General features: G+C 62.0%; 60 protein-coding genes. 24 read left to right on the top strand and 36 right to left on the bottom strand.

All coding sequences use genetic code 11. The features are described 5' to 3' along the window. Nucleotides 1-62 precede the first annotated feature (62 nt). A protein-coding gene (locus tag E8E75_RS04410) for an IS3 family transposase (RefSeq protein WP_280358127.1) occupies nucleotides 63-1213 on the top strand; the annotation gives its coding sequence in 2 pieces (ribosomal slippage) (nucleotides 63-297 and nucleotides 297-1213; 1152 coding nt in all). Between the two features lie 468 nt (nucleotides 1214-1681). Here the strand turns inward: E8E75_RS04410 and E8E75_RS04415 are convergent. Next, complete coding sequence (locus E8E75_RS04415) at nucleotides 1682-1828, bottom strand: lmo0937 family membrane protein (protein ID WP_120651136.1); 147 nt, start codon at nucleotides 1826-1828, stop codon at nucleotides 1682-1684. 200 nt (nucleotides 1829-2028) lie between these two features. Between E8E75_RS04415 and E8E75_RS04420 the strand changes: the two genes are divergently transcribed. After that, a complete protein-coding gene (locus tag E8E75_RS04420) occupies nucleotides 2029-2370 on the top strand; it encodes a hypothetical protein (RefSeq protein ID WP_120651137.1) in 342 nt (113 codons plus the stop codon). Nucleotides 2371-2509: 139 nt separating this feature from the next. On the opposite strand, the gene E8E75_RS04425 is transcribed toward E8E75_RS04420, so the two are convergent. The 4 genes from E8E75_RS04425 to E8E75_RS04440 form a co-directional block, all read right to left on the bottom strand. Next, on the bottom strand, nucleotides 2510-2830 hold the full coding sequence (locus tag E8E75_RS04425; protein ID WP_280358130.1) for a BON domain-containing protein: 321 nt from the start codon (nucleotides 2828-2830) through the stop codon (nucleotides 2510-2512). Nucleotides 2831-3054: 224 nt separating this feature from the next. After that, on the bottom strand, nucleotides 3055-3174 hold the full coding sequence (locus E8E75_RS04430) for a BON domain-containing protein (protein WP_256660956.1): 120 nt from the start codon (nucleotides 3172-3174) through the stop codon (nucleotides 3055-3057). Between the two features lie 434 nt (nucleotides 3175-3608). Continuing rightward, nucleotides 3609-4283 carry a nitroreductase gene (locus E8E75_RS04435; protein ID WP_280358134.1) on the bottom strand — a complete coding sequence of 225 codons (675 nt, stop codon included), beginning with the start codon at nucleotides 4281-4283 and terminating at the stop codon, nucleotides 3609-3611. Between the two features lie 50 nt (nucleotides 4284-4333). Beyond that, nucleotides 4334-5032 carry a winged helix-turn-helix domain-containing protein gene (locus E8E75_RS04440; protein ID WP_280358136.1) on the bottom strand — a complete coding sequence of 233 codons (699 nt, stop codon included), beginning with the start codon at nucleotides 5030-5032 and terminating at the stop codon, nucleotides 4334-4336. A gap of 74 nt (nucleotides 5033-5106) precedes the next feature. On the opposite strand from E8E75_RS04440, the gene E8E75_RS04445 reads away from it, so the two are divergent. From E8E75_RS04445 to E8E75_RS04465, 5 genes are all read left to right on the top strand, one after another. Then, entirely contained in the window at nucleotides 5107-6357 is a 1251-nt protein-coding gene (locus E8E75_RS04445) for an MFS transporter (RefSeq protein ID WP_280358138.1), read from the top strand. 759 nt (nucleotides 6358-7116) lie between these two features. Continuing rightward, on the top strand, nucleotides 7117-8373 hold the full coding sequence (locus E8E75_RS04450) for an OprD family porin (RefSeq protein ID WP_280358140.1): 1257 nt from the start codon (nucleotides 7117-7119) through the stop codon (nucleotides 8371-8373). A gap of 225 nt (nucleotides 8374-8598) precedes the next feature. After that, entirely contained in the window at nucleotides 8599-9162 is a 564-nt protein-coding gene (locus tag E8E75_RS04455; RefSeq protein ID WP_153919808.1) for a GNAT family N-acetyltransferase, read from the top strand. Between the two features lie 175 nt (nucleotides 9163-9337). Beyond that, nucleotides 9338-10687, top strand: coding sequence for a Na+/H+ antiporter NhaA (gene nhaA / locus E8E75_RS04460; RefSeq protein WP_174235575.1), 1350 nt, complete (start codon nucleotides 9338-9340; stop codon nucleotides 10685-10687). 213 nt (nucleotides 10688-10900) lie between these two features. After that, nucleotides 10901-11746 (top strand): alpha/beta hydrolase, encoded by an 846-nt coding sequence (locus E8E75_RS04465; protein WP_280358144.1) that lies wholly within the window; start codon nucleotides 10901-10903, stop codon nucleotides 11744-11746. 19 nt (nucleotides 11747-11765) lie between these two features. On the opposite strand, the gene E8E75_RS04470 is transcribed toward E8E75_RS04465, so the two are convergent. Then, entirely contained in the window at nucleotides 11766-12242 is a 477-nt protein-coding gene (locus tag E8E75_RS04470) for an Lrp/AsnC family transcriptional regulator (protein ID WP_280358145.1), read from the bottom strand. A 142-nt stretch (nucleotides 12243-12384) separates the two neighbouring features. Here E8E75_RS04470 and E8E75_RS04475 point away from each other — a divergent pair, with 142 nt between their 5' ends. Continuing rightward, nucleotides 12385-13632 (top strand): Zn-dependent hydrolase, encoded by a 1248-nt coding sequence (locus E8E75_RS04475; protein WP_280358146.1) that lies wholly within the window; start codon nucleotides 12385-12387, stop codon nucleotides 13630-13632. A 34-nt stretch (nucleotides 13633-13666) separates the two neighbouring features. Next, entirely contained in the window at nucleotides 13667-14887 is a 1221-nt protein-coding gene (locus E8E75_RS04480; RefSeq protein WP_280358148.1) for a diaminopropionate ammonia-lyase, read from the top strand. Between the two features lie 9 nt (nucleotides 14888-14896). On the opposite strand, the gene E8E75_RS04485 is transcribed toward E8E75_RS04480, so the two are convergent. Then, nucleotides 14897-15508, bottom strand: a complete 612-nt coding sequence (locus tag E8E75_RS04485; RefSeq protein ID WP_153919800.1) for a TetR/AcrR family transcriptional regulator — start codon at nucleotides 15506-15508, stop codon at nucleotides 14897-14899. A gap of 108 nt (nucleotides 15509-15616) precedes the next feature. Between E8E75_RS04485 and E8E75_RS04490 the strand changes: the two genes are divergently transcribed. Beyond that, nucleotides 15617-16231 carry an NAD(P)H-dependent oxidoreductase gene (locus E8E75_RS04490; RefSeq protein WP_120651150.1) on the top strand — a complete coding sequence of 205 codons (615 nt, stop codon included), beginning with the start codon at nucleotides 15617-15619 and terminating at the stop codon, nucleotides 16229-16231. Nucleotides 16232-16244: 13 nt separating this feature from the next. On the opposite strand, the gene E8E75_RS04495 is transcribed toward E8E75_RS04490, so the two are convergent. Then, nucleotides 16245-17024 (bottom strand): CHAD domain-containing protein, encoded by a 780-nt coding sequence (locus E8E75_RS04495; RefSeq protein ID WP_280358153.1) that lies wholly within the window; start codon nucleotides 17022-17024, stop codon nucleotides 16245-16247. 152 nt (nucleotides 17025-17176) lie between these two features. Here E8E75_RS04495 and E8E75_RS04500 point away from each other — a divergent pair, with 152 nt between their 5' ends. Both E8E75_RS04500 and E8E75_RS04505 read left to right on the top strand, forming a co-directional pair. Next, nucleotides 17177-17593: a PaaI family thioesterase gene (locus E8E75_RS04500; RefSeq protein WP_120651152.1), complete on the top strand. Its 417-nt coding sequence runs from the start codon at nucleotides 17177-17179 to the stop codon at nucleotides 17591-17593. 172 nt (nucleotides 17594-17765) lie between these two features. After that, a complete protein-coding gene (locus E8E75_RS04505; RefSeq protein ID WP_120655202.1) occupies nucleotides 17766-19769 on the top strand; it encodes a U32 family peptidase in 2004 nt (667 codons plus the stop codon). A 165-nt stretch (nucleotides 19770-19934) separates the two neighbouring features. Here E8E75_RS04505 and E8E75_RS04510 read toward each other — a convergent pair whose 3' ends face one another. The 7 genes from E8E75_RS04510 to E8E75_RS04540 form a co-directional block, all read right to left on the bottom strand. Then, complete coding sequence (locus E8E75_RS04510; RefSeq protein WP_280358154.1) at nucleotides 19935-20603, bottom strand: TIGR04211 family SH3 domain-containing protein; 669 nt, start codon at nucleotides 20601-20603, stop codon at nucleotides 19935-19937. Between the two features lie 9 nt (nucleotides 20604-20612). Continuing rightward, nucleotides 20613-20741 (bottom strand): hypothetical protein, encoded by a 129-nt coding sequence (locus E8E75_RS04515; protein ID WP_256673031.1) that lies wholly within the window; start codon nucleotides 20739-20741, stop codon nucleotides 20613-20615. A 177-nt stretch (nucleotides 20742-20918) separates the two neighbouring features. Continuing rightward, nucleotides 20919-21572 (bottom strand): oxygen-insensitive NAD(P)H nitroreductase, encoded by a 654-nt coding sequence (gene nfsB, locus E8E75_RS04520; RefSeq protein WP_153919790.1) that lies wholly within the window; start codon nucleotides 21570-21572, stop codon nucleotides 20919-20921. Nucleotides 21573-21737: 165 nt separating this feature from the next. Next, nucleotides 21738-22490, bottom strand: coding sequence for a hypothetical protein (locus tag E8E75_RS04525; RefSeq protein WP_153919788.1), 753 nt, complete (start codon nucleotides 22488-22490; stop codon nucleotides 21738-21740). A gap of 138 nt (nucleotides 22491-22628) precedes the next feature. Next, complete coding sequence (locus E8E75_RS04530) at nucleotides 22629-24110, bottom strand: DUF5666 domain-containing protein (RefSeq protein WP_153919787.1); 1482 nt, start codon at nucleotides 24108-24110, stop codon at nucleotides 22629-22631. Further along, on the bottom strand, nucleotides 24107-24961 hold the full coding sequence (locus E8E75_RS04535) for a DUF6502 family protein (protein ID WP_153919785.1): 855 nt from the start codon (nucleotides 24959-24961) through the stop codon (nucleotides 24107-24109). Before E8E75_RS04535 ends, E8E75_RS04530 begins: the two co-directional genes overlap by 4 nt. 200 nt (nucleotides 24962-25161) lie before the next feature. Then, nucleotides 25162-25797 carry a hypothetical protein gene (locus E8E75_RS04540; protein ID WP_280358158.1) on the bottom strand — a complete coding sequence of 212 codons (636 nt, stop codon included), beginning with the start codon at nucleotides 25795-25797 and terminating at the stop codon, nucleotides 25162-25164. 422 nt (nucleotides 25798-26219) lie between these two features. Here E8E75_RS04540 and E8E75_RS04545 point away from each other — a divergent pair, with 422 nt between their 5' ends. Together E8E75_RS04545 and E8E75_RS04550 are read left to right on the top strand one after the other, a co-directional pair. Beyond that, the gene (locus E8E75_RS04545) at nucleotides 26220-26348 is read left to right on the top strand and encodes a hypothetical protein (protein WP_256660960.1); all 129 of its coding nucleotides are present in this window, start codon (nucleotides 26220-26222) and stop codon (nucleotides 26346-26348) included. Nucleotides 26349-26423: 75 nt separating this feature from the next. Then, nucleotides 26424-26927 (top strand): hypothetical protein, encoded by a 504-nt coding sequence (locus E8E75_RS04550; protein ID WP_153919781.1) that lies wholly within the window; start codon nucleotides 26424-26426, stop codon nucleotides 26925-26927. Between the two features lie 99 nt (nucleotides 26928-27026). Here E8E75_RS04550 and katG read toward each other — a convergent pair whose 3' ends face one another. Both katG and E8E75_RS04560 read right to left on the bottom strand, forming a co-directional pair. Beyond that, entirely contained in the window at nucleotides 27027-29228 is a 2202-nt protein-coding gene (gene katG, locus E8E75_RS04555) for a catalase/peroxidase HPI (RefSeq protein ID WP_280358160.1), read from the bottom strand. Nucleotides 29229-29566: 338 nt separating this feature from the next. Further along, nucleotides 29567-30901: an acetamidase/formamidase family protein gene (locus tag E8E75_RS04560; protein ID WP_120651160.1), complete on the bottom strand. Its 1335-nt coding sequence runs from the start codon at nucleotides 30899-30901 to the stop codon at nucleotides 29567-29569. 318 nt (nucleotides 30902-31219) lie between these two features. Between E8E75_RS04560 and E8E75_RS04565 the strand changes: the two genes are divergently transcribed. After that, a complete protein-coding gene (locus E8E75_RS04565; protein WP_120651161.1) occupies nucleotides 31220-31636 on the top strand; it encodes an organic hydroperoxide resistance protein in 417 nt (138 codons plus the stop codon). 39 nt (nucleotides 31637-31675) lie between these two features. Here E8E75_RS04565 and E8E75_RS04570 read toward each other — a convergent pair whose 3' ends face one another. Continuing rightward, nucleotides 31676-32596, bottom strand: coding sequence for a LysR family transcriptional regulator (locus E8E75_RS04570; protein WP_280358163.1), 921 nt, complete (start codon nucleotides 32594-32596; stop codon nucleotides 31676-31678). Between the two features lie 175 nt (nucleotides 32597-32771). Here E8E75_RS04570 and E8E75_RS04575 point away from each other — a divergent pair, with 175 nt between their 5' ends. Together E8E75_RS04575 and E8E75_RS04580 are read left to right on the top strand one after the other, a co-directional pair. Beyond that, nucleotides 32772-32978, top strand: coding sequence for a 4-oxalocrotonate tautomerase family protein (locus tag E8E75_RS04575; RefSeq protein WP_077521251.1), 207 nt, complete (start codon nucleotides 32772-32774; stop codon nucleotides 32976-32978). Between the two features lie 94 nt (nucleotides 32979-33072). Next, nucleotides 33073-34101, top strand: coding sequence for a D-cysteine desulfhydrase family protein (locus E8E75_RS04580; RefSeq protein WP_280358165.1), 1029 nt, complete (start codon nucleotides 33073-33075; stop codon nucleotides 34099-34101). A gap of 132 nt (nucleotides 34102-34233) precedes the next feature. Here the strand turns inward: E8E75_RS04580 and E8E75_RS04585 are convergent, their stop codons facing one another. Continuing rightward, a complete protein-coding gene (locus tag E8E75_RS04585; RefSeq protein ID WP_120651164.1) occupies nucleotides 34234-34446 on the bottom strand; it encodes a hypothetical protein in 213 nt (70 codons plus the stop codon). Nucleotides 34447-34806: 360 nt separating this feature from the next. On the opposite strand from E8E75_RS04585, the gene E8E75_RS04590 reads away from it, so the two are divergent. Next, on the top strand, nucleotides 34807-35538 hold the full coding sequence (locus E8E75_RS04590) for an SDR family oxidoreductase (RefSeq protein ID WP_120651165.1): 732 nt from the start codon (nucleotides 34807-34809) through the stop codon (nucleotides 35536-35538). A gap of 202 nt (nucleotides 35539-35740) precedes the next feature. On the opposite strand, the gene ampC is transcribed toward E8E75_RS04590, so the two are convergent. The 3 genes from ampC to E8E75_RS04605 form a co-directional block, all read right to left on the bottom strand. Continuing rightward, nucleotides 35741-36838, bottom strand: coding sequence for a class C beta-lactamase (ampC, locus tag E8E75_RS04595; protein WP_256673064.1), 1098 nt, complete (start codon nucleotides 36836-36838; stop codon nucleotides 35741-35743). Between the two features lie 193 nt (nucleotides 36839-37031). Then, nucleotides 37032-38255, bottom strand: a complete 1224-nt coding sequence (locus tag E8E75_RS04600; RefSeq protein WP_280358167.1) for a redoxin family protein — start codon at nucleotides 38253-38255, stop codon at nucleotides 37032-37034. 82 nt (nucleotides 38256-38337) lie between these two features. Beyond that, nucleotides 38338-38604: a DUF2790 domain-containing protein gene (locus E8E75_RS04605; protein WP_280358168.1), complete on the bottom strand. Its 267-nt coding sequence runs from the start codon at nucleotides 38602-38604 to the stop codon at nucleotides 38338-38340. Between the two features lie 276 nt (nucleotides 38605-38880). Between E8E75_RS04605 and E8E75_RS04610 the strand changes: the two genes are divergently transcribed. The 3 genes from E8E75_RS04610 (at nucleotide 38881) to E8E75_RS04620 (ending at nucleotide 41556) form a co-directional block, all read left to right on the top strand. Continuing rightward, complete coding sequence (locus E8E75_RS04610; protein WP_120651170.1) at nucleotides 38881-39621, top strand: response regulator; 741 nt, start codon at nucleotides 38881-38883, stop codon at nucleotides 39619-39621. Then, complete coding sequence (locus tag E8E75_RS04615; RefSeq protein ID WP_280358253.1) at nucleotides 39621-40928, top strand: HAMP domain-containing sensor histidine kinase; 1308 nt, start codon at nucleotides 39621-39623, stop codon at nucleotides 40926-40928. The genes E8E75_RS04610 and E8E75_RS04615 overlap by 1 nt, the downstream gene beginning before the upstream one ends. A 127-nt stretch (nucleotides 40929-41055) precedes the next feature. Further along, nucleotides 41056-41556 (top strand): DoxX family protein, encoded by a 501-nt coding sequence (locus tag E8E75_RS04620; RefSeq protein ID WP_120651172.1) that lies wholly within the window; start codon nucleotides 41056-41058, stop codon nucleotides 41554-41556. Between the two features lie 339 nt (nucleotides 41557-41895). Here the strand turns inward: E8E75_RS04620 and E8E75_RS04625 are convergent, their stop codons facing one another. From E8E75_RS04625 to E8E75_RS04645, 5 genes are all read right to left on the bottom strand, one after another. Next, nucleotides 41896-42318 (bottom strand): organic hydroperoxide resistance protein, encoded by a 423-nt coding sequence (locus E8E75_RS04625; RefSeq protein WP_120651173.1) that lies wholly within the window; start codon nucleotides 42316-42318, stop codon nucleotides 41896-41898. Nucleotides 42319-42378: 60 nt separating this feature from the next. Beyond that, on the bottom strand, nucleotides 42379-43125 hold the full coding sequence (locus E8E75_RS04630; RefSeq protein ID WP_280358170.1) for a putative DNA-binding domain-containing protein: 747 nt from the start codon (nucleotides 43123-43125) through the stop codon (nucleotides 42379-42381). Then, entirely contained in the window at nucleotides 43118-43966 is an 849-nt protein-coding gene (locus tag E8E75_RS04635; RefSeq protein ID WP_120651175.1) for a DUF692 domain-containing protein, read from the bottom strand. The genes E8E75_RS04630 and E8E75_RS04635 overlap by 8 nt, the downstream gene beginning before the upstream one ends. Before the next feature lie 68 nt (nucleotides 43967-44034). Beyond that, nucleotides 44035-44556: a hypothetical protein gene (locus E8E75_RS04640; protein WP_120651176.1), complete on the bottom strand. Its 522-nt coding sequence runs from the start codon at nucleotides 44554-44556 to the stop codon at nucleotides 44035-44037. Between the two features lie 218 nt (nucleotides 44557-44774). Further along, on the bottom strand, nucleotides 44775-45191 hold the full coding sequence (locus tag E8E75_RS04645; protein WP_120651177.1) for a MerR family transcriptional regulator: 417 nt from the start codon (nucleotides 45189-45191) through the stop codon (nucleotides 44775-44777). Between the two features lie 75 nt (nucleotides 45192-45266). Between E8E75_RS04645 and E8E75_RS04650 the strand changes: the two genes are divergently transcribed. Further along, nucleotides 45267-46496, top strand: coding sequence for an NADH:flavin oxidoreductase/NADH oxidase family protein (locus tag E8E75_RS04650; RefSeq protein ID WP_120651178.1), 1230 nt, complete (start codon nucleotides 45267-45269; stop codon nucleotides 46494-46496). A gap of 51 nt (nucleotides 46497-46547) precedes the next feature. Here E8E75_RS04650 and E8E75_RS04655 read toward each other — a convergent pair whose 3' ends face one another. The 4 genes from E8E75_RS04655 to E8E75_RS04670 form a co-directional block, all read right to left on the bottom strand. Further along, complete coding sequence (locus E8E75_RS04655) at nucleotides 46548-46976, bottom strand: nuclear transport factor 2 family protein (protein WP_120651179.1); 429 nt, start codon at nucleotides 46974-46976, stop codon at nucleotides 46548-46550. A 161-nt stretch (nucleotides 46977-47137) separates the two neighbouring features. Next, nucleotides 47138-47638 carry a GNAT family N-acetyltransferase gene (locus E8E75_RS04660; protein WP_120651180.1) on the bottom strand — a complete coding sequence of 167 codons (501 nt, stop codon included), beginning with the start codon at nucleotides 47636-47638 and terminating at the stop codon, nucleotides 47138-47140. Between the two features lie 224 nt (nucleotides 47639-47862). After that, nucleotides 47863-48279, bottom strand: a complete 417-nt coding sequence (locus E8E75_RS04665) for a cupin domain-containing protein (RefSeq protein ID WP_120651181.1) — start codon at nucleotides 48277-48279, stop codon at nucleotides 47863-47865. A gap of 176 nt (nucleotides 48280-48455) precedes the next feature. Next, nucleotides 48456-49277 carry an AraC family transcriptional regulator gene (locus E8E75_RS04670; RefSeq protein ID WP_174235576.1) on the bottom strand — a complete coding sequence of 274 codons (822 nt, stop codon included), beginning with the start codon at nucleotides 49275-49277 and terminating at the stop codon, nucleotides 48456-48458. 131 nt (nucleotides 49278-49408) lie between these two features. On the opposite strand from E8E75_RS04670, the gene grxC reads away from it, so the two are divergent. Then, a complete protein-coding gene (gene grxC, locus E8E75_RS04675; RefSeq protein WP_120651183.1) occupies nucleotides 49409-49660 on the top strand; it encodes a glutaredoxin 3 in 252 nt (83 codons plus the stop codon). A gap of 54 nt (nucleotides 49661-49714) precedes the next feature. On the opposite strand, the gene E8E75_RS04680 is transcribed toward grxC, so the two are convergent. After that, nucleotides 49715-50056 (bottom strand): hypothetical protein, encoded by a 342-nt coding sequence (locus tag E8E75_RS04680; RefSeq protein WP_120651184.1) that lies wholly within the window; start codon nucleotides 50054-50056, stop codon nucleotides 49715-49717. Between the two features lie 263 nt (nucleotides 50057-50319). On the opposite strand from E8E75_RS04680, the gene E8E75_RS04685 reads away from it, so the two are divergent. After that, nucleotides 50320-50874 carry a magnesium transporter gene (locus E8E75_RS04685; protein ID WP_120651185.1) on the top strand — a complete coding sequence of 185 codons (555 nt, stop codon included), beginning with the start codon at nucleotides 50320-50322 and terminating at the stop codon, nucleotides 50872-50874. Nucleotides 50875-51204: 330 nt separating this feature from the next. On the opposite strand, the gene E8E75_RS04690 is transcribed toward E8E75_RS04685, so the two are convergent. The 4 genes from E8E75_RS04690 to ctaD are packed head-to-tail and all read right to left on the bottom strand — an operon-like array spanning nucleotide 51205 to nucleotide 54680. Beyond that, on the bottom strand, nucleotides 51205-51522 hold the full coding sequence (locus E8E75_RS04690) for a cytochrome C oxidase subunit IV family protein (RefSeq protein ID WP_120651186.1): 318 nt from the start codon (nucleotides 51520-51522) through the stop codon (nucleotides 51205-51207). 17 nt (nucleotides 51523-51539) lie between these two features. Beyond that, the gene (locus E8E75_RS04695) at nucleotides 51540-52217 is read right to left on the bottom strand and encodes a heme-copper oxidase subunit III family protein (RefSeq protein WP_280358178.1); all 678 of its coding nucleotides are present in this window, start codon (nucleotides 52215-52217) and stop codon (nucleotides 51540-51542) included. Between the two features lie 4 nt (nucleotides 52218-52221). Next, nucleotides 52222-52908 (bottom strand): cytochrome c oxidase subunit 3, encoded by a 687-nt coding sequence (locus tag E8E75_RS04700; RefSeq protein ID WP_153919750.1) that lies wholly within the window; start codon nucleotides 52906-52908, stop codon nucleotides 52222-52224. Beyond that, a complete protein-coding gene (ctaD, locus tag E8E75_RS04705) occupies nucleotides 52905-54680 on the bottom strand; it encodes a cytochrome c oxidase subunit I (protein WP_120651189.1) in 1776 nt (591 codons plus the stop codon). The genes E8E75_RS04700 and ctaD overlap by 4 nt, the downstream gene beginning before the upstream one ends. Nucleotides 54681-54682 lie beyond the last annotated feature (2 nt).

A 54682-nucleotide genomic window follows, 5' to 3' on the forward strand; every position in this document is an offset into this window, starting at 1 on the left:
TGAATCGCCCCTAGTTTCGTAGACACCTCCAAGCCTCATAATGAGGCCCATTAGGAGGTGCCATGAGCAACCAGCGTTACCCCGAAGAATTCAAAATCGAAGCGGTCAAGCAAGTGACCGAGCGCGGCCTTCCCGTGGCCGAGGTGGCAGCGCGGTTGGGCATGTCGGTGCACAGCCTGTATGCCTGGATCAAGCGCTACAGCAAGCCCCGGGAACAGCGGCAGCAAGAAGATGATCAACAGGCCGAACTGCGTCGTCTGCGTGCGGAACTCAAGCGGGTAACCGAAGAGCGAGACATCTTAAAAAAGGCCGCCGCGTACTTTGCCAAGGAGTCCGGCTGAAGTACGCCGTCATCAACAAGTTATCGGTGGAGTACCCGGTACGTCGTCTCTGCCAGACCCTCAAAGTACATCCCAGCGGTTACTACGCCTGGTTGTCCGAGCCGAAATCCGTACGCGCGAAGGAAGACCAGCGTCTGCTCGGGTTGATCAAACATGCCTGGCTGGAAAGCGGCGGGGTCTACGGCTATCGCAAGATCCACGACGACCTGCGTGAGCTGGGGGAGTGCTGTGGCCGGCACCGCGTGGCTCGCCTGATGCGGGGAGAAGGGCTGCGCTCGCAGACCGGCTATCGTCGGCGCCCCGGTTATTACGGGGGCAAGCCGACGGTGGCCTCGCCCAACCGCCTGGAGCGGCAGTTCAACGTCAGCGAACCGAACAAGGTCTGGGTCACTGACATCACCTACATCCGCACCTATGAGGGTTGGTTGTACTTGGCGGTGGTGCTGGATCTGTTTTCACGCCAGGTGGTTGGCTGGTCGATGAAGCCACGGATGTGCAGCGACCTAGCCATCGATGCCTTGCTGATGGCGGTCTGGCGGCGGAAACCCAGGCAGGAGGTGATGATCCACTCCGACCAGGGTAGCCAGTTCAGCAGCTCGGACTGGCAGAGTTTCCTCAAGGCCAACAACCTGATCAGCAGCATGAGTCGACGCGGCAACTGCCACGACAACGCGGTAGCAGAAAGCTTTTTCCAGTTGCTGAAGCGGGAACGCATCCGACGGAAAACCTACGGCACCCGCGAAGAAGCCCGCAGTGATGTGTTCGATTACATCGAGATGTTTTATAACGCCAAACGCCGGCACAGCAGCGCTATGCAGCTATCGCCAGTGGAGTTTGAAAAGCGCTATTTCCAGAGCTTGGAGAGTGTCTAGGAAAGCCGGGGCGATTCAACGACGTGTAAACCGGGGACAATAGAAGTCTCCATTGCTCAATCGCTCTGTCGGGATAGGATAATTTGAGTGGACGGTGTGCTGAGCTTGCGCAGAAGCTAGTTAAAAACTAGATTTTTTCAAGAATCGAGGAGGGAAAGTATGATTTTAACCCGCAATCTTTCGTTAATTTGTTACAGAACAAAGGGTTATGTAAAATCTACTTTTAATCCGCTACTGACAGGTGAGGACAGTTTTGAACGAGCGCAGCTGGGTTCCAACAGGAATCCTGGCGTTCAGGGTCTCTTGCGCCTCGCCTAACAGCACGCATTCACTTTTCTGACACGAAGCTCACCAACATCCTATCCCTGGGCAGTTGCTAAAGAATGAGTTCAATTGCCATGGCGAACTGCTGGTGCTGATGTGCCGGCCTCAGGTATGTCTAGGCCCCTGGCGGCGGCGGACGCCTCGTCAGAATCGCCGGCCTTGTCGCATCAGGAACACCAGGCCAGCCAGCGCCCCAAGCAACAGGATGTGGATGAAACCTCCCAGCGTGTAGGAAGTGATTAGCCCTAGCGCCCACAGGGCTATCAGTAAAATCACAAATGCACCGACCATGAACGCACCTCCATGGGCTACCGGGTAGCCGTAGCGACAAGGTCCAGTCTGGCGGCACTGACCCCGGGTGGTCTGTGCGTCGACGTACGTATGCTGTCGCGATGGCTAAGTTGGCCAGCGCACCGACCCTTCGGGTGATGGCTGCCACCCTACTCTTCCCTGCCAATCCCGGCCGGGTATCAGCCCAAGGGGGCAGAGCCATGAGTACCTTGACCATCGAAGGCTGGTGCAAGACTAGCACTGGACAGCCGTCCACCCCGGTGGAGGACATCCAGTTCTACTTGACTGGAAACGACCATCTACGCCTGGAACAGGCCGAGGAATATCTGCAGAAGAGCCATCTGTCCGAAGTCATGGTCGATGTCGATATGGCGACCCTGGACCTCAGCATGCCGCAGGAATACAGTCCGCTTTCCGATTGCCAGCTGCGCGTCTATCTGGACTCGGACAGCAACCGCGGCCACTTCCATCTGGTCGGCCATCGGGCCAGCGACGGCAGCCTGATCTATACCAACTCCGTCCTGATCGCCCAGATGACCTAGTCGCGAACCCCGAGCGCTACATTCATCCGCGCCGCCTACTACCAGCCTGCCAGGCCTGCGGGAGCCAACGGCTTGTGAGCTCCACGGAACTTGCCGGCAAAAGGCCCTTCGATGGAAGGGCCTTTTTTTCATTCGGCACTTACTGAGCAGCCTTGTGCTGCAGGTCGTTCTTCACCTGGCGGACACCATCTACGGCCGCGGCGACCTGCACCGCTTTGTCGATCTGCCACTGGGAGTCGACGAAGCCCGTCAATTGCACGGTGCCGTTGAACGTCTTGACCTTGATGTCGAACGAGTTCACGTCGTTTTCCATCAACAACGCGGATTTTACCCTAGTGGTGAGGGCAATGTCGGAGAGGACTTCGCTGCTGCTCTGCTCGTGTTCGGGAAGCGCGCATCCTCCAATGAAGGGGAGACCAGCGGCGACCGTTGCCGCGATCAACAGTGTTTTCAGGTCCATGGTGATTTCCTTGAGACGGCTCTGCGCGAGGGTGCGTATCGCCAGCTTGATATCGGGGGGTGCGCGGGTCTGTGCGACTTCGCACTGAGCAGCGGGGGTGCCATCGCAACCGGAGCGAACGCACCCTGAGGAGTCGGCAATTGAAAGGACCACCGGCAGGCGCCACCTGCCGGCGAGAGCCGTCAGCGAGCCACTTCCCTGGGGGGCAGGCTGGCGACCGGTCATCAATAGCAAAGGTCGGTGGACTGGAAGCTCTTCACGCCTCGCACGTTCTGCGCCAGTTCGATCGCCAGGTCACGTTCAGCACCATTGTCGACGATGCCGCTCAGGGTAACGATGCCCATCGCCAGACGCCCGGCGAGACTCTTGTCCGCCTGACTGCAGGCGTTGTCGGCGGCTCGACTAAGTCCGACCTCGGCCGCTCGATGACGCCAAGCCAGTTCTTCGACTATCTCGCGGTTCGCTTGGACAGCGACAAGGCCCGGGGACGCGGCATGGCCTCAACTGGGTTTTCGAGGACGTCGGGCAGTCCTAGGGACTAATCCAGCGTAATGGAGTGCTGACCCACCGCAACTCCAAACCGAATCCGCAGACCAACCTCACCGTGAAACTGACCAAGTCCACGCTGGACAGGATCAGCATGGGCCAACTGGATTTCCCCACCGCAATCAAGCAGGGGGACATCAAGCTGAAGGGGGACGCACAGCAGGAGTGCGCTTGCTTACAAGCGCACCACTCCCGCGTGACTACTCAGAGCACCTCGAAGCGCCTCCGTGATTCAGTCGAAGCCCCGCAACTGCACGAATTCCTCCACAGGCGCACGATCCGAGCGCAAGCCATTCACCGCCGCCGAGCGGTCCGCATGACCCAGCGCCATGCCGCAATAGACCAGCTCGTTCTCCGGCAGCTCGAAATGCCGATGCAGGCTCTCGCGCACCATCCCCCAGGCTTCCTGCATGCAGGTCGCCAGGCCGCGCTCTTCGGCCAGCAGTGCCAGTGACTGCATGAACATGCCCAGGTGCGCCCACTGGCCATGGCCCATCGAACGGTCAATAACGAAGAACACACCGACCGGCGCGCCGAAGAACTGGTAATTGCGTGAGAGATTGCGCAGCCGCGCGGCCTTGTCTTCGCGGGGGATGCCGAGCAGCGCATACATGTCTTCGCCTACCTTGTAGCGTCGTGAGCGATACGGCTCGCTGAGTCTTTCCGGGTAGATGGGATGGTCACCCGCCTCGCCCTTCGGATTTTTCAGCAGGGTTTCCACGGCAAGTTTCTCCAGGGCGAGTTTTTCTTCGCCGCTGACAGCTATGACTTTCCATGGCTGCAAATTGCCTCCCGAGGGCGACCAGCGTGCGGCCTCGAGCAAGTCGAGCATCGTTTGCGCGTCGACCGGTTCTGCGGTGAAGGCGCGGACAGATATACGTTTCCTCAGCAACTCGGCAACCAACATGGGCGTACTTCTCCTGCATGGAATGGTGTTCGTTTCATGGAGCTGACGCGTCAGCGGCGGGCAAGCGCCATGCCGAAGCTCTTCGAGAGGCTGGAGACACCTTTGGGCGTTACGCTCAGGGCGCGGGAGTCCAGGTGACGGGTAACCCAGCCGCGCTTGAGCATCAGGTCAAGCAAGGCAGCTCCCAGCGCACCGCCGACATGCGGCGAACGCTCGCTCCAGTCCATGCACGGATAGGCCAGGCGTCTGCGCTGACGCTGCACTTCGGCCAGGTCAATCCCCAGTCGCCCAAGGGCCTGGGTGCCGGCGTCAGTGATGCGGTAATCCTTGTCTTGGCTTTCGATCCAGTTCGCTGCCAGCAAGGCATCGTGCAGTTGCACGGCGACCTCACCTGCGCAGTGGTCGTAGCAGGTACGCGCCTGACGCAGCACGGACGGCGTCGATGGCCGGAAGGCCGCTGCGGGCACTCCCGCCAGCGACAGTAAACTCTCCAGCGTCTGAGCGACCTGACGACTCGCCAGCTGGTAGTAGCGGTGCCGGCCCTGTACGTGAAGCACGACCAGTCCTTGCTCCAGCAGGCGGGTGAAATGGCCGCTGGCAGTGGAGGCACCTATGTCGGCGACAGCGGCCAGTTCGGTCGCCGTCCGCGCATGGCCGTCGAGGAGACTGCAAAGCATCCGTGAGCGGGCGGGGTCAGCGATGGCGCCGGCCAGCGCGGCGAGATGGTTGTCGGCGGTATCTGCATCCATGATTCGGCGCTCCCCGAAGTGTCGGTTGTCGACGTCATCATAATCGGGCTCGAACCCTATGGAGAGAGCTCGCCATGTCCTCACCCTTTTTTGGCAGAAAAGTCGTGTTAGCGGCCTTCATGACGGCCCTGTTCGGCTGGGGCGTAGGCTTTTATGGTCCCCCGGTTTTCCTCTATGCAGTGACCCAGCGCACGGGTTGGCCGGTACCGCTATGCTCCGCCGCCGTCACCCTGCACTTCCTCGCTGGCACCCTCGTAGTGGTCAACCTCCCCCACCTCTATAAACGCTTCGGTATCCCGCGTATCAGCCTGCTTGGGAGTTTCCTGCTCTGTGCCGGCGTCTGTGGCTGGGCTGTTGCCCGCGAGCCGTGGCAGCTGTTCATTGCGGCGATGCTCAGCGGTTTCGGTTGGGTGACCATGGGCGCTGCAGCGATCAACGCCATGATTGCGCCCTGGTTCATCAGCGGCAGGCCTTCGGCACTGTCGATGGCCTACAACGGCGCCAGCATTGGCGGTGTCGTGTTCTCATCCGGCTGGGTATTCCTGATCAATCACCTCGGCTTCCCCCAGGCTGCCCTGGTGGTGAGCGTGCTGACACTTACCCTGGTCGGTTTCCTTGCGTGGAAGGTCTACGGCGTACATCCGGAGCACCTCGGTCAGCATCCGGACGGTGCCAAAGTGGATCCGAGCGAAGCGACGCCAGCGCAAACCGCAGCCGAGCCATTGCTATGGCGCAATCGGCGCTTTCTCACACTGGCCTCAAGCATGGCCCTGGGACTGTTTGCGCAGATCGGCCTGATTGCCCACATGTTCCTGTTGCTGACACCACTGCTAAGCGACACGCAGGCGGGATTCGCCATGGGGCTTGCGACCTTGAGCGCCATCGCCGGGCGCGTTCTGGTGGGACGCCATATGTCGGCCAGCGCTGATCGGCGCATCGTCGCCTGCGCCAGTTACGGCAGTCAGTTGCTGGGGTGCCTGCTGTTGATGGTGATGCATGCCTGGCCGGGCTTCATCTGGATAGGGATCGTCCTGTTCGGGGCCGGCATCGGTAATGCCACTTCCCTGCCCCCTTCGATTGCCCAGGCCGAATTTCCGCGTCACCTGACCCAGCGCGTAGTTTCTCTGATCGTGGCCATATCCCAAGGAGGTTATGCGTTCGCCCCTGCCCTATTCGGCCTGATGAAATCGCTGACCTTGGGGTGGCTGCCCTTCGGCCTAGCCGCCGGGCTGCAGGTTGCGGCAATGCTGCTCCTGATGCTGGGCCGCAGGGCACCTGGTTCGATGCAGGACTCGTCCAGGCCGCCACGGCCAATATGCTGTTGACCTGCAACTTTCAAATATCAGGTGAATAAAAAAAGGCCGCCTGGATAAGGCGGCCATTAAATAAAACCAAAGGATTGATGAAGTGGAGGAGTCGATCGCAATTCCTGAGGGAAGACCGGAAAGTGCCATCGACCAAAATCTTCATCGGGGGCAAGTGTACGCATTTTGCCGTCCATCCCAAATCAAATACGTTGATAGAAACTATTGATATCGATTCATGGGCTTCACTTCCTTCAACTGCTAATCGGCCAGGCAATTATTGCACTTGACATCCTCATGAAATTGCCTGCCGATTCACGCGCAGGCGTCTAGTACGGCACGCGCCTGCCATTGTCAATAATCCATAGGTATCTTCATGAATTGCATGGAGTCATTCATATTCACTTCATGTAATTAATTTTATGCAACAAAAAAAGCCACCTCCGAAGAGGTGGCTGAATCAGAGAGTAAGTTGATGGAACCTCTGTTGATTCACGGGGCGAATCGACAGCTCCATGTTCCGTCCAGCACAGGATACTGACCGGTGAAATTGATAAATATTAATCCCATCAATATTCGAAATTGATGATTACAGTTTTTTGAATGATGCAAGACGTGATAACTCTCTGCGCGCATCGCGTCGGCAAAGCCGGCAATCACAACGATAACCAATGGATTTTCCTATCGGCACCGGCGGGCCTCGCTGCTCCCGGTCATCGGTAGTTTCTTGAATTCCTGCCTTTCCCAAGACCAACAAAACCACCATCAGGAGCACCCGTGATGCAACTCAATCCCCTGAGCGCTCTGGCGCTGGCGGTTTCCGCCGCCCTCGCCGTTCCCGCCGTGGCCGGTGAGCAATCCGAATCCAAGGGATTCGTCGAAGACGCCAGCGCCACCCTGCTGCTGCGCAACGCGTACTTCAACCGGGACTACAAGGACCACACCAACGACGCCAAGACCTGGGGCCAAGGCTTCATTGGCACCTTCGAATCGGGCTTCACCCAGGGCACCATCGGCTTCGGTGTCGACGCCTACGGTCTGCTCGGCGTGAAACTGGACAGTGGTCGCGGCCGCAACTACAGCGCTTTCTTCGACACCGACAGCGATGGCCATCCGGTGGACGACCTCTCCGAAGCCGGTGCGGCGGTGAAACTGCGCTTCTCCAACACCGTGCTCAAGTACGGCAACCAGTTCCCGTCCCTGCCGGTTCTGGCCTATGACGACAGCCGCCTGCTGCCCCAGGCCTTCACCGGCACCCTGCTCACCAGCAAGGAGATCGAAGGCCTGGAACTGAATGTCGGCCGCTTCACCGGCGACAGCCCCATGGGCGACCCGGCGCGCGACCCCAACCGCCTGAAGAGCATCGACGTGTTTGGCGGCAGCTACACCGTCACCGACGACCTGAGGGTGAGCCTCTACCACTCCGACGTGGAGGACCAGTTCAAGAAGTACTACGCCAACGTGAACTACAACATCCCGTTCAACGAGCAGCAGGCGCTGAACTTCGACTTCAACATCTACCGCACCAAATACGACGACGGCTCCGATGCCGCGCTGGCCTTTGGTGGCGACGGCCAGGACGACAAGAACACCCTGTGGAGCCTCGCAGCCAAGTACAGCATCGGCGCCCATGCTTTCATCCTTGCTCATCAGCGCAACACTGGCGACACCGGCTATGCCTACGACTTCGGCGACGGTGGCAGCACCATCTACGTGGCCAACTCCTACTACTCGGACTTCAACCTGGAAGACGAGCAGTCCTGGCAGGTCAGCTACGAGCTGGACTTCGGCGGCTATGGCATCCCCGGCCTGACCTATAAGTTCGCTTACGTGCGCGGCACCGACATCGTTGCCGGTGGCGAAAACGACGGCACCGAGCGCGAGCTGTTCAACCAGTTCAAGTACGTGGTGCAGGACGGTCCGGCCAAGGACCTGTCGTTCAAGCTGCGCAACTCGATTTACCGCGCCGACAACCAAGTGGGCCCGGACCTCAACGAAGTCCGCGCATTCATCGAATACCCCATCAGCATCCTCTGATGCCCCGGTCGTGCCGGTTAGCCGGCGCGACTCCCCTTCCCGAAAACGCTCCAAACCAGAGACGTCCTCCGCACTTCCCGTGCTCCCTGCAAAGCGCTACGAAGAATCGGAGTGTGCGTCTCGTCGATTGTTTCTTAACCATCCCGATTCGCTTGATCTCAATCAATCGCACACGGCCGATTCGGCGTAGAAAAAAGACAGGTTTTCAATACGGAGTACGTAGCCATGTCTCTGCAATCGTGCGCGCATTCTCACGCAGCCCATGCCGGCGACCTTGTCCAGGATCATTGGATCGAGACGCTGGAGGACGGCAGCCATGTCCTCATCCGCCCGTTGCGCCCGGAAGATCGCGAGCGCGAAGCCGAATTCATCCGCGACCTTTCCCCGGAAACACGCCACTTCCGTTTCCTGTGTGCGATCAGGGAAGCCAGCAGCGACCTGCTCGATAACCTGATGGAGGTCGATTACCAACGCAAGATGGCCTACGTCGCCCTGGTGCATCGGGCCGGCAAACTGATCGAAGTCGGAATCAGCCGTTATGCCGCTTCCAACGACCAAGCCCAATGCGAGTGCGTGGTGACCATCGCCGACGGCTGGCAAGACCTGGGCCTGGACAAGATCCTGATGCGCCACCTGATCGACGCCGCTCGCGACAACGGTTTCAAGCGAATGTATTCGATTGACGCCGCGACGAATGTCCGGATGCAACGTCTTGCCCGTGCAATGGGTTTCGTCTGCAAACGCGACCCGCAGGATGCCGCGCAGCTGATCCATAGCCTGGCGCTTTGAGCGAAGGGCTTCACGCCTTTCGGGATACCCCGAGCCTCATGCTCGGCTAAATGGGTGCTGGTCAAAACAAAAAAGGCACGGTAGTTTACGCGCCGGGTGTCTGGATGCGCTTCTGCGCCAGACAGGTTTCATGTGCTGGTCGGGCCGCCGCACAAGCTGCTGAGTATTAGCGACCATGAACCAAGCCCCTTCCCGAAAGGCGCTGCCGGCTGTGCAGCGTATTGCCGACAAGGCATTCTCCGCGTTCGAAAAATTCCTCCATATCGAAGCCGTCAGTGGCATCGTCCTGCTGATCGCCGCGGCGGCTGCGCTGACCTGGGCCAACTCCCCCTACGCCAGCAGCTACGAACATTTGTGGCACATGCCGCTGTCCATTGGCATCGGTGACTTCGTTATCTCGAACTCGCTGCACTTCTGGATCAACGATGCGTTGATGACGGTCTTCTTCCTCGTCGTGGGCATGGAAATCCGCCGGGAAATCCATGAAGGCGCGCTGGCCAACTTCAAGCTCGCCACCCTGCCCATGGTCGCTGCGTTCGGTGGCGTCCTGGTCCCCGCCCTGGTGTACCTGGCATTCAACAGCGCCGATGGATTGCGCCAGGGCTGGGCAGTACCAACGGCCACGGACATCGCATTCGCAGTCGGCGTCCTGGCGCTTCTGGGACGTTCGGTGCCAGCTTCGGTGCGGGTCTTCCTGCTGGCGCTGGCGATCATCGACGACATCGTCGCCGTGCTGATCATCGCGCTGTTCTATTCGGGCGGACTCGACCCACTCGGCTTCGCCATTGCCGCTGCCGGTATCCTGCTGGTGCTTGGCCTGCAACGCATCGGCATTGGTTCGGCCTACGCTTATCTGCTGCCCGGCGCGCTGCTCTGGTTCGGCCTGCTGAAGACCGGCGCCCACCCGACGCTGGCGGGCGTCGTGCTCGGTCTGATGACCCCGGTTCGCCCGGTCAAGGTCATGGACCCGCCCCTGCAGTTGGCTTCGCGAGCCATCAATGAATTTGCCGCGCGCGAACAAGCGCCCAATGGTGGTGCCGAGCTGATGGAGTTCATCAAGCAGCTTCGTCAGGCGCAGCGGGAGCTCCTGCCTCCGGTAACGCGCGTGCAGATGGCCCTGCATCCCTGGGTCGCCTACCTGGTCATGCCACTGTTCGCCCTCGCCAACGCCGGCGTGAGTCTGGCGGGTGTGAACCTTGACCAAGGCGGTTCGCTGGCAGTGCTCTCAGGAGTCGCGCTGGCACTGGTGCTGGGCAAACCACTCGGCGTTCTGTGCAGCAGCTGGCTGATGGTGCGCATGGGCTGGTGCAGCTTGCCACCGGGTATGACCTGGTCGTGGATGGTGCTGATCGGCTGTCTGGCCGGCATTGGTTTCACCATGTCGATCTTCATTGCCAATCTTGCCTTCAACCAACCCGACCTGCTGAGCGCTGCCAAGCTGGGTGTACTGGTGGCCTCGGTTGTCGCCGGGGTGGTCGGACTGCTCTACGGGCGCTTGCTGGTAAAGCGTGCAAGGCGAGCCTGACTACCCTGCAAACTGCCATGGCCACCAATCCGATTGGCGGCCATGGCCTTGAACCGCCGCATCCATTCGCCTGAACTACCCTGCATGGATGCCATCATTGCTTCGCATGCACGGGGCCATGCCCCTCCTCCTTCGCGCTGCGGTTGCGGACCGCTATGACGGTATCAGTGTGATTCATCATCCTGCCGCCCAACGCCTCGAGGGAGCGACGCCATGCCGAACGTCCAATCCGCCAGCCAGGTACCCAACCAGTTCGTCGAATGCAGTGGCCGTCGCCTGGCCTACCGAGTGATCGGCGATGGCATGCCAATGGTGCTGTGCCTGCGTTTTCGCGGTGTGATGGACTCCTGGGACCCGGCATTCCTCGATGAGCTCACGGCACAGGGCTTCAAGGTGTATATCTTCGATTACAGCGGCCTGGGGCTGTCCGACGGTACACCCACCTATGACCCGGCATCGCTGGCACGCGACACCATCGAGCTGATCACCACACTGGGGCTGGGCAAGGTCGTGCTTGGCGGCTGGTCGCTCGGCGGCATCGCCGCGCAGGTGGCCATGCTGCAGGCACCGCAGCTGGTCAGCCACCTCGTGCTGCTCGGCACCACACCGCCCGGTCAACTGGTGAAGACTGGCGAGCCGCTGTTCTATGAGCTGGCGCGCCGGGAGAACGACTTCGAGGATTTTGTTCACCTGTTCTTCGAACCGACTTCGCCTGCCAGTCGCGAAGCAGCCCTGCGCTCCGCCGAACGTATCGCCTCGCGCCAGGAGGGCCGATGCCCCGAGGTGCCGCACGAATGGGCTGGTCAGCAACTGGGAGAGGGGCCGCGCAACCCGATGTTTCCGCTACAGCCCGCGCTGGATGCACTGCGCACTACCCGTGCGCCGGTGCTCCACCTCGGCGGCGACCACGACATCGTATTCCCGGTCGAGAATTGGCATGCACTGAGCCGCACCCTGCCAACCCTACATCTCGTCACCCTGCCGAGTACCGGCCACGGGCCGCACCTGCAGTATCCTAGGGCCAGCGCCAGGCACATTGCCGCCTTCGTTTTCGACTGAACGGCACTGCCAAGGGACGTCAGGAATCCGCGTCGATATCGACGGGAACCTCCAGCCCTACCTTCACATTGCTCATGGACACCAGCGTACGGAAGCGCTTGACGTTGTTACTCTCGAAGAAGAGCTGCCGGGTCAGGTCGGTGTACTGCTCCATGCTCCTGACCGCGAGGACCAGCACGAAGTCGAACTCGCCTGCCACGTAGTAGCACTGCTGCACCTGCGGACAGGCGAGGAAGCTGCGTTTCATCGCATCCAGCAGGTCGAGCCGTTCGCTCTCGACCTCCACTTCCGCAATCACAGTCAGCTGGTAGCCCAATTGCTGCGGGTCCACCAAGGCCACCGTCCTGCGAATGACCCCCTCCTCGTTCAGGCGCTTGAGCCGGCGATTGACAGCGGCAGCCGAGAGATTGACGCGGTCGCCCAGCTCTGCCTGGGACAATCCGGCGTCCTGCTGGACTTCCTTGAGCAGCTTGAGATCGAAGGCATCCAGATTCATGGGCAGGGCTCGATTGAGAGTTGATCGAAACGGGGCTTTCTCGAAATAGAAATGCGCAAAGTACCTGTAATCAGAGAAAACAGTGCGTACCCGAGCAATATTATTACGCCATCGACTGATTTGCTTTCCCGGAGCCTGCCTGATGAGTCTTCCTTCCGATGCGCAACCGTTGCAGCTCGACGGTGAAACCCTGCTCAAGCAGATTCGTAGCCTGGGCGAGATCGGCATCGAGCCTGGCCGGGAGGGCCGCACCCGAATCGCGCTGACTGATGCCGATAAAGCCGGCCGTGACCGGTTGCGGCAATGGATGGACGCGCTGGGCCTGAACGTGCGGACAGACCGCATAGGCAACATCTTCGGTACCCTGGGCGCGGATGGCGATCAGCAAGCGCCGCTGATGATCGGCTCACACATCGACAGCGTGGCTGACGCCGGCGAACTGGATGGCTGTTACGGCGTGCTCGCCGGGCTGGCCGTGGTGCGGGCGTTTCGCGACGCCGCCACGACACCAACCCGCCCGATCACGGTTGCCGCCTTTACCAATGAAGAAGGTGTGCGCTACCAGCCGGACATGATGGGCTCGCTGGTACACGCAGGCGGTCTGGATATTGAAGTCGCGCTGAATACGCTGGGCACCGACGGCACCCGCCTGGGCAATGAACTGGATCGCATTGGTTACGCCGGCGACCTCGAGCCCGGCGCGCTGGCACCTCACGAGTACCTGGAACTGCATATAGAGCAGGGGCCGATTCTGGAAGCCGAAGGTATCCAGATTGGCGTGGTCGAGAACCTGCAGGGCATTTCCTGGCAGCAGATCACCATCAAGGGCAGCGCCAACCATGCCGGTACGACGCCCATGCACCTGCGCCGGGACGCGGGTTGGGTGGCCAGCAGCGTGATCAGCGAATTACGCGAGATAGCAGTCGACGGCACCCTGGCAACGGCCGGCTGCCTGCGCTTGGAACCGAACCTGATCAACGTCATTCCGCGCAAGGCGGTCTTCACGGTGGATCTGCGTCATCCCGATGAATCGCACCTTCGCGTTGCCGAACAGAAGCTGGCGGCTTTGCTGGCACGCATGGCTGACGAAGAAGGCGTCGAGGTCTGGAGCGAGCAATTAGTGCGATTCCAGCCGGTGACCTTCAATGCGGAGCTGGCCGCTGCCATCGAATCCTCGGCCAACCGTCTGGGACTCAGCCACAGGCGCATGACCTCCGGCGCAGGCCATGATGCGCAGATGATCGCGCGCATCGCGCCGGCGGCGATGATCTTCGTGCCCAGTCAGGGTGGCATCAGCCACAACCCTCGCGAGCACACCAGTGACGATCTGCTGCTGGCCGGCGCGCAGGTCCTGCTCGATGTGGTGCAACAGCGGCTTGCCCAGGCCTGACCACCCTTCCCTGTCTTCGTTTCCGGAGTCCACGATGCTGATCGCCAACCCCAAATGCACTCGCCGCGCCTATCCCGACGACTTGCGCGCCATCATGAGCGTGACCCAGGCCACCGAGAGCCGCACCTTGCTTTCCAGCTGGAGCCGCTTCGAGCGCGCGGTCACGCCCTTGTGGCAACTGCCTGACCTTGCGCGTGATCTGGGTGTCGGCCAGGTGCTGCTCAAGGACGAGGCGGTGCGTTCGGCGTTGGGCAGCTTCAAGGTCCTGGGAGCACCCGTTGCACTCGTGCGTCTCATCCTGCGGCGTTTCCCCGATATGGTTTTGGTGCCCCGGGCCTTGCTCGCGGGAAATTTTGCCGAGTCTCTGGCCGAGTTCACGGTGATCAGCGCCACCGACGGCAACCATGGCCGAGCCCTCGCGGCTGCGGCACAAAGCGTTGGTTGCCGCTGCGTGATCGTCCTCCACGCGCATGTCAGTACTGAGCGGGAGCAGGCCATCGCAGCCTACGGCGCACGCATTATCCGCATTGACGGCAACTACGACGATTCGGTGCACGAAGCGGCCAGGCTGGCAGCCACAAATGGCTGGACCGTGGTGTCCGACACCTCCTACGAGGGCTACACAGAAATACCCCGCGATGTGATGCAGGGCTACGCGATCATTGCCGCGGAAGCGCTGGAAGCATTGGCGCCGCAGCAGGCCGGATGCCCGTTCAGCCATGTATTCCTGCAAGGCGGTGTTGGCGGCCTCGCGGCCGGGATTGCCAGCTACCTCTGGGAGCGTTACGGCGCCGCGCGACCAACCATGATCGTCGTCGAGCCAACACAAGCCGATTGCCTCTACCAGAGTGCCCTGACCGGAAAGGCAACCCGGGCCAGCGGCTCGGTGGACTCGGTGATGGCCGGGCTGGCTTGCGGTGAAACATCTCCTTTGGCCTGGCAGTTCCTGGAAGGCTGCATCGACCATTTCATGACCGTGGAAGACGCCGAGGCCGTAGCGGCGATGCGCGTCCTGGCCAAGGGAAGCGAACGTGACCTGCCGCTTGTGGCAGGCGAGTCTGCAGTGGCCGGGCTTGCTGGTCTCAGGCAGCTGATGGGCACTCCCCAGGCTGCTGAACTTGGGCTCGACCGCCAGTCACGCGTCCTGCTGATCAGCACCGAAGGGGCCACCGCGCCGGCGCTCTATGCCGAGCTGGTAGGCGAGCCCGCCAGCGCGGTTCTGGCGCGCCAGGAACAATGGTTGCAGGTGCAGTGACGCACTGTCTCAACTACGCCGGGCGTTGCGCTCGACCATGGCCACGATGGTTGCGCGGAGTTCATCCCGCGCCTCCTGCGGCGTGATCTCTCCGGTTGCAGCGGCATGGGACAGTGCCTCCGCCGCACCCAACATGACACGCAACCCGGCCGGGCTAATGCCCCCCTCGCCCGCGAAGGGCGCCAGCGCAGCCCGACACTTTTCCAGGAACACCGACTCGTACTCGCACTTGATGGACTCAAGCTCGGGTGAAGCAGCCAGGGACGCGATCACCCCCGGAATCTCACGCCCCTGGGACAGTACGCATTCGACATAGGACGAGGCGATCACCGCAGCCCTACCCTCCAGCGTCGTCTCGCTGGCCTCCAGCGCCGCATCCATCAGCGCCGTCTGGCGTGTATCGAACTCCACGTACAACGCCGCAAGCAGCCCTCCCCGAGTCTTGAAGTGGTCATAGACCACGGGCTTGGTGACGCCCGCCTGCTCGGCCAATCGGCCCAGGGAAAGCGCATCGGTGCCCTCCTCCCGGACCATCTGCCAAGCGACATCCAGCAGCTGCCGCTGCCGCTCTTCCCGGGATAAACGACGGCGCGGACGCGCCTCTTCATCGAGTGTTGACATGGCTAACCTACCAAACGTAAGTTACCAACCGTAACTTACCAAAAGTAACTTGGCGCACAGGATATCGGGCGCCAGTCTCAGCCGCAATCCACCCGCAGGAGCCCTGCCATGCACGCCCTGATTGTCGTCGCCCACCATGATCCCCGTTCGCTCACCCACAGCCTCGCTGCACAGGTTGCCGATGGACTGAAGCACTCCGGCCATGACTCGGAGATCGCCAACCTTGCCGCGGAGGGCTTCGATCCGCGGTTCAACTTCGCGGATCACGCCGTCCACCGCCACCAAGTGGCACCCCCAGCCGACGTCGCAGCCGAGCAGGCCCGTATCGACCGTTCAGATGCGCTGGTGCTTGTCTTCCCGGTTTACTGGTGGTCGATGCCCGGCGTGCTCAAGGGTTGGATCGATCGTGTCTTTGCCAACGGATGGGCCTTCGAGTACAGCCTGGATGGCGGGCTGAAGAAGAAGCTGCGCCACCTGAAGGTCCATCTGATCGGTGTGGCGGGTGCCGATGCGGGCACCTTCGAACGCCACGGCTATAGCGAAGCGATGAAAACGCAGATCGATCACGGCATCTTCGATTACTGCGGCGCGACGGTACTGACCTCTGCGGTGTATTTCGAGTCGGAATCCAATGACCCGGCGCCCTACCTGGAAGCGGCTCGATCCATCGGACTGAAACTGTTCGAGACCGCTGCCAGGCCCGAGTTGATTGAAGCGGTCTGAACCGGCGGACACCCTATGCAGCCGAATGGGATTCCTCTTCCAGGCATTCTGCCAGGATGGAAAGCTCAACTTCGGCTGCACTCAACTCGGCAGCTCCGGCGATTTCCCAACGATCCTTGAGTACCAGCAGGTCCGCCTCCTGATCGGCTTTCAGGCACCACTGGAAGTGGTCGTGCCAATCGCCCAAGGCGGACTGCACGGCCTTCAGCGCCGTAACCGCGTCATGCCCGATTGGGGAGAGTTTGGGGTAAGCCTCATGGGCATAACGCATGCGTTTGACCAGGAGGCGCAAGGCGTGGCGATCGAATGCCGGATCGGCAAGGGATTCGCGTAGACGTTGCAACTGCCGTTGCAGGCGAATCTTCACCCGTTCGCGAAGGTTGTCGAGCTCACCATTGAGCTCTGCCTCGCGCATCCGTGCTGGCCAGGCATCCAGCACCGCCATGAAACGCTGCAGCGTGGCGCTGCGTTCGATGATGGCGTAGTGGGACTCCAGCAGGTGCCTGCGGCGCTCCGCCTGATCAACGAAGCCCTGTCGCTGGAGTTCAACGATCAGCACTTCGAGGTCGCGCACCGGAGTCGTCAGCCGGCCGACGTCAGCGGCTGCCGCATCCAACTCCTTGGGCGCTGCCAGACGACGCATGGGGCGCAGCAGGCTGCGCAATTTACGCAGATGGATTCGCAGGTCATGTAGCGCTTCTGCATCCGTCCGGCAGGCAAGACGCGCATATGCGTGATGAAGCCCGACTTCCAGTCCCAATACATGAGCGATCACCGAATCGATGAATGACATCCTGGCTACTCTTCGAGACAAGGTCCGAGGAGCGTAGCTGTCGAACATGAGAATGATGTTGCACCAGGTCAAATTTCGATTCTGGCCCGGCATGGACAGGGTCGGCGGGGATGTGGCAGCGTCCGGGCGATATGTAGCCAGGAGCGTTCGACATGATCGGCAAGACGGAAGCGATAGCGCGATTCATCCAGCAGGAATTCCCCCAGACCCGCGTCGTGGTCGACGAAGTGTGGGATCGCAGTGCGCGTGTTTCGCAGGAGGTCGATGAGTCCGACCTGCGGCCCGGCGGCACCGTTTCCGGCCCCACCCTGATGGCACTTGCCGATGTGGCGCTCTACGTCGCCCTCCTGGGCGAGATCGGCATCGTTCCCCTGGCCGTCACCACCAGCCTCACCATCAACTTCCTGCGCAAGCCCGAAGCGCGCAAACGCATCATTGGCGAGTGCCGGTTGATGAAGGTCGGCAAGACCCTGGCAGTGGGCGAGGTTTCGCTCTTTTCGGAAGGTCTGGAGGAGCCGGTGGCCCATGTCGTGGGTACCTACTCCATCCCGCCAGCCTCGACGCGCTGAAGGCTCCGGCTACGGAACCGCCAGTTACAACCGTTAGCGCCCTTCTCCGGTGGCCCTGGGCATCCTGTTGTGCCGCCGGACGAAGCCGTCCTCCATCCGGCACTCCATGGATGCTCAGGTGGCGCATGCCCGCTACAATGCGCCACCCGCACCCGTGCCGGACGTGATTGCCATGCCCTTACCCAAAAACCAATTAGAACTGCTCAGCCCCGCCCGTGATGTGAACATCGCCCGCGAGGCCATCCTGCATGGCGCCGACGCCGTGTACATCGGCGGCCCAAGCTTCGGCGCCCGCCATAACGCCTGCAACGAAGTGGCGGATATCGCCAAACTGGTGGAGTTCGCCCACCACTTCCATGTGCGCGTATTCGTCACCATCAACACCATCCTCCACGACGACGAGCTGGAGCCGGCGCGCAAGCTGATCCACGAGCTTTACGACGCGGGCGTCGATGCGCTGATCGTGCAGGACATGGGCGTGCTCGAACTGGACATCCCGCCCATCGAGCTGCACGCCAGCACCCAGACCGATATCCGCACCCTGGAGCGAGCGAAGTTCCTCGACCAGGCCGGTTTCTCCCAACTGGTGCTCGCCCGCGAACTGAACCTCAAGCAGATCCGTGCCATCGCCGATGAAACCGATGCCGCTATCGAGTTCTTCATCCATGGCGCGCTCTGCGTCGCCTTCTCCGGTCAGTGCAACATCTCCCACGCCCAGACCGGACGCAGCGCCAACCGGGGCGACTGCTCCCAGGCTTGCCGCCTGCCCTACACCCTGAAGGATGATCAGGGCCGCGTGGTGGCCTTCGAGAAGCACCTCCTGTCGATGAAAGACAATAACCAGAGCGCCAACCTGAGTGCCCTGGTGGACGCCGGAGTGCGCTCCTTCAAGATCGAAGGCCGCTACAAGGATGCGAGCTACGTCAAGAACATCACTGCGTACTACCGCCAGCGCCTCGACGGCATCCTCGCCGAGCGTCCCGATCTGGCCCGTGCCTCCAGCGGCCGTACTGATCACTTCTTCGTACCGGACCCGGACAAGACCTTCCACCGCGGCAGCACCGACTATTTTGTCACCGAGCGCAAGATCGACATCGGCGCCTTCGACACGCCGACCTTCACCGGTTTGCTGGTTGGCCAGGTGGAGAAAGTCGGCAAGCGCGACCTCATTGCCGTGACCCATGAGCCGCTGTCCAACGGCGACGGTCTCAATGTGCTGGTCAAACGTGAGGTCGTGGGCTTCCGGGCTAACATCGCCGAACTGAAGGGGGAGTTCGAGGAAGAAGGCGAAAAGCGCTGGCGCTACCGCGTCGAGCCCAATGAAATGCCGGCCGCCCTGTCCCGGCTGCGCCCCAATCACCCGCTCAGCCGCAACCTGGACCACAACTGGCAACAGGCGCTGCTGAAGACCTCGGCGGAACGCCGGGTTGGCGTCGACTGGAAGGCCAGTCTGCGCGAAGACGGCCTCGAGCTGACCGCCACCAGCGAGGAAGGCGTCAGCGCCCATGTCAGGCTGGACGGTCCGTTCGGGGCGGCTAACAAACCCGAGCAGGCCCTGGAGCAGCTGCATGACCTGCTGGGCCAGTTGGGTACCACCAGCTATCACGCCCAGCGCATCGAACTGGATGCGCCCCAGGCCTATTTCATCCCCGCGTCCCAGCTCAAGGCCCTGCGCCGCGAGGCGATCGAGGCACTGACCGAGGCCCGTGTAGCCGCCCACCCCCACGGCAGCCGCAAGGCCGTCAGCGTGCCGCCGCCGGTGTATCCAGAGGCGCACCTGTCGTTCCTGTACAACGTCTACAACCAGAAGGCGCGCGACTTCTACCATCGCTACGGTGTGCAGTTGATCGATGCGGCCTACGAGGCGCACGAAGAAGCTGGCGAAGTCCCGGTGATGATCACCAAACACTGCTTGCGCTTCTCGTTCAACCTGTGCCCGAAACAGGCCAAGGGCGTGACCGGTGTACGCACCAAGGTGGCGCCGATGCAACTGGTCCACGGGGATGAAGTGCTGACCCTGAAATTCGACTGCAAGCCCTGCGAAATGCACGTGGTGGGCAAGATGAAGGGCCACATCCTCGACCTGCCGCAACCGGGTAGTGCAGCGAGCAATGTCGTGGGCCAGATCACCCCGGACGACCTGCTCAAGACCATCCGCCATCGCGGGCCGCACTGAGTTCTGGCACCCGCTTTCAGGGAGGGCCGCGCCATGGATAACACCACTGGCCGGCCTTACCGCCGACGTGGGCTAGCCGTGCATCTGCTGCGAAGCTGAATCTGGCGCCGCCCCGCTAGCCCCGACGCATTATGCAGACAGGGCCGCCGAGGCGGTTTCAGCTCATCACACCCACTGATCGTTGCGCTTGCGCCGCACGCGCAGGAAGGTCGGCAGGATCAGCCCGGCCAGGAGACCTGCACCGGCGATGCTGCCGCCGTAGACCATGTAGCGCATCAGCACTTGCTTGTTCTCGTCGCCCAACTGCGCCTGTGCATCACGCAGTTCAGAGCGGGCCTGGGTCAGCTCGGCATCCAGCGCCGAGCGCGCGGCCTGCAACTCGTCGATGAGCTTCTTGCGTGCATCCAGTGTCTCCTGCATGCCCTGTACACGGGACTTCCACGAATCATCGATGCCGGCGAGCTGCGCGCTGAGCTCGCTCACTTTCTGCTCAAGCTGCGGCAGACGCTCGACCTGGCCGGGTACTTCCTGCAGGTCGCGGCTGGGAATCCACACACTGCTGCCATTCTCACCACGAACCTGGCTGTAGTCGCCCTGGGTCGTGAGCAGCTCGACCTTCTGCCCGGAGGTCAGCGTACCCACGATGCGATATCCGTCAGTCGGACCACTACGAACATAGGTCGTCAGGCTATCGCTCACCCAGCGCGTGTTGCCAGCAGGCTCCTCGGCCTGGGCCGGTGCCCCGGACATCAGCAGGCCACCCAGCATGAGGGCGCCGAGGGAACGGGACTGGAACGGGGAAACACGGGCGTGGAAATGACGGGACAGGGTCATGGGCAATCTTCACATGGCGATGGGACAAAACCCGGCAAAACGGGCACGTAAAAAGCCGGCCGGGCAGATTGCTCCAGAGAGGTAAGCGATCAGGATGGAACGGAAGGCAGCGCAGTCGCCCAGGTAGCGAAAGGCCATGCAATCCACCCCGTGGGCCGACAGCAGACAGACAGCGTGCGAACGGATTGAGTTCACTCGTGGGAAGGATGTGGGATGGACGGTCCGTCCATGCGCTCCGGCCCCTTGCCTGAATTGCGGGAACTCACGGAAGGTGCAGCGCCCCGGGAAACGGGGCACTGTGGGATATAAAGGGTTTCAGAGGGTGGTGATGACGCGTTCAGATGGCAGACGCGATTTGGGCAGTGCGGCGTTGAAGTCCTTCTCGCTGCGGTGACCCAGCGCCACCAGCACCACGCTGGTGTAACCCTGCTCGCGAAGGCCCAGCTCGGTATCCAGCGATTGCACATCGAAGCCTTCCATCGGCGTGGCATCCACGCCAACAGCGGCGGCGCCGAGCAGCAGCGTGCCCAGGGCCAGGTAGGCTTGCTTCTCCATCCAGTGCTGCAGGTCCTTGCGCTCGAAACGGTGCAGGTTCACGTAGGTCTGCCGCGTGCGTAGCTGGCCGGCACGAGCTTCGTCGTCACGGAAGCGGCCGTCGTCCTGCTCCTGCTGGAGTACCTGCGCCAGATGGGCATCGGTCATGTCTGTGCGGGCACAGATGAGGATCACGTGTGAAGCATCCAGCACCTTGGGCTGGTTGTACGCATAGGGTCCCTGGGTACCTTTGGCCATGCGGGCCTTGCCTTCCGCGCTGCCGGCGACGATGAAGTGCCAGGGCTGGGAGTTGACCGACGACGGCGCCTGGCGGAGCAGCGCCAGCAGCTCGTCGATGGTCGACTGGGCGATGCGCCGGGCCGGATCGTATGCCTTGGTGGTATAGCGCTGGCTGGCGAGGGAAGCGGGATTCATGGTTGCACTCCGGTTATCGGTGACGGTATGGGCACGGAGTGTGACGAGGATGTACAACCACAAACAGCCGCGGGAGGACGAAGGACTTTCAAAGGAAACACGAAAATGGCCAAATTCAGTGTGGTTATTTTCGCGTCATTAAAGACTGCCAAACCGCGCGAGCAATCAGAACCTGTGACTCAACATCACCCCACCGCCGGAGTCCGGACTGGCATCGGAAAAGCCTGCCAGCGCGTACACCTGGACCTTCCATTGGGCGTCGAGTCTCTGGGTCAGGAACAGGGTGAACTCCTGGATTTCATCGCCATCGGAAGTCACTTTCTGTCGCCAGTCATAGGCAGCGCCAATGGAAGTCGCCGGCGCCACGCGCGTGACCAGGCCCAGCGAGGCGAAGATCGGGTCGCGAAAGTCGGTGTCCGACGGATCGCCGAACTTCTTCCAGCCCAGCGTGGCGAAGCCACTGAAACCGCCGAAACCCTGCGTCAGGTCCACCTGTGCCGAATAGTCGGTCTCGCCCGTGCCGAGGCAATGATCCTCATCGGCCGTCGGTAGCTTCACCTTGCCGATCAGGTCCAGCAGCAGGCTGCCCCCGTCACTGCCATCCAGCAACGCATAGTCGGCGCTGGCCACCGTGTCGCCGAGGCCACTTTCTTCGCTGCCGCAGTCGCCTGCCAAGGGTTCTCCATCCGGCCCCACGGCGGGATTGGTGATATGCAGGTAAGGGATGGTCAGCTTGTAGATCATCGGGCCGGTTTCATACTTGCCGACCACCGGGACATACCAGGTTTCACTGACGGTCGGGGTTCCGTACTTTCCTCGTGAGTAATCGAGCCCCGACGTAATCGTGAAATCATCCGCCAGGGCCGGCGCCGCGAGGAAGACCAACAGGATCGGGGAAATCATGCGCGTAGGTGCCATGCTTACCTCGTTGCGCTCAAGACGTCGGAATCCACACTTGGCACCCCAACTGACCGGGGAACACCTTCCCCAGATTAGCTTTCCTTTCGGATTCCGCTCTCGCGCACCGCCCGGCACCAGCAGCGCGGGACGACAGGGCTAGTGGGGACCGGACCGGTCCACTCGCTCCACCTCTTCCGGGCGCTCCACCGTCTCTGGACGTTCGACCTTCTCAACCCTTTCGGGCTTCTCAACGCGCTCCACACGTTCGATCTTTTCCACGCGCTCCGGTTTATCAACCTGCTCGGGGCGCTCGATCTTCTCGATCCGCTCGATTCGCTCGACGCGCACGCCATTCTCGAAAATCTCGATCCGCTCGCGGGTTTCCACGCGGTCAGCAGACTCGCGCGTTTCTATCCGTTCCCGGCGTTCCAGTTCGCCAGATGCCGACTCTACCTCCCGCTCTATCCTTTCTCGCGTCTCGCCTCCACCGTCGCGGCCGCTGGATTCAGTCCTCACCCGCTCCACCGAATCATGGCCGCCGCTTCCGGAGTTCCCGCTCTCGTGTCGTTCCGACTCCGCCGAGCCGGAACCCGACCCGCTGTGATCCGAGCCGCGGCGAATGGAGCCGTCGGGGTTGTCGCGGACGAATTCGACCCGCTCGGCATGGATGCTCCGCCCTGCCCTGATCACCCCGGCAACGCGTACGCGCTGGTCGACCGCCAGCTCATTTGAACGCCCGCCGGCGAATGAAGTGCCATGCCCCAGTTGCACAGTGAATCCGCCCAGCTCGACACGGTCCCCCTGCTGCTTGTGCACCAGCCCTTCCACGAGGACATTGCGTACGCGTCCCTCGAACGGCAGCCCCGGATCGACCCGACTCTGGACGACATCCAGCTGGCGGCCGTTCCAGTTGCCTCGTACAAGCACCTCTGTTTTGGGTGCCAGCCGTTTGTTACTCAGCGCCAGCCCCTGTAGTTCACCTGGCCGCTCGATGGCACCGATCGCGCTTGCCTGGGCGAGCTTCGGTGCCCGATCGATCCGGCTGGCCACGACTTCGCCAACGGAATTACGCAGTCCGCTGACCCGCACCGCATCGCCTACTCGCAGCCCTGCCGTCACACGCGCCCCGTCGGCAATGCGTACCGGCTGCCCCATCACCCGCAAGGGAATGCTGCCCGCGGCGACCTCGGTTACCGGACCCTCGTAGGCATGGAGGATGGCAATACTCCGGGCCACCAGCCCTCTTGCCGATCGGTGGGCTTCCACTGCAACCACCTGACCGATCGCCAGTTGCTTGCTGCTGGCCGGCAGCCCGTTTTCGCTGAGCGACACCTTGGCGTCGTAGTGGATTTCCACGCCATTGACGCAGATGGAGCCAAAGCCGGTGATGGTTCCCACGATGCCGGTCCCGCCGATGCCGCCGTCATCGACGGGGGCCCCTGTGCCACCGATCCCGCCATGCTCCGCGGGTGCGACTGGTGCCCCAGTGCCGCCTATTCCGCCGGTGGCAACAGCGCCTGTGCCGCCCATTCCCCCCGGATCGAGGCACACGGGTGCCGCCACCGCCACGGGAGCAACGAACAGCAGCGTCCCGCCCAGCAATGCCAGGGCGCACAGGAGACGTAAGGCGATTCTCATGATGAGCGGCCTGTTTTCGGCCTGGAGGCGTCCGGTGGATTGCCTTCAGTGTAGAAATAGAGGCCGATGGTGATTCGCTGCCGCGCCTCGGGCTCCGGCACGTCCCTTTCTTCCAGTTCCGAGGCCAGCTGGTTGAACCCGATCAGCACTTGCATGCCTTCAGTGCTGACCGCCTGGCGCAGCTGCTGGACCGCGGCGGACGACAAGCTGTCGTAGTGGACACTCCGCTCGAAGAAGGGCTCCCCCCCTTCGGTAAGGTTGTGCACGGCCGCGCAAGCATGGTCATGCAGGTTGTGACGGAAATAGACGGCCTTCTCATCGAACCCGCGCTGCGGAATGAAGGCCATGGTTTCCAGGTGCACACAGTCCTGCTCGTCTATCCGCACAATGCCCAGGCGCAGCCACTCGTCCAGCACAACGCGGGCGCGGATATCCTTGCTGACTGTCGCGACCAGTCCATCGAACGAGCATTCACCGCCGCTGCTGGCGAGTCGCGCCAAAGGCAATGGTCGGCCGGGCTGCTTGCAGAACGGTGCATTGTTCAGCCAGACGCTGACCAGGTGGGCACCGAGGGAGATATTCTCCGGTAGATGGTTTTTCTCCTCGGCCGCCCCGCTGCGCAAGCGTCTGACATCCTTGCGATGGACGCCGGTGAGCAGGCTGATCCTGCTGTCGCTAGGCGGTTTGTCATCCAGCCGGAATTCACGCTCGGCCACGTTGACGAAAATTTCCTTGAGCATTTCGGCGAAGCAGTTGTAGGTGACCCCTTTCCTCAGCATCAGCCTCACCAGCGGGCGCATCACGTGCTGTAGCGCCGGCAACAGCGAGGGCGGGAAAGCGGGTAATTGCATTCAAGGCGCTCCTGTCGAAATGAATACAAATGAACGCGCGGGCAGACGTCCCGGCAGCCTGCCCTGAACGTCTCCCGCTATTGTCGACGGCGTTGATCGTCGCCCCCGATCCTTCAGGCAATCACATCCGTCACCCTGGTCAGGCCGGCTACACAAGTCCCTGTGCCACTCCGAGTCTTGTATAGCAGTGGCCTGGCCGCTCAGGCACCGCCGCGATCATCGCCGACGTCATGGTCAGGCCCATCGTCTGCGCCTTGGCCCACGCCATGTGCTTCGCCCAGATCGTGATCGGGACCGTCATCCGCCCCCCGTCCCACACCGTGCGCTTCGCCGACATCGTGATCAGCACCATCGTCGGCACCATGGCCTACGCCATGTGCTTCGCCAACATCGTGATTCGCACCATGGTCGTTGCCACGACCGCTGTGCGCACTGCCCGGTCCACTGTTGCCACCCTGACCACCGGCGTCGCCGTCGCCGCTGTGACCTGACCCGCTGTGACCACCACCATCCCCGCCGTGGCCACTCCCACCACTTCCACCACCGCCGCCATGGCCACCACCGCCGCCGCCATGACCACCACCGCCACCGCCGTGACCACCACCGCCGCCGCCATGACCACCACCGCCACCGCCGTGACCACCACCGCCACCGCCATGACCACCACCGCCGCCGCCACTGCCACCGCCGCCGCCACTGCCACCGCCACCACCGCCACTTCCTCCATCTTTTGCATAAGCGCTGGAGAAGCCGCCGATGTAGTCAGGGACTAGAACGGTCGAAGCCGATAGAACGCCGCCAATGGCGAGCGCCAGCAAACACTTCTTGAGCAGCATGATGAACCTCCGAACGGAGTTGCGTAGTCATCTCCCTATCGAACGCAAGAAATGGAAATTGGGTTACCGCTTCCTTAGAGCCACTGACCAACCAGCTCGACCTCCGCATACGACCTTGTAGTCAATTTCAGAATTCGCATGAGGCGTGTCAGCCGGTTTGTATTTTGTTGTGGGATTTTTTCCCACACCTTGAGGCTAGTCCCGGTCGCCCGAGTGTCAACGACCGATCATCCGGAGTTCTGCTCATTGTCAAGGGCTGCATTTGTAGGAGCGAGCTTGCTCGCGAAACTCCCGAGCCTGCCCATTCGCAAGCAAGCTCGCTCCTACATATTCGGTCTGCGCAGAATCCATGCTTCCAGACTGCGATAGCGGCCAGGCCCGCCATACTTGGCAGCAACGCCCTCCTCGCCTGGAAGCCGGACATGAAGCCTCGGTCCCTCATCAAGTTCGTTCTGGTCGTTGCCGTGTGTGTCTACGCGGCGGTCTTTTTCGCCTATTGGGCGGCGTTCAAGGGGCTGCCCCTTTCACAGCACCAGGACATCTGGGGGTAATTCGGCGGCTACATCGGCGGTCTGCTGACTCCAGCGCTGTCCTTCCTGGCACTGATCGCCCTGCTCTTCACCATCGTGCAGAACCAGACGGAGCGGGAGGGAACCCGCAAGGAAGCCGCTCGTAGTGCAAGCGCCTTGGCGCAGCAGGTCGAACACTTCGAGCGCAAGGAAAAGGTGGATGAGCTGGTACGGCTGTCAGAGCAGCTGCATGGGGACATTGGCAAAGTGATGTCGATCGAACTCACGGTGACCGTGCCCAAGGCGGGCGCTATAGAGCCTGTCGCAATCACTGAGAGCATCGGTCACCTGCTCTCGGGCCGTTCGACGAATGAGCTGCTGTTCATCCCCATGGCCATGCAGCAGGGCAGCTTCAGCCATTACTTCCATCTGATGGCGGGCTGGATAGATGCGCCGACCGAGTACATGCAGCAGTACACGAGTCTGACCCGCAGCAAAATCCTGCCGCGGTTCTATGCATTGAGATACACACCCTCGGCGCGATTCCTGGAGGGCTTTCATTACGTCCATGGCAGCGTGGTCGAATACCTGGAGAGCACCCTGCCGGAGAACGCCCGCTGAAGTAATGTGCCCCTGAAATGCCACGCCGCCGACAGGGATGCCCTGTCGGCGGCGTGGGTCAGGGAAGTGACGAGGTAGGCCTGTAAGGACCTGCCTTACTCACCCTTGCTTCAGGTCGTAGCGGTCCGCATTCATCACCTTGGTCCAGGCGGCGACGAAGTCGCGCACGAAAGCCTGTGGCGAGTCGGAACTGCCGTAGATTTCCGCGATCGCCCGGAGCTGGGCATTGGAGCCGAAGATGAGGTCCACCACAGTGGCGGTCCACTTGGGTGCGCCGCTGTTGCGGTCACGACCTTCCAGCACAGTCGGATCGGACGCGGACCTTTCCCATTTGGTACGCATGTCCAGCAGGTTCACGAAGAAATCGTTGGTCAACGTTTCCGGACGCTTGGTGAAAACACCGTGCTGGGACTTGCCGAAGTTGGCGCCCAGTACGCGCAGGCCGCCAACCAGCACAGTCATTTCCGGAGCGCTGAGCCTCAGCAGTTGGGCCTTATCCACGAGCATTTCCGCCGTCGAACCTTCGTAGCCTTTCTTGGCGTAATTGCGGAAGCCGTCGGCGAGCGGCTCCAAGGGCGCGAAGGACTCCACATCGGTCTGCTCCTGCGAGGCATCGGTGCGGCCGGGCGCGAAAGGCACGGTCACATCAACACCGGCTTTCTTCGCCGCGGTTTCGATACCCACGCCACCGGCCAGCACGATCAGGTCGGCGAGCGAGACTTTCTTACCGGAGGCATTGAAGTCCTTCTGGATACCTTCCAGGGCAGCAATTACCTTGGCCGCTTCAGCCGGCTGGTTGACCTCCCAGTCCTTCTGCGGAGCCAGGCGCAGGCGAGCACCATTGGCACCGCCGCGCTTGTCGCTGCCGCGGAAGCAGGATGCGGCAGCCCAGGCGGCGCCGACCAGTTCGGAAACCGATAGGCCGGTCCCAGCGATCTTCGCCTTCAGGGTGGCAATGTCCTGTTCATTCACCAGTGGATGGTCGACAGCTGGAACCGGGTCCTGCCAGATCAGCTCCTCCTGCGGCACCAGCGGACCGAGGTAACGGCTGCGTGGCCCCATGTCGCGGTGGGTCAGCTTGAACCAGGCGCGGGCGAAGGCATCTGCCAACTCCTGTGGGTTGTCCTTGTAGCGGCGAGAGATTTTTTCGTAGACAGGGTCCATGCGCATCGCCATGTCAGCGGTGGTCATCATGGGCGCATGGCGCTTGCTGGGATCGTGGGCATCCGGCACGAGGCCGTCTCCCGTTGTCCCTTGGGGTTTCCACTGGTAGGCGCCAGCCGGGCTCTTGGTCAGCTCCCATTCGAAACCGAACAGCGTTTCCAGATAACTGTTGTCCCATTGGGTCGGTGTCGGCGTCCAGGCGCCTTCCAGGCCACTGGTGATGGTGTCGCTACCCATGCCGGTTCCGAGGGCGTTCTTCCAGCCAAAGCCCATGTCGGTGATATCGCCGGCCTCCGGTTCAACACCGACGTTCGCTGCATCGCCAGCGCCGTGGCACTTACCGAATGTGTGACCACCGACGGTGAGGGCCACGGTTTCCTCGTCGTTCATTGCCATGCGGGCAAAGGTCTCACGGACGTCGCGGCCAGAGCCCAGCGGGTCCGGATTTCCGTCCGGACCTTGCGGGTTCACGTAGATCAGGCCCATCTGCACGGCAGCCAGCGGATTTTCGAGTTGCCTGTCCCCGGTGTAGCGACTGTTGGGTTTGTCGCTGGTCGCCAGCCACTCATGCTCGGCACCCCAGTAGACGTCGTCCTCGGGTTCCCAGACATCCACGCGCCCTCCGGCGAAGCCGAAGGTCTTGAATCCCATGGATTCCAGCGCAACGTTGCCGGTCAGGATCAACAGATCGCCCCATGACAGCTTGTTGCCGTACTTCTGTTTGATCGGCCACAACAAGCGGCGCGCCTTGTCGAGGTTGCCGTTGTCCGGCCAGCTGTTGAGCGGTGCGAAACGCTGGTTGCCTGTGCCCGCGCCGCCGCGGCCATCGGCGATGCGATAGGTGCCGGCAGCGTGCCAGGCCATGCGGATGAACAGCGGGCCGTAATGGCCGTAGTCAGCGGGCCACCAGTCCTGCGAGTCGGTCATCAGGACGTGCAGGTCCTTGATGACGGCATCGAGGTCGAGGGTCTTGAATGCTTCGGCATAGTTGAATTCCGCCCCCAGGGGGTTGGACGCTGCCGAGTGCTGATGAAGGATCTTGAGATTAAGTTGGTTGGGCCACCACTGCGCATTCGATGGCATAACACCCGCGATCACATTTTTCCCTGAGAACGGGCACTTTGCTTCGCTAGACATGCTTATCTCCTCTCATTTTGTCTTCAGCCAACCACTCTATTCAGCTTGGAATCCAGGTACCGACCCAGCCAATAGGTTTTGGAAATGGCATTGATAGTAGACAAGGAATGTGAAACCCATATTGGAGGAGCCCGCTGGCGCAAGGCCCGCGGCGCTGGCGGTGAAGGGATATCCCACGGGATATCAAGGGTTTCCAGGGCTTAGCACGGGGAGTGCTGGGGGCGATCGGCAAGATAATGAAACGATCTTTCAGCCATAGTCGAATTCAATCGTCTGGCCCGTCAAAAGGCTCGCAGGAAAGGGGCAGCCAACCTGCGAGCCGCGACGCGGGTACAGGGTCAGTCGATCTGGTACTTCTCCCGCACCAGATGGCCGATGCCCATCCGGTCGAGCACGTCCATCGGGCACAGCAAGGTCACGCGAACCGTACCGGGCAAGCGACTGATCTCGATGGAGCCGGTAATGGTGGCGCGATTGAGCACCTCGTCGTAGGGCAAACCGGTGGCCGCTGCGGCGCGCTCCAAGCCGTTTTCGGTGGCGGCGTTCAGGTTCTTGCCACTGCCGATGAAGGTAATCGGGCCGTTGCGTTCGACTTCGTGCTGACCCCAACGCGCACCCAGATCCTGGACCTTGCGGCGCTGCTCGGCGGTCATCGGCCGAGCCATGGGTGGCAAGTCATCGAGGTTCTGCAGGAGAATCGGGCCTTCCAGCGTCAGGTTCTTGATCACCTCAACCGTCAGCTCGGTTTCCCCTGATACGTCCGTCGCGTGTCCGGCGATCTCGCCATTACCTTGCTGGGCATGCATGTCGCCCATGTAGACGCCGGCCCCCGGCACCTTTACCGGGCAGATCAGGATGCAGCCCTCGCGCACTGAATTGGTGTCCATGTGGCCATCGGTCTTGGCCGCATGCAGTTCTTCTTCGCTCAGGCCGTAACGATGAGGCGCCCCGACCAGGTACTGGCCGAAATCGGCGCAGTTGTGCGAGTCGGGAATGTCACGGGACGGCGTGGTGCCGATGTTTCCAAGGAACGGCCGCATGTGGGCCGCCACGCCGGGCATGTCAGCGCGGGCCAGCGAGAGGATCGAATGCTGCTCGGCGAGCGCCGGCAAGGCGGACATCTGCGAGGCATCGCCGGCCAGGCCGTTGGCCACCTCCTGGTTGACGGTCAGGCTGACCTGGTTCTCCTGGTCCAACACGATCACGTAGCCGTGGCCGAAGCGGAAGGCGCTGACCTCCGCACCGCAGTTATTGCAGCGGATCGCGTCCTCTCCTATGCCTTCGACATGGCTGGCCGGATGTTCGGTGCCGCACTTCGCGCAGAATTTCGAGACGAAGGGGTCGCCGTGGTAGCGGCCCTCGACGAACTTCATCACCCCGGACGAGGTGGCCAGCGAAGTCACCCGCATCCGGATGATCTTCAGCGCCACTGCATCGCCCACTTCGGCCCCCTCGATCGCAACGGGTTGCGTCACTTCATGGCCGCCCTGGAATGCCGGGGTGATCATAGGTCCCCAACAGCCTGGAGGCGTGCCGGTGATCAGGGTGCCGCCATTTGCCAGTGGCCCCAGCATGGGCAGGCTGGGCCCGACGATGCCGTTGGTGTAGGTGCGGACATTGAGTCGGTCGACGGCCGGCTGGTTGGATTTCGTATCAGGCAGGCTTCTGGTCATTGGGTACCCCATCGATGGTAATCAGCGTAGGTCCGGTGCCTCGTCAATCAGCAAGACGTTGGTGCGCCCGGGAACGATGAGTAGATCGCGCATCTGTGTCGGGGATGTATTGAACGGACCAGGGAATGACATGCGGATGTAACGCCGCGGCATCCATACACAGGCAGATACACAGGCCTGGGGCCACAGGGGAAACGCCACGACCACTAGGCCGGAAGTTCCCGGTCGGAGGTGCTGGCGGACTAGTCTTATCCCCGTCCGACCAGCTCGAACGTGATTGAAAAGCAGTCCCCAGCACACTTCGCGGAGGGCTCCATCATGACCAAGATCGAAAAAGTCCTGTACACGGCCAAGGTCCACACCACCGGTGGGCGCGACGGTGCATCCGTCAGCTCCGACAAGCGCCTGGACATCAAGCACTCTTCCCCTGGCGGCCCCGGAAATGGCACCAACCCGGAGCAATTGTTCGCCGCAGGCTGGTCGGCCTGCTTCATCGGAGCCATTGGCGTGGTGGCCAGCAGAATGAAGGTCGCCGTCCCGAAAGATGTGGCCGTCGATGCAGAAGTCGACCTTGGCACCGCCGGCAATGACTACTTCATCCAGGCGCGACTGAATGTCAGCCTGCCCGGAATGGATCGCGAGACCGCTCAGGCCGTGGTCGACGCCGCTCACCAGACATGCCCCTACTCCAAGGCCACGCGAGGCAACATACACGCCGAGGTCAAACTGGTCTGAACTCGCTTGCGCGCCCCTCCGGGAGGCGGGGCGCCCTGCTCACACCTTCCACTCCCGCTTGCACTCCATCAGGAAATCGACGAAGGCACGCAGACGCAGCGGTACATGCCTCCCATGGGGGTACAACAAGGTGTAGGGGCGGGAGCGTCCACCAAACTCCTGGAGCACCTCCACCAGCGAGCCCTCCTCCAGGTCCCGTTCGACGATGAAGCGATAGGTCTGGAACAACCCGGCGCCGTGCCTGGCCAGGGTCACCCCGCCCAGCACGTCATCCGAGCAACAGTAATTGCCGCTGGCGAAGATCTCCCGCTCCTTCCCGTTCTCGGTAAACAGCCAGGAGATACGCCGCCCGCTACTCGGCAGTTCGAACTGAATGCAGTCATGCTGTTGGAGATCATCCAGGCTGGTAGGGGTTCCCACGCGGGCGAGATATTCCGGTGTAGCGATCACGACCAGTCGGGAATCTTCGAGATGTCGGGCGATCAACGTCGAGTCTGGCTGGGCGCGCACGCGGATCGCCAGGTCGTAGCCTTCCGCGACGAAATCGATATTGCGGTTGCTCAAGTGGATGTCGATCGTCACGCCGGGATGACGTTCGCGAAAGCGCGACAACAGCGGAAGGATGCGGTAGTGGCCATAAGTGGTGGGAATGCTGATGCGAAGTTCGCCGGTGGGCTCGAGCTGCTTGCCCATCACCTCGCGCTCGGCCTCAACCAGCTGGGTCAGGGCCTGCCGACACTGCTCGAAGTAGGTTCGACCGCTTTCCGTGAGACGGATGCTGCGCGTGGTGCGCACGAACAGACGCGTCCCCAGGCGCTCTTCGAGACGCGATATCGATCGGCTCACGGCGGCCGGAGTGACTCCCGCCGAGAGCGCCGCAGCCGTGAAACTCCCCGCCTCCGCGGCAAGACAAAAGAGCTCGATACTGCCCAGCTGGATGTCATCGAAATGGCGTTTCACGATTCATTACACCGCGTATCAAGTGAAGTATCCGAGCCTACATTTATCCGTCCAAGCGGCACAAATATAGTTCTGTCCATCAACCCCGCCGATGTGGAGCCAGGCCGATGAAAGCCGCTGTCTTCAACGTCCTGCTGCCTTGGTGTCACTGAAGCAAGCCTCAAAGGAGCTCAATATGCCATTCGTAAGCGTTCGTATCACCCGTGACGGCGTTACCCGGGAACAGAAGGCCCAGGTCATCGCCGAGATCACCGACACTCTGCAGCGCGTGCTTGGCAAGCGCCCGGACCTCACCCATATCGTCATTGAGGAAGTGGATACCGATAACTGGGGCTACGCCGGCATCACCACCACCGAGTACCGCAAGAATCAGCCTGGATGACCTTCCCGTTCCATCCCCACCCGGCATCCGCCGGGTGGGCATAAGTACCGTCGCCACACAGGCGGCGACATCCGACACGAAAGGAGCAGCCTGCATGTCGAACGATCTCAGCAATCTGGATGCGGCCCTTGCACGCTATCCCAGGGTGGCGCTGCTGGAAGGCAAGACGCCTATCCAGCGCCTTTCACGCCTTAGCGCCCTTCCAGAGCTGAACGGCTGCAATCTCTATGTGAAGCGCGATGACCTGACCGGCCTGGGCGGCGGCGGCAACAAGCTGCGCAAGCTGGAGTTCCTGCTTGGCGAAGCACTGACCGAGGGTGCCGACACCCTGGTTACCTGGGGCGGCCTGCAATCCAACCATGCACGCCTCACCGCGGCGGTCGCGGCCCGCCAGGGTCTCGCCTGCGAATTGATCCTGGTCCCGTCCGTCGTGCGTACGGATGACGATTTCCGCCACAGCGGCAACATCATCCTCGATGGATTGTTCGGTGCGAACATCCACCGTCTGCCAGATGGCGCCAATCCCGACGTTTACGCCGCCGAGCTGCAGGACCGGCTCAGGCAGCAAGGACGTAACCCCTTCTTCATGCCTCTGGGCGGCTCCAGCCCCAGAGGCAGTCTGGGCTATGCAGCCTGTGCGCTCGAGATCCTTCGCCAGGCGATGGACCTTGGGCTTGAGTTTGGGCAAATCATCGTTCCAAACGGCAGCAGCGGCACCCACTCCGGGCTGCTGGCGGGCACCACACTGACGCGTACCTCCACGCTGGTTACGGGCTACACCGTGCTCGGCACTGCGGAACAAGCGCTCGCAGCGACCGTCGACAAGACCCGTCAGGTCCTGCAGCTCCTCGCTCCATCGGCAGAACTGGATGAAGGCTCAGTCCGGGTCGATGGCAGCCAGCGCGGCGATGCCTACGGCGCACCTACCGACGCGATGCTGGAAGCCACTCGACTCCTGGCCTCCCACGAAGGATTGCTGGTCGACCCGGTGTATGGCGGCAAGGCATTTGCCGGACTGCTGGCCTCGGTCCGCCGGGGCGATTTCCCGGCGGGCAGCAACCTGCTTTTCGTCATGACCGGCGGCCTGCCGGGAATCTTCGCCTACCGTTCGGCCTACGCGTGATCGATTGCGGCCGGGGAAGCACCCCCGGTTTTCCTCCGGCTGCCCCCTCCCCGAGCGCAATGCTCGATACCATTCAGGCGAATCGGCACTCAGTCGTTTGGTGCTATCGGCGGCTACTCCCCCTGCCTGCCCTCAGCTCTGCGCGTGCAGAGCTGAGACTTCCAGCGGTTCGCTTGTCGAGTCATCCCGGCCCGACTCCGGCAATGCCTTCCGGCTGCCGAGCGGAGTCAGTTGAAAACAGACGCCGCTCGAATTGCGATGGTTTTCGGTAGCGGCGTTGGTGTGTACGGCTACGCCGGCCAGGGAAAAGGCTATGGAAGTCAGGAAGCTTTTCAGGGTTTTCATCGATTTCATCCCGCAAAGGTCATAGACATCAGGCATGACCACCTGCAAGGCCCTCGCCCGCGATAGTCGGGCCCAGTCTCGATGTTGCCGATGCCCCGCGTGTGTCGCCTGATGGTTGCTTTGCATCCTCATGTAGCCGCAAGGCGTCGGGATACAAGACCGTACAAATCGATCCGCTGATGTCATTCCCCAGGTCGTGCCAAGCGCTCAATCACACCAGATTGATTACATCAGGTATCAACTGAAACAAGGCGAAGCTGATTTATCAACTTAAAGCGCATGAATATAGTCCTCCTCACCAGCGGCGAACCTCCCGGATCCGCTGCAAGAAGCCCCAACTATTTCTGCGAGGAACACACCATGAGCAAGAAAACAGCAATCATCACCGGCGCATCCAGCGGCATCGGCCTGGGCCTGGCCAAGGCCTTCATCGACAACGGCTACAACGTCGTCGGTACTGCCCGTTCCATCGACCGCCTGCAGGAAGCCGCCGCCAGCCTGGGCAATCCGACCAGCTTCGTTGGTGTTGCCGGTGACGTTGCCGATCCGGCCACCGCCCGCAAGGCCTTCGCCGCGGCAATCGAAGCCTTCGGCAGCGTCGAAGTGCTGATCAACAATGCCGGCTTCTTCCTCCCGAAACCCTTTGTCGACTACACCCCGGAAGACCTGGAAAGCCTGCTGGATACCAACCTCAAGGGTGTGGTCTACACCTCGCAGGTAGCCGCTGCGCACATGCAGCAACAAGGCGGCGGACACATCGTGAATATCTCCGCGGCAGTTGCCCTGCAGCCGAACATCAACGTACCAGCGGCGCTGCCGGTGTTGATCAAGGGTGGCGTCAACCAACTGACCCGTGCCCTGGCCCTGGAACTGTCACCGCACAACATCCAGGTGAACGCCGTGGCCCCCGGCATCATCGATACCCCGATGCATGACCCGGCTGCCCGCGACTTCCTCAATAACCTGGCGCCTTCCGGTCGTGTCGGCACCGTTCAGGAAATCGCCGATGCCGTGCTCTACCTGGCCAAGGCCGATTTCACCACCGGCGTCGTGCTGGCCGTGGACGGCGGCATGAGCACTGGCAAGTGGTAATCGCTTGAAGGCATGAAAAAGGGAGGCTTCGGCCTCCCTTTTTCAATTGTGCGTGCTTGTTTGCTCTGGGGCGAATTGATTCGAAGGCAAAAAGCCATGCCCTTGGGGCGTGATCATGAGTCACCAGGCTATGGCCTGGGACGACCTCGCGAATAGGGTGCGGCACGCATCGATGCCATGCCGACGATGGCAATTCCACGGTCTACGGATGCGCCTCCAGCTCACCGAGAATGCGGTAGGCCAGCTTCACCCGCTCTTCGTTCGGATAATTCTTGTTGGCCAACAGCACGATGCCGAGCTTCTTCTCCGGCACGAAGGCCACATAGGCGCCGAAGCCATTGGTCGAGCCGGTCTTGTTGACCCAGACCGCCTGTTGCGGCGCCAGAGACGGCGTGATGGTCGTGACGGCATGACTTTCAAGGGCCATCCGGCTGGCATTGCCTTCCAGCAGCGTTTGCAAGGCAACCGGGTAGCTGTACTGCTCCCAGATCAGGTCCTGGGTCATGGCGCCCAGTTTGAAATAGCCGGTTCGGGTGGCGTCGATCGCCCGCTGCAAGGACGCATCCAACGCTGTCAGGCCCAGGTTGGCTTCGACGAAATGAAGCAGGTCCTTGCTGCTCGTCTTCACCCCATAGGCTTCCGCCGCCAACATCGCCGGATTCACACGCACCGGGGCATCTTCCTTGTCGTAGCCCTGGGCGTAGTTCGGCATCGCGCTGGCAGGAACGTCTATCCAGGTGTTGCCCATGCCGAGTTTCGGCAACAGGTCGCGCTCCATCGCCTGGACATAGGTCACACCCAGGCTCCTGGCGGCAACCACCCCCAACAGTCCGATGCTCGGGTTGGCGTAGGTTCGGTAGGTCCCCGGGGCGAACTGCGGCTGCCAGACGTTGTAGTAGTCCATCAACTGGCTTTCATTGCGGACGTCGTCGGGCAGTTGCAGCGGAAAGCCGCCAGCGGTATGGGTGGCGAGATTGAGCAGCGTAACCTGGTCCAGCCGGCTGCCCTTGAGCTCCGGCAGGTAGCGGCTCGGACTGTCGGTGAGCGACAGCTTGCCTTGGGTTGCGGCATAGCTGGCGAGCGTCACGGTCAGGGTCTTGCTGATGGAGCCGACCTCAAACAGCGTGTCGCCAGTGACGGCCTGCCGGGAGGCCTTCGATGCCACGCCGTAGTTGTAGAAGCGCCGCTCGCCCTGGGCGATGACGCCGATGGCCAGGCCTGGAATACCGTACTGCTGCATCACCTGGCGGGCGGCTTGCTCCACGTTGGCGGCGATAGCGTCCGGTCCGTCCGTTGCCATCGCCTGGCCGCCGAGCGAGGCCGCAAGGGCTAGCGTGAAAATCTGTGCGCGGCACATTCCTGTCAGGCGCATCGAAGTCGTCCTTCGGTCATGGAGGGGGGAAGAACCTACCATCTCGAGCAGATCCGTCCAAAACACCTTCATCACCGGGTGTTGCGCGGCGCCTCCATGAGCCGCGCACGTCTGGAGGGGATCAGCTCGCCGCCTTGCCCGCTTCCGCCCGCTCCTGCAGGAGCTTCTGGATGATCGCTTCCTGCTCTTCGTAGTCACCCTCACCGATGTGCAAGTGACGTACCCGTCCGTTGGCGTCGATAAAGTAATGCGCCGGCCAGTACTGGTTGGTGAACGCGTTCCAGATGCGGTACTGGTTGTCGACGGCCACCGGGTGCTTGACGCCCAGGCGCTTGATTGCCTCGCGTACGTTGTCGATTTTTCGCTCGAAGGCGTATTCGGGTGTGTGCACACCAATCACCACCAGTCCCTTGTCGGCGTACCGCGTAGCCCACTGGTTCACATTGGGCAGGCTGTTCCGGCAGTTGATGCAGTCGAAGGTCCAGAAGTCCACCAGCACCACCTTGCCGAGCAGTTGTTCGTTGCCCAGCGGCGGGCCGTTGAGCCACTGGGTCGCGCCTTGCAGTGACGGCATTGCTCCCAGGTCCGGCAGTTGTTCAATGCTGTCGGCGCGGGCGCTGCCCACCAGGCTTTCCAGCAGGACTGGCACGCCATCGATCACCTTGCGCTCGAGCTCGGCCGCGAGCCGGGAGGACCCCGCTCCGGACAGTTGGTCGCTGGTGCCGCTGGCAATGCCGACCACTGCCAGCAAAGCCACCGCACCGGCGCCGCGACGCAGCCACTCCACGGTGCCCAGCGACAGCTTCGCCCTTTGGAACACCCCACGCCCGAGGAAGATCAGCGCTCCCATCGCCAGGGCACCGCCGAGGCCGTAGCTGAGCAGCAGCAGGCTGGTGGAGGCACTGGGGCCGTTGAGCATGGCACCGGACAGGATCAGGCCCAGGATAGGCCCGGCGCAGGGTGCCCAGAGCAGGCCTGCGGCAAAGCCCATCAGCCAGGCCGAAAGCGCCGGTGGCAGGCGACGGGCATCGCCTTGCAGCCGGTCGCCCAACCAGAGCCAGGGGCGCGATAGCCAGGTGCCGACTCGCGAGGAAAGCAGGGCAGCCGCCGACGCCGCCAGCAACACCAGGGCGACGTAGCGTCCCCATTGGCTGGCGTCGATGACCCATTCACTGGAAACCACCGCCAGACTGGCCAGTACGGCAAAACCGGAGGCCAGGCCAGCCAGCGTCAGCAAGGGCGACCAGGCGGGACCGCCGGCGCGGGAAAACAGTAACGGCAGGACAGGAAGTACGCAGGGGCTGAACAGGGTCAGCACCCCGCCTAGAAAGGCAATGAGCAGCATAGGCACCTCAGTGGCATTGGCTCCCGGCAGTCACCGGGCTGGCGACCCGCGTCGTCTCCGGCGCAGGATCTGGAGTCATGTGTCAGTTTTCATTGCTGCAGGCATCGGAGTGCTTGCGGTACTCCAGGCTGTGCAGCCGACCCTTGGAGTCCAGGTAATCCATGCGTGCATCGACCACCTGGCAGAGAACGGATGGCGCCTCGCGCAGCGACACTACTTTGTTGATATCCAGATGCGTGCCGTAGCGATAAGGCTCCGGTGTGACACTCTCGGCGGCCTGCGCCGCAAGGCTGACGACGTTGAAAGCGGCTGCCAGCAAAAAGGCGGTGCCCAGGGATGCGAGTTTCATGCTGATCTCCCGACCAATTGAGAAAGGGGCGCAGATGCAAGGGGCATCCGCTGGGTACCAATTTCATCGGTGGGAGGTATCGCCGATGTGTCTGCTGCGGACCAGGATTGCGCTGCCAGGTATCAGCGAGGGCTGCGGATACACAGTGATACGCAGGGCCATTGTGCAATCACAGGTATCAGCGCGGCGCTGGATACAGTGGAATACAAAGGCTTGCGGGCAATCGCCGGAAGGCCCGATACACTGGGCATCGAATAGCCATAGCGAGGTTTTTTCATGGACCATGTCGATCACATCCTGGTCGTTGACGACGATCGGGAAATCCGCGAGCTCGTCGGCAACTACCTGAAGAAGAACGGCCTGCGTGTCAGTCTGGCGGCAGATGGACGGCAGATGCGCGCCTTCCTCGAGGCCAATACCGTCGACCTGATCGTCCTCGACATCATGATGCCCGGCGATGACGGCCTGCGCCTGTGCCGTGAGCTGCGCGTGGGCAAGCACAAGGCGACGCCGGTGTTGATGCTGACGGCGCGCAACGAGGAAACCGATCGCATCATCGGCCTGGAAATGGGCGCCGACGATTACCTGACCAAGCCCTTCTCGGCCCGTGAGCTGCTGGCACGGATCAATGCCGTGATCCGCCGCACGCGCATGCTGCCGCCGAACCTGCAGATCAGCGAGAGCAGCCGATTGATCGGCTTCGGCAAATGGCGCCTGGATACCACTGCGCGCCACCTGCTGGATGATGAGGGCACGCTTGTAGCCCTGAGCGGCGCCGAGTATCGGCTGCTGCGCGTCTTCCTCGATCATCCGCAGCGGGTGCTCAGCCGTGAGCAACTGCTCAACCTCACCCAGGGCCGCGAGGCGGACGTGTTCGACCGTTCCATCGACCTGCTGGTAAGCCGCCTGCGCCAACGCCTGCAGGACGACGCTCGCGAATCCGCCTATATCAAGACGGTACGCAGCGAAGGCTATGTCTTCTCGCTGCCCGTGCAACTGATCGAGCCGACGACGTGATGCCCCTGCCCCGCTGGCCAAGCACCCTGGCCGCACGCCTGGCGCTGATTTTCCTCACCGGGCTGGTGCTGGCCTACGGGTTGTCCTTCGCCTCGCAGTTCTACGAGCGCTACCAGACCGGGCGCAACGTGATGCTCGGCAACCTGGAGCATGACGTGAGCACCGCCGTGGCACTGATCGACCGTTTGCCGGCGGAAGAGCGCGCCACCTGGTTGTCGCTTCTGGAGCGACGCAACTACCGCTATCGGCTCGACGAGGGTACGCCGGGCGTGCCCATGGACATGACCCAGGCCCACATGGCCGCAACCTCCATCGAACGGGCTATCGGCCAGCGCTATCGGCTGCGCTTCGAAAACATTCCCGGTCCGGCCCCTCACTTCCAGGCGCACCTGACCTTGAGCGATGGACGCCCACTGACGGTGGATGTCACGCCCAGCCCCATTCCAGTGGCCCAGTGGTTGCCGGTGGTGCTGATCCTGCAACTGGCCGTGTTACTGCTCTGCACCTGGCTGGCCGTGCGCATGGCAATCCGCCCACTGGCTCGCCTCGCCCAGGCCGTCGACCATCTGGACCCGGACGCTCCCGGTCCGGAGCTCGACGAACGCGGTCCGCAGGAAGTGTCCTATGCCGCCCGCGCCTTCAATGCATTGCAGGGGCGCATCGGTGCATACCTGAAAGAACGCATGCAATTGCTAGCGGCCATTTCCCACGATCTGCAGACGCCCATCACACGGATGAAGCTGCGCGTGGAACAGATGGACCCTTCCCCGGAGCGGGAAAAACTATGGAGCGACCTGAACGAAATGCAGCACCTGGTGCGTGAAGGCGTTGCCTACGCACGCAGCATGGATGGGGCAAGCGAAGCGTTGTGCCGGGTCGACCTCGATGCCTTCCTCGACAGCCTCGTGTGCGACTACCAGGACAGCGGCCAGGCCGTCACCCTCGACGGTTCCAGCGGTCTTCTGCTGGAAACCCGCCCCCATGCCTTCCGCAGGGTGCTCAGCAACCTGATCGACAACGCCCTCAAGTTCGGCGGCAGTGCCCAGCTGGAAGTGCGACGAGATGCGCAAGGCAAGGTTCAGGTGCTGGTGAACGACAACGGACCGGGCATTGCCGAAGAGGAACTGCAAGAGGTCTTCAAACCGTTCTATCGCGTGGAAAGCTCGCGCAACCGCACGACGGGAGGAACTGGCCTCGGGCTAGCCATCGCCCAGCAACTGAGCCAGGCGCTGGGCGCACACCTGAGCCTGGCCAACCGTGACGGCGGTGGCCTCTGCGCCCGACTGGAGCTCGGCGCCGCCGATTGAGTCCACGTACAGAGCGATACACGACGGGCCACGGCTGACACATCCGGGACAATCACCTTCTTCAACATGGGCACACGAGCAGCGCCGGCACTCCCGCCGGCCCCGTACAGGCCAACGGAGCCCACCCATGAGCAGCATTGCAACCTCCCCGTTCAAGTTCGTTTTCAACCAGCTCGACCGGGTCGGCGCCTGGAGCGCCGATCTGCCACTGCGCCTGTTCCTCGCCTGGGAGTTCTTCGAATCCGGCCTGGAAAAATGGAATGGGCAGAACTGGTTCGTGGATATCCAGTCCGCCTTCCCCTTCCCTTTCAACCTGCTGCCGCCCGAGGCGAGCTGGCAGATCTCGATGTGGGCCGAGTTGATCGCCCCTGTGCTCCTGCTGCTCGGTCTGGGCACACGCTTCGCCACCCTGGTGCTGATGGTGCTGACCGTGGTCGCCATTGCCGCGGTGCACTGGCCGGAACATTGGTCGAGCCTCTCGGAGCTCGCCCAGGGCTATTCCATCAGTAACAAGGGCTACGGCAACTACAAGCTGCCGCTTATCTATCTGATAGCGGCCATGCCGCTGCTGCTGAAAGGCTCTGGACGCTTCAGCCTCGATGCTTTGCTGTTCCGCCGACAGGCCTGAACCCCACTCGAAATGAAAAGCCCGCCTTATGTGCGGGCTTTTTCGTGTCTGCAACGCGATGGGATTCGTTGTTTTTGTGGGGAGCGAATTCATTCGCGAGCAGGACGCAGTGCCCGCTCGAACCCGGACCATCCCTCACCCCAGCCCTCTCCCGGAGGGAGAGGGAGCTGTCCGTGCCTTGGTTGAGCCCAACACCAACCCTGTAGGGGCGAATTCATTCGCCAAGCAGGACGCAGTCCTGCCGTAGGTTGGTCCGAGGAACGAGGCCCAACATCGCAACTGCAATAAAAAAGCCCGCGCACCTCTCGGGAACGCGGGCTTTGGCCTGGCCGTAATTGATCAGGGAATATCGAAGGTGACCTCGATATTGTCGCGAGTGGCCTTGGAGTACGGGCAGAGCTGGTGCGCCATCTCGACCAGTCGAGCCTTGTCTTCGCTCGCCAGGCCCGGCAGTTCCACCCGCAGCTTCGCCGCCAGGGCAAAGCCACCGTCAGCGGTATTGCCCAGGGCGATGTCGGCGACCACCGCCACGTCGTCCGGCAGGCGGATTTGCAGGCTCTGGCCGGCTCGGCGCAAGGCACCAATGAAGCAGGCCGACCAGCCAACGCCGAGAAGTTGCTCCGGATTGGTTCCCGGTCGCCCCGAGTTGGGCGCGCTCAGGCGCACGTTCAGTTCGCCGTCGGAGGATTCGCCGCGCCCATCGCGGCCACCGGTGGTGCGTGTCTGGGCGGTATAGAGAGTGCTTTCCAGTATTGCGGTCATCAGAGTGTTTCCTTGATGCAGGGAAGGATGTGCCGGCTGGCGCCGGCATTTGTCTGCGCCTCAGATGCGAGTGCCGGGCACTACGCCCTGGGCGCGCAGGTTTTCCAGCAAGGCAATGCCCTGCGGCAGGATGGCCTCGCTGTCCACGCCTATGGCTTCGGCCAGGGTCTGCAGATGCTCCCGGCCGGAGCAGTCACGCTGCTGCAGGGATACGAGCAGCGCGTGGGCCAGGGGCGCCAGGCGCGAGAAGTGGACTTTCTTGTCGACACCACGCCGCGCCAGCAACAGGGTCGGCTGACCGGGGATGTCTTGCGGCATGAAGTTGGGAGAGATCTCGCTCACGGGCCATTGATAGGCCAGCGGCCAGGCGAGGTTCGACAGCACGGGAACGCCGTCGAGCAGGTTTCCCGCCGGGTCGTGGTCCTGCTCACCGCTGCCGCTGAGGAGCAGCGCGGCCTCTACCCATTCGTAATGGGCCAGTTCCGGCAACCAGGCAGGCAGCTCGAGCTCATCGGCGCCGCCCTCCTCCAGAAAGCTGACGAACTCCCCGGAGATTTCAGTGAACAGGGGCGTCTGGCAGCGGTAATCGGCAAAGAAGGTTTCCACCAGGGTCTGCCAGCGCTGGGGGCCGAGGCTGGCGCGAATGACCGGAAAGCAACCCGCGAGCAGCGACTCCACATTGCCGAAGAACAACCGGCGGTACACGGCCAGGCGGCGCGGTTCGATCCCCGGCGGCGGTGCGTTGTTCTGCGGGTCGCGTACATGGCGCGCCATGCTCATAAGCTGTTCATGCAGGACTTCATGCACGGCGCACCTCCGGCCACGAGATGACTGCCTGTTGGCGCGCCCGAATCTGCCCGACCTCACCCAACAGCTCCGCCAGCGGCGGGAAGTTGAAGTCACGCTCCAGCAAGGTCGGCAGCGCACCAAAGCGCTGGTAGGCCTGCTCCAGCAAGGACCAGACGCCTCTCTTCACGGTCGCGCCATGGGTGTCGATCTTCAGATCCGGCGCTTCGTCGTAGTGACCCGCCACATGCATGTAGACGACCCGCTCTGCCGGCAGAGCGGCCATGTACTCGGTGGCGTCGTAACCGTGGTTTATCGAGTTGACGAAGAGATTGTTGACGTCCAGAAGCAGGTCGCAGTCGGCCTCCTCCAGTACCGCGCGGAGGAAGTCGATCTCCTGCAATGCCTGGTAGGGCGCGGCGTAGTAGGAAATGTTCTCCACGGCGATGCGTCGCTCCAGGGAATCCTGGGCCTGACGGATGCGCGCGGCGACGTGGCGTACCGATTCGTCGGTAAAGGGCAGTGGCAGCAGGTCGTAGAGTTGACCGTCGTCCGAGCAGTAACTCAGGTGCTCACTGAAGAAGGCCACGTTGTGATCGTCGAGGAACTCGCGGATGCCTCGAAGCAGCTCGCGATCCAGTGGTGCCGGGCCGCCCAGGGACAATGAGAGGCCATGGCAGGCCAGCGGGAAGCGCTCGGCCAGCCGGGCCAGGGCGTCGCCATGCTGGCCGCCGACATTGATCCAGTTATCCGGCGTGCACTCGAGGAAATCCACGGCTCCGGCATCCATCGCCAGTAGTTCCGGCAACAGGGCACGGCGCAAGCCCAGGCCTGCGCCCTGGGGGAAGGAAGCGATGTTCATGGGCGTTCTCCCGAAGTTGAGGAACCTCCCCGGCGTCAGGCGCCGGGAGGGTTAATCAAGGCAGAGGATCAGCTCTTGGCCTTGCTCATCTTGGTGAACAGTTCGGTGGGGACTTTCTTGCCGTTGGAGAGGTACTGGTTGCTGCGGAACTTGTAGACCTCGCCCTCGGACAGGAAACCGTCCTTGTTGGTGTCCATTGCGGCGAATTCGCCACTGCCGTTCGGTGCTACAGCCAGAAGCTCCTTCAGCGAAACGAGGCCGTCGTCGTCGGTGTCGGTGCGAGCGAAGGAGGCATCGCCACATTTGCCCTCGCCACATTTGCCTTCGGCAGCCTTGGCGGCGCCTGCTTCCGCGCCACCGCATTTGCCTTCACCGCACTTACCCTCGGCGGCCTTGCTTCCAGTGGTTTCAGCACCACCACACTTGCCTTCACCGCATTTACCTTCGGCGGCCTTGTCGGCGGCGGCGAGCATGTAGCCCTGGGGCAGTGCCTCAACGGCAAATGCTGACGAGGCCATGTTCATGCCACCGGCCAGGGCGACAGCGATCAGGCCAATACGGGTCTTGTTCGAGAACTGGGTACGGGACATGGAGTTTCTCCGGATACATTGGCGCGATCAGTCGCGCGGGGCGTGCCACAAGGGCATTGGAACCCTGGAGCGAGGCGCCGCGGCTGACCTCGTTCGGGTTTGGCTATTTCGCCTCAGCCATGTATCCGCGACGTATCCGGAGAAAAAGCATTTGTAAGCGACTCGTCGTGGAAGAGGCCCGGATACATTGAGATACGTCCGGACCCCGCTTCAGGCTTTCACGTCACCCGTTGCGGGTCGTTCCAGCCTTCGATGAACCGTCTGGCGTTGTCGACGCAACTCACGCCTTCGGGCTTTTCCCTGATGTGCCGGATAAGGTCCTGCAAGCTGGCCTTGCTCTGGGCCAGCCTGCGTTCCATCGCTTCGATATCCTCGATTTTCTTGTGCAGCGCTTCCACCAGTTCTCCCTGCTTCCAGTCGCCCAGATCGACCGGGATCAGCCCACGTATTTCATCCAGCGAGAATCCCGCCGCCTGAGCCCCAGTGATGATCTCCAGGATCAGCAACGCCTCGGGCGGGTATTCGCGATAGCCGTTGGCCTTGCGCGCCACAGTCGTGAGCAACCCCTTGGATTCGTAGAAACGAATCCGCGATGCGGCAAGACCGCTGTGCCTGGAAAGATCGCCGATTTTCATGGTTAGCTCCGACCCGCTTGACATTAAAGTTAACTTTAAACTTAGCATCCTGGCTCCGCAAAGGAGGAGCTATCGATGAGCCTGTTCGAACCGCTTGCACTGCCCAACGGCACCCGGATCCCCAACCGTCTGGCCAAGGCGGCCATGGAAGAAAACATGGCCGACGGCGACCATGCCCCCTCCGAAGCGCTGCTGCGCCTCTATCAGCATTGGGCCGATGGCGGCGCCGGGCTGATCATCACCGGCAATGTGATGGTGGATGGCCGCGCCATGACCGGACCGGGCGGCGTGGTGCTGGAAACCGACAACCACCTCGAGCGCTTCCAGCGCTGGGCCGAGGTCGCCCGCTCTCGCGGCGCACAGGTCTGGATGCAGATAAACCATCCAGGTCGACAGACACCGGCTGCCCTGGGCCAGCCGACCCTGGCTCCGTCCGCCGTGCCCCTGGATCTGGGCAAGTTTTCCAACCAGTTCCGTGTGCCTCGGGAAATGTCCGAAGCGGATATCGAGGAGGTGCGCCAGCGCTTCGTCAATGCCGCTCAACTGGCTGAACGCAGCGGCTTCAACGGCGTTCAGATTCACGCCGCGCATGGTTACCTGCTGAGCCAGTTCCTCTCGCCGATCAGCAACAAGCGTCAGGATCGCTGGGGCGGCGCCGTGGAGAATCGCGCGCGCCTGCTGGTCGAGATTGTCCGGGGCGTTCGTAGCGCGGTTTCGCCAGGCTTCGTGGTGTCGGTGAAACTGAATTCGGCGGACTTCCAGCGCGGAGGCTTCAGCCCGGAAGATGCGCGCAGTGTGGTCGCCATGCTCAACGAACTGCAGGTGGACCTTGTCGAGCTATCCGGTGGCAGCTACGAGGCCCCGGCCATGCAGGGGCAGGCCCGCGATGGTCGCACCCTCGCCCGAGAGGCCTACTTCCTGGAATTCGCCGAAAGCATCACCGCGGTTGCGCGAATGCCGCTGATGGTCACCGGCGGTATCCGGCGTCGCGCCGTGGCCGAGAAAGTCATCCAGAGCGGCATCGCACTGGCGGGGATGGCCACCGCACTGTCGATCAATCCGAATCTTCCGCGGGAATGGTCGAACGGTGGCGACGACGCCCCTGCCCTGCGCCCCATCACCTGGAAGAACAAGACCCTCGGCGCCATGGCGAACATGGCCGTGGTCAAGTACCAGTTGCAGCGGCTGAGCAAGGGTCGCGTCACGCGACCTGAGGTTTCTCCGCTACTCGCCTTGCTGGGGCAACAGGTTTCGACCTCGGCGCGGACGCGGCGCTATCGCCGCTGGATCGCCGGGCGGAACTGACCGAACGCGCGGGCCATGGGTATTCCATGGCCCATGCTACGCAGTGCGCTGTCAGGCCTTGGCTGCCGCAAGGTAGCCACCCAGGCGTCGGCCCATCTCTTCGCCAAGCGCTTGCAAGCCGCTCATGGGGCGGACCATCACCTCGAAATCGACGATCTTGCCCTGCTCGTCGAAGCGGATCATGTCGATGCCTTTCAGGTTACGGCCATCGACGTGCGCGCTGAACTCCAGCACCACATTGAGTCCATCGGCGGTGGCCAGTTGACGGTGGTAGGTGAAGTCGTTGAACACCTTGAGCACGGTATTGAGGATGGTCGAGACCACCATCGGCCCCGGATAAGGTGTGTGCGCCATGGGCGAGCGAAATACCACGTTCTCCGCCAGCAACTCCGGCAGCGCGGAGAGATCCTGCCGCTCGACCATCTCATGCCAGCGTTGCAGCGAGGCGGCGGCCTGGGGATGCAGGTTCAATTCGGACATCGTCACTTCCTCTCGATTGTTCTTCTTCTGGAAGCCCGGCAGGCGCGAGGCAATGCGTCTGGCAGGCAGGGCGAAGAAGGACGATACGGCCCGAAAATACCAGGTTCAATGATCGAAAATGACAGGATTATGATCCAGCCGAACAACCTGCAACGCGCGGTTCAGTGAGTCACCCGCGTCACCAGGTAGCTCAACAATTGCGGTTCGTCATCTGGAGCGATCTCGTGCACCGTTCGCGCAAGCTCGCCCAGCACGGTTCGCCAGAACGCCAGGGCGCTTTCGTCCTGCCGGTAGAAGCGCACCAGCCAGTCGTTAGTCCCGCTCGTCAGGACCTGCGTGGCCACGGCGCGGCCTACACCCAGGCGCCGGTACTTCTTGAGGATGAACAGGTCCGCCAATTCGAGGGCATCGATTCCGGGTAGTTCGCTCCGCTCGATCAGCAGGAATCCGGCGATGAATCCGTCAACCAGGATCAGGTGGGCGCTCCACAGGGGCTCCTGCCAGTACCGCGCCAGGTGTTCCTCATGGATGTAGAAGCGGCCGTCGACATCCACGTCTTCCTGTTCCCAGTCCGAGGACTCGTAGGCGTAAAACTGATACAGGTTTCGGATCAGCTCCATGTGCTCAACGGCGGTTTCGACCAGCTCGACGGCGCCGCTCATGGCCACTCACCGTGGCAGGGTTTCAGATGGGATAGAAAGGCTTGAATCGACGGCATGGACAGCTCGGTGCAAGGAAAAAAGCGGCGCGTATTCTTGCAGAAGTCGAGGTGTGTTTGTGTAGGAGCAAGCTTGCTCGCGAACAGTTCCGAGCACGACCCTTCGCGAGCAAGCTCGCTCCTACAAATGCAAGTGTGTTCAGCCATTCTTCCTTCTAGCCGCCCCAGTTACTCCTCCAGCTTCAGGAGCGGTTGGCCTTTCTTCACGATATAGGTCGCCAGTTCCGATGCCTTGTCCTTTCCGACGTTCGTCGCGACATGGGCCGTGCCGGCGGGAATGAACAGGGACTCGCCCGCCTTGAGGATGACATTTGGACGGCCTTCCAGCTGGTACTCGAAGGTGCCGGAAATCACATGGGCAACTTCCGCGCCCGGATGGGAATGTCGAGGTGACGCGACGCCTGGCTCGAAGTCCACGAGAACCTGGATGGCTTCGTATCCGGGAACTTCCAGATCGTGGCGCGTGAGGTCCGTACGGTGGATGCCGTTCTGCCAACTGGCCTGGGGTTTGGCGTCATGTGCCTGGGCAAAACCAGCGATTGCCATCAGTGCCGCAGCGGTGGTGAGGGTTCGAATGTTCAGCATGGCAGTAGCCTCGGGGAGACAGGTTGGGGTGGCTTCACCCTATCCCCGGCATCTGCCGACGATGTGTCAGGACCCGGAGGGTTCTGCAAGCGCATGTATATGGCCGCGCGACTGACACACGCACATACAAAGCACCGACGGCTGCCAGGTCGAGATGGAAAATCGCCTGACTGCGCTCAAGCCAGCCGCTGTACCCACTCCCTCGGGCTGGCACCCACCTTGCGGCGGAAGGCCCTGGCCAGGGCGGATGGGCTCTCGTAGCCCACTTCATCGGCGATCAGCGCAATGGGCCGTCCTTCCCGGAGGCGCTTCTGGGCCAGACTCACACGCCAGCTCACCAGGTAATCCGCCGGGGTCATGCCCACCACCTCGCGGAACTGCGCGGCGAAGCTGGCACGGGACATGTTGGCGGCCAGCGCGAGATCGGCCACCGACCAGGGTTTGGCGGGAGCGTCGTGCATCAGGGTCATCGCCTTGGACAACCGAGGATTCGCCAGGCCCGCCAGCATGCCGCCGGAAAGCTGATTGCTGGCCATCAGGTGGCGCAGGAGCTGGATGACCATCAGTTCGAAGAGGCGGTCGAGCACGGCTTCACGCCCGCAATCGTCGCCAAAGGCCTCGCTGAACAGCCAGTCGATGGCACCAGCGATGCTCGGCACCGCGGACAGGGGCAACAACAGGTACTCCGGAAGCGCCCGCGATAACGGATTGTCGACCCCGCCATCGAACTCGATGGTGGCGCACACCAGTTCGGCGCCGTCTTCGTCGCTGGCGCTCACGCGGTGCGCCAGCGGGCGTCCCATCAGCATCAGGCTCGGCTCGTCGATCACCACACCTTCTCCATGGCTCGAACCCAGCGTCACCCGCCCGGCGCGCAGCAAGTGCACATAGCCGCGCGGCACGTCGCCCGGATAGGCCGCAACACCACAAAAGCCACCGCTGTAGAAGGTCGAGGCATGCAGGCTGAAGTTGCTCAGTAGGGACGACAGTCTGTCCACGTGTTTCACCCTCAGATTTAGACGATCTGCCGCATAAATTGGACTATTTGAACCCACTTTGACAGGCAGCTCCATAGCATTCATTGCAGGCTTGAACGCTGAGCCCTATCCCAATCCGATGGAGAACCACCATGAGCCAGGTGACCATGTACACCACCGGTTACTGCCCCTACTGCAGGAACGCCAAGGCCCTGCTGGCGCGCCGGGGCGTTACCGCGACCGAGATCGATGTCGAGTCCGACCCGCGTTTGCGGGCAGAGATGCTGGAAAGGACCGGGCGTCGAACGGTGCCGCAGATCTTCATTGGCGAGCGCCATGTGGGCGGATTCGATGACCTGGCGGCGCTGGAGCGCCAGGGAGAACTGGCTGCCTTGCTCGCTTGAACGACAACCGCGCAGGTGGCTCGATGCCACCCGCGCGATCGGTCTTGCTGCTTGTCAGCCCAACTGATCGATCATCACCGTGTTGGTGTACACCAGGCTTCCGTCGCTCTCGCGGTGGCCCACGAGGTGGAACAAACCGCGGTCGTCGTCCTTGCTGAGAAAGACGCGGAACTGCAGATCCGAGAGCGAACCGCACTCGCTGGGCGTGACCAGTTCCATGTGCTCCATTTCAGCATCGATCATCACTTCGGGCTCATGGGTTTTCTGCAGGCGCTCTTCCGCTTCCTCAAGCAGCAGATGGTCAGCGTCGTTGACGTGAAAGTGCAGATCTCCCATCGGAATGGACCTTTCCACGCCCTGGGGTTTGCACCAGCTCTTGATGGTCAATGTATTCATCTAGCAACCCTCCTGACTTGTGCGTTGCCACGCCAGCTGTTCAATCAGCAGTTTAGACAAGCCCGATCGTCGAGAAGCGTCAGTCATCGCCCGATGCCGCGCGCCACAAGGGTTACAGGCGTTCGACAGGAAATCCGGATGCTATAATTTTCAAGTGAAAGAACCCTGAATTTTCAACCAGGGCTCATTGATAACCATCGGGAATAAATCCATCGATTGCGGGAGGCGAACGACCACTTCGAACCATAATCCGGAGGTGAGTCATGAACAGGCACTACTACATCAGCAACAACCTCGACGATCTGGAAACCCTCGAGTCCGAGCTCGAGGCCAATGGCATCAATACCGAACAGATCCATGTGCTGAGCGACAAGGATGCCGATGTCGAACAGCATCATCTCCATGATGTGAATTCCTTCATGAAGCAGGATGTCGTCCACTCCGGCGAGATTGGCGCTGCGATTGGCGTGCCTCTGGCAGCGCTGGTGTTGCTAGGTGCCTGGCTTGCGGGCTGGACCGATACGCCGGCGGGCTGGGTCCCCTTCGTATTCCTTGCGGTGGTCGTACTCGGTTTCTGCATCTGGGAAGGCGGTTTCTTCGGTATCCAGGTACCCAACGCTCACTTCCGCAATCTGAAGGAGAAGGTCCGGGAAGGTGAACATATCTTCTTCGTCGACGTGGACCCGGATCAGGAATCCGTACTCGACCGAGTCATCAATCACCATCCGCAGCTGCGCCTGGCCGGCACAGGTTCCGCATCGCCACACTGGATAGTTTCCTGGCTGCATCGCTGGCATCAGTTCAAACGGACCATCTAGGGCGCCCTCTCCCCCTCTCTCTGCGGGGAGAGGGGGGTATGCCGAAGGATTCATTCGCGGAACTGGGCCTCACCGCGAATCGTTGGGTTTCGCTTCGCTCTACCACAACCTACAAAGCAGGTCGTGCCGTTGTAGGGCGAATTCATTCGCCAAGCAGGACGTAGTCCTGCAGTAGGTTGGTACGAGGAACGAGGCCCAGCATTGCAGGGCTGGTGGATAGAAGCAGCGCTATCCAACCTGCGCGCCATAGAAAGGCTCGGCGTCGTAAGTATCCCCTCGGTGCGCATCGCGCACCCTGCTTCTGGGCCAGAGATTTCGGCTCAACGAGCACTACTGCCCCAGGAACGTTCCCCGCGTGAGGAACACGTAATCCGCCTCGGCAGCCATCAACCCCACCAGTACCAGCAGGCACAAGGGTGGCACCAGGATGGCGTAGACCAGCGCCAGGCGTTCCCATGCCATGTGCATGAAGATCGAGACGATCAGCCCCGCCTTCAACAGCATCAGGATGAGGATCATCGACCAACGGAAGACGCCGACGAAGTGGAAGTAGTCCACCAGGTAGGACAGGGTGCTGAGGATGAACAGCAGCCCCCATATCTTTAGGTACAGGCTGATCGGATGTTGTTGACCCTGTGCGTGCGCCATCTCATTTCTCCCCTGCTCTACCACAGGTAGAAGAACGCGAAGATGAAGACCCAGACCAGATCCACGAAGTGCCAGTAGAGGCCGGCGATCTCGACGATCTGGTAGTTCCCGCGTTGCTCGTAGTCCCCACGCAGCACCTTGAATGCCACGGTACAGAGATAGATGACACCCACCGACACGTGCAGCCCGTGGAAGCCGGTGATCATGAAGAAGCTGGCGCCGAACTGCGCCGCACCCATGGGGTTGCCCCAGGGCCGCACCCCTTCGGAAATGAGCTTGCTCCACTCGAACGCCTGCATGCCGACGAAGGTGGCGCCACAGGCAGCGGTGGCCAGCATCAAGGCAGCGCAACGTACCCGCTCGTGGCGATAGGCGAAGTTCACCGCCATTGCCATGGTGCCGCTGCTGCTGATCAGCACAAAGGTCATGATGGCGATAAGGATCAAGGGAATGCTCGTACCACCGATGGTCAGGGCGAAGACTTCGCTCGGATTGGGCCAGGTGGCGGTCGTGCTCATGCGCACCGACATGTAGCCAGTCAGGAAGCAGGTGAAGATGAAGGTGTCGCTGAGCAGGAAGATCCACATCATCGCCTTGCCCCAGGGCACCTGCTTGAAGGCATCGCGATCCGAGGACCAATCGCTGGCTATGGCGCGCCAGGTACTGGGGGCCGGGCTCTCCCTTGAACTGGCCATGGCTTCACCTCAGCCCGCAGAAGGCCGCTATGGCCTGGTAGGTTTCCGGGGAACTGGTGAGCAACGCGAAAAGCACCAGCCACAACCCCAGCAGGTAGTGCCAGTAGAAGGCGCACAACGCCATGCCGGTCCGCAGCCGATCACTCGGACCTGCGCGCATGCGAACGCCAACCATCGCCCAGGCCACCAATCCGCCGGCCAGGTGCACGCCGTGCAGGCCGGTCAGGAGATAGAAGAAGCTGTTGGCCGGGTTGCCCGAGACCAGGTAACCCCAGGCAGTGAACTGCTGCCAGACCCAGAGCTGGCCAACGAGAAAGGCCACGGCAAAGACGCCCCCCAGCAGGAAGGCCAGGGCCGCAGTGCTTGCCTGGCTGCGCTCCCCCGCCACCTTGGCCCATTGCAGGCAACCGCTGCCGAGTGCCAGCAGAGCCGTATTCACCCAGAGCATCCAGGGATGGGCCAACGGCGCCAGTGGATCGGTCAGCGGGCGCCAGTCCGACACTTGGGAACGCGTGATGAAGGCCAACAGGAACAGCAGGAACAGTGCAGTCACCACGCCGAGGAACACCGCCAGGCCAACCTTTGCGGTCCGGTCACGATCCTGGATCGGCGCCTCGGGTCCGGGGCTGTCGCCTGGTCTCCAGCCGCCGGGTTCGCCATCTTCAGCGTGTTTCCAGAGCTGCGTACTCATGGCCGTTTCTCCACTGGTGCCGGATTGCCGTTCGCTTCGCGCATGCGCTGCAGCTCTTCTTCCGAAACGGTTTGCGGGACGAAGTCCTGCTCCACACCTGGAACGCTGTAGTCATAAGCCCAGCGGTGCACCACAGGGAGTTTCTCCCGCCAGTTGCCATGCACCGGCGGCGTATCCGGGGTCTGCCATTCGAGGCTCGCGGCCTTCCATGGATTACCACCCGCCGGCCGTCCCTTGAAGGTGCTCCAAGCCAGGTTGATCAGGAACAGCAACTGCGCCACGCCCACGATCAGCGCCGCCACGGTGATGAAGGCATTCAACTGCTGGGCCGAATGCGGGATGAACTCGTAGTTCGGGTATGCGTAGTAACGGCGCGGCATGCCGAGGAACCCGAGATAGTGCATGGGGAAATAGATGGCATAGGTACCGAGGAAAGTGATCCAGAAATGCAGCTTGCCGAGCGTGTCGTTGAGCATCCGCCCGGTGACTTTCGGGAACCAGTGGTAGATCGAACCAAACACCACAAGTATTGGTGCCACGCCCATGACCATGTGGAAGTGCGCCACCACGAAATAGGTGTCCGAGAGCGGGATGTCGACGATCACGTTGCCGAGGAACAGTCCGGTCAGGCCGCCCACCAGGAAGGTGACGATGAAGGCCAGGGCGAAGAGCATCGGCACCGTCAGGTGGATGTCCCCATGCCAGAGGGTCAGGGTCCAGTTGTAGACCTTGAGGGCGGTAGGCACGGCGATCACCAGGGTGGTGACGGCGAAGAAAAAGCCGAAGTACGGATTCATCCCGCTGACGTACATGTGGTGGGCCCAGACCACGAAGCTCAGCACGCCGATGGCAACGATGGCCCAGACCATCATGCGGTAGCCGAAGATGTTCTTCCGCGCGTGTGTGCTGATCAGGTCCGAAACCAGGCCGAAGGCCGGCAGCGCGACGATGTACACCTCTGGGTGGCCGAAGAACCAGAACAGGTGCTGGAAGAGGATCGGGCTGCCGCCCTGGTGGTCCAGTTGCTGCCCCATGGAAATCAGCGCCGGCATGAAGAAACTGGTACCCAGCAGACGGTCGAAGAGCATCATCACCGCGCTGACGAACAGCGCCGGGAAGGCCAGCAGCGCCAGGATCGACGCCATGAAGATGCCCCACACCGAGAGCGGCATGCGGAACAGTGTCATGCCGTGGGTACGTGCCTGCAGCACGGTGGTGACATAGTTCAGGCCGCCCATGGTGGCGGCAACGATGAAGATCGCCAGGGATACCAGCATCAGCACGATGCCCCACTCCATGCCCGGCGTACCCTGGGTTATGGCCTGGGGTGGATAGAGTGTCCAGCCCGCCCCGGTCGGTCCGCCCGGAACGAAGAAGCTGGCCAGCAGGACCAGTACCGAGAGCAGGTAGAACCAGTAGCTGAGCATGTTGACGTAGGGAAAGACCATGTCCCGCGCGCCCACCATCAGCGGGATGAGGTAATTGCCGAAGCCGCCGAGGAAGAGTGCCGTCAGCAGGTAGATCACCATGATCATCCCGTGCATGGTCATGGCCTGGTAGTAAGTGCTCGGGTCCATGAATTCCAGGCTGCCGGGGAAGCCGATCTGCATGCGCATGAGCCCAGACAGCACCAGGGCGATCAGGCCGACGAAAATCGCGGTCAGGGAATACTGGACGGCAATGACCTTGTGGTCCTGGCTCCAGATGTAGCGCGTGAAGAAGCTCGTCGGCTCGTGTAGCGCCTCGGCTTCGGCATGCTCGACGTGGGCCATTG

The organism is Pseudomonas sp. BN606, assembly GCF_029873115.1.
Taxonomy (GTDB): Bacteria; Pseudomonadota; Gammaproteobacteria; order Pseudomonadales; family Pseudomonadaceae; genus Metapseudomonas.

Coding starts and splice junctions, on each gene's coding strand:
- E8E75_RS04415 (WP_120651136.1), bottom strand. CDS start 1,828: ATGGTCGGTGCATTTGTGATTTTACTGATAGCCCTGTGGGCGCTAGGG.
- E8E75_RS04420 (WP_120651137.1), top strand. CDS start 2,029: ATGAGTACCTTGACCATCGAAGGCTGGTGCAAGACTAGCACTGGACAG.
- E8E75_RS04425 (WP_280358130.1), bottom strand. CDS start 2,830: ATGGACCTGAAAACACTGTTGATCGCGGCAACGGTCGCCGCTGGTCTC.
- E8E75_RS04430 (WP_256660956.1), bottom strand. CDS start 3,174: ATGGGCATCGTTACCCTGAGCGGCATCGTCGACAATGGTGCTGAACGT.
- E8E75_RS04435 (WP_280358134.1), bottom strand. CDS start 4,283: ATGTTGGTTGCCGAGTTGCTGAGGAAACGTATATCTGTCCGCGCCTTC.
- E8E75_RS04440 (WP_280358136.1), bottom strand. CDS start 5,032: ATGGATGCAGATACCGCCGACAACCATCTCGCCGCGCTGGCCGGCGCC.
- E8E75_RS04445 (WP_280358138.1), top strand. CDS start 5,107: ATGTCCTCACCCTTTTTTGGCAGAAAAGTCGTGTTAGCGGCCTTCATG.
- E8E75_RS04450 (WP_280358140.1), top strand. CDS start 7,117: ATGCAACTCAATCCCCTGAGCGCTCTGGCGCTGGCGGTTTCCGCCGCC.
- E8E75_RS04455 (WP_153919808.1), top strand. CDS start 8,599: ATGTCTCTGCAATCGTGCGCGCATTCTCACGCAGCCCATGCCGGCGAC.
- nhaA (WP_174235575.1), top strand. CDS start 9,338: ATGAACCAAGCCCCTTCCCGAAAGGCGCTGCCGGCTGTGCAGCGTATT.
- E8E75_RS04465 (WP_280358144.1), top strand. CDS start 10,901: ATGCCGAACGTCCAATCCGCCAGCCAGGTACCCAACCAGTTCGTCGAA.
- E8E75_RS04470 (WP_280358145.1), bottom strand. CDS start 12,242: ATGAATCTGGATGCCTTCGATCTCAAGCTGCTCAAGGAAGTCCAGCAG.
- E8E75_RS04475 (WP_280358146.1), top strand. CDS start 12,385: ATGAGTCTTCCTTCCGATGCGCAACCGTTGCAGCTCGACGGTGAAACC.
- E8E75_RS04480 (WP_280358148.1), top strand. CDS start 13,667: ATGCTGATCGCCAACCCCAAATGCACTCGCCGCGCCTATCCCGACGAC.
- E8E75_RS04485 (WP_153919800.1), bottom strand. CDS start 15,508: ATGTCAACACTCGATGAAGAGGCGCGTCCGCGCCGTCGTTTATCCCGG.
- E8E75_RS04490 (WP_120651150.1), top strand. CDS start 15,617: ATGCACGCCCTGATTGTCGTCGCCCACCATGATCCCCGTTCGCTCACC.
- E8E75_RS04495 (WP_280358153.1), bottom strand. CDS start 17,024: ATGTCATTCATCGATTCGGTGATCGCTCATGTATTGGGACTGGAAGTC.
- E8E75_RS04500 (WP_120651152.1), top strand. CDS start 17,177: ATGATCGGCAAGACGGAAGCGATAGCGCGATTCATCCAGCAGGAATTC.
- E8E75_RS04505 (WP_120655202.1), top strand. CDS start 17,766: ATGCCCTTACCCAAAAACCAATTAGAACTGCTCAGCCCCGCCCGTGAT.
- E8E75_RS04510 (WP_280358154.1), bottom strand. CDS start 20,603: ATGACCCTGTCCCGTCATTTCCACGCCCGTGTTTCCCCGTTCCAGTCC.
- E8E75_RS04515 (WP_256673031.1), bottom strand. CDS start 20,741: ATGGCCTTTCGCTACCTGGGCGACTGCGCTGCCTTCCGTTCCATCCTG.
- nfsB (WP_153919790.1), bottom strand. CDS start 21,572: ATGAATCCCGCTTCCCTCGCCAGCCAGCGCTATACCACCAAGGCATAC.
- E8E75_RS04525 (WP_153919788.1), bottom strand. CDS start 22,490: ATGGCACCTACGCGCATGATTTCCCCGATCCTGTTGGTCTTCCTCGCG.
- E8E75_RS04530 (WP_153919787.1), bottom strand. CDS start 24,110: ATGAGAATCGCCTTACGTCTCCTGTGCGCCCTGGCATTGCTGGGCGGG.
- E8E75_RS04535 (WP_153919785.1), bottom strand. CDS start 24,961: ATGCAATTACCCGCTTTCCCGCCCTCGCTGTTGCCGGCGCTACAGCAC.
- E8E75_RS04540 (WP_280358158.1), bottom strand. CDS start 25,797: ATGCTGCTCAAGAAGTGTTTGCTGGCGCTCGCCATTGGCGGCGTTCTA.
- E8E75_RS04545 (WP_256660960.1), top strand. CDS start 26,220: ATGAAGCCTCGGTCCCTCATCAAGTTCGTTCTGGTCGTTGCCGTGTGT.
- katG (WP_280358160.1), bottom strand. CDS start 29,228: ATGTCTAGCGAAGCAAAGTGCCCGTTCTCAGGGAAAAATGTGATCGCG.
- E8E75_RS04560 (WP_120651160.1), bottom strand. CDS start 30,901: ATGACCAGAAGCCTGCCTGATACGAAATCCAACCAGCCGGCCGTCGAC.
- E8E75_RS04565 (WP_120651161.1), top strand. CDS start 31,220: ATGACCAAGATCGAAAAAGTCCTGTACACGGCCAAGGTCCACACCACC.
- E8E75_RS04575 (WP_077521251.1), top strand. CDS start 32,772: ATGCCATTCGTAAGCGTTCGTATCACCCGTGACGGCGTTACCCGGGAA.
- E8E75_RS04580 (WP_280358165.1), top strand. CDS start 33,073: ATGTCGAACGATCTCAGCAATCTGGATGCGGCCCTTGCACGCTATCCC.
- E8E75_RS04585 (WP_120651164.1), bottom strand. CDS start 34,446: ATGAAAACCCTGAAAAGCTTCCTGACTTCCATAGCCTTTTCCCTGGCC.
- E8E75_RS04590 (WP_120651165.1), top strand. CDS start 34,807: ATGAGCAAGAAAACAGCAATCATCACCGGCGCATCCAGCGGCATCGGC.
- ampC (WP_256673064.1), bottom strand. CDS start 36,838: ATGGCAACGGACGGACCGGACGCTATCGCCGCCAACGTGGAGCAAGCC.
- E8E75_RS04600 (WP_280358167.1), bottom strand. CDS start 38,255: ATGCTGCTCATTGCCTTTCTAGGCGGGGTGCTGACCCTGTTCAGCCCC.
- E8E75_RS04605 (WP_280358168.1), bottom strand. CDS start 38,604: ATGAAACTCGCATCCCTGGGCACCGCCTTTTTGCTGGCAGCCGCTTTC.
- E8E75_RS04610 (WP_120651170.1), top strand. CDS start 38,881: ATGGACCATGTCGATCACATCCTGGTCGTTGACGACGATCGGGAAATC.
- E8E75_RS04615 (WP_280358253.1), top strand. CDS start 39,621: ATGCCCCTGCCCCGCTGGCCAAGCACCCTGGCCGCACGCCTGGCGCTG.
- E8E75_RS04620 (WP_120651172.1), top strand. CDS start 41,056: ATGAGCAGCATTGCAACCTCCCCGTTCAAGTTCGTTTTCAACCAGCTC.
- E8E75_RS04625 (WP_120651173.1), bottom strand. CDS start 42,318: ATGACCGCAATACTGGAAAGCACTCTCTATACCGCCCAGACACGCACC.
- E8E75_RS04635 (WP_120651175.1), bottom strand. CDS start 43,966: ATGAACATCGCTTCCTTCCCCCAGGGCGCAGGCCTGGGCTTGCGCCGT.
- E8E75_RS04640 (WP_120651176.1), bottom strand. CDS start 44,556: ATGTCCCGTACCCAGTTCTCGAACAAGACCCGTATTGGCCTGATCGCT.
- E8E75_RS04645 (WP_120651177.1), bottom strand. CDS start 45,191: ATGAAAATCGGCGATCTTTCCAGGCACAGCGGTCTTGCCGCATCGCGG.
- E8E75_RS04650 (WP_120651178.1), top strand. CDS start 45,267: ATGAGCCTGTTCGAACCGCTTGCACTGCCCAACGGCACCCGGATCCCC.
- E8E75_RS04655 (WP_120651179.1), bottom strand. CDS start 46,976: ATGTCCGAATTGAACCTGCATCCCCAGGCCGCCGCCTCGCTGCAACGC.
- E8E75_RS04660 (WP_120651180.1), bottom strand. CDS start 47,638: ATGAGCGGCGCCGTCGAGCTGGTCGAAACCGCCGTTGAGCACATGGAG.
- E8E75_RS04665 (WP_120651181.1), bottom strand. CDS start 48,279: ATGCTGAACATTCGAACCCTCACCACCGCTGCGGCACTGATGGCAATC.
- grxC (WP_120651183.1), top strand. CDS start 49,409: ATGAGCCAGGTGACCATGTACACCACCGGTTACTGCCCCTACTGCAGG.
- E8E75_RS04680 (WP_120651184.1), bottom strand. CDS start 50,056: ATGAATACATTGACCATCAAGAGCTGGTGCAAACCCCAGGGCGTGGAA.
- E8E75_RS04685 (WP_120651185.1), top strand. CDS start 50,320: ATGAACAGGCACTACTACATCAGCAACAACCTCGACGATCTGGAAACC.
- E8E75_RS04690 (WP_120651186.1), bottom strand. CDS start 51,522: ATGGCGCACGCACAGGGTCAACAACATCCGATCAGCCTGTACCTAAAG.
- E8E75_RS04695 (WP_280358178.1), bottom strand. CDS start 52,217: ATGGCCAGTTCAAGGGAGAGCCCGGCCCCCAGTACCTGGCGCGCCATA.
- E8E75_RS04700 (WP_153919750.1), bottom strand. CDS start 52,908: ATGAGTACGCAGCTCTGGAAACACGCTGAAGATGGCGAACCCGGCGGC.
- ctaD (WP_120651189.1), bottom strand. CDS start 54,680: ATGGCCCACGTCGAGCATGCCGAAGCCGAGGCGCTACACGAGCCGACG.